Origin of the sequence: Gilliamella sp. Choc6-1 (genome assembly GCF_001690385.1) — a bacterium.
In the GTDB taxonomy this organism is placed as follows: domain Bacteria; phylum Pseudomonadota; class Gammaproteobacteria; order Enterobacterales; family Orbaceae; genus Gilliamella; species Gilliamella apicola_A.
The window spans coordinates 1-57,671 of the sequence record NZ_LZHI01000035.1; the positions used below are offsets into that span (position 1 = coordinate 1).

The 57,671-nt window shown below is 34.5% G+C and carries 49 protein-coding genes and 1 rRNA gene (1 of these 50 running past the window's edge); 20 read left to right on the forward strand and 30 right to left on the reverse strand.

Annotated features, from left to right (window positions below; genetic code table 11):
* The 7 genes from A9G36_RS04740 to murA all read right to left on the reverse strand — a co-directional run.
* Positions 1-75: ribosomal RNA gene (locus A9G36_RS04740) — 16S ribosomal RNA — on the reverse strand; the annotation flags it as partial.
* Positions 76-627: 552 nt separating this feature from the next.
* Positions 628-1,698, reverse strand: coding sequence for an acyltransferase family protein (locus tag A9G36_RS04745; protein WP_065569494.1), 1,071 nt, complete (start codon positions 1,696-1,698; stop codon positions 628-630).
* Positions 1,699-1,849: 151 nt separating this feature from the next.
* Complete coding sequence (locus A9G36_RS04750) at positions 1,850-2,095, reverse strand: GNAT family N-acetyltransferase (RefSeq protein ID WP_034948445.1); 246 nt, start codon at positions 2,093-2,095, stop codon at positions 1,850-1,852.
* A 308-nt stretch (positions 2,096-2,403) separates the two neighbouring features.
* Positions 2,404-3,366, reverse strand: a complete 963-nt coding sequence (pfkA, locus tag A9G36_RS04755) for a 6-phosphofructokinase (RefSeq protein WP_065569495.1) — start codon at positions 3,364-3,366, stop codon at positions 2,404-2,406.
* A 92-nt stretch (positions 3,367-3,458) separates the two neighbouring features.
* Positions 3,459-4,355: a cation diffusion facilitator family transporter gene (locus A9G36_RS04760; RefSeq protein ID WP_065569496.1), complete on the reverse strand. Its 897-nt coding sequence runs from the start codon at positions 4,353-4,355 to the stop codon at positions 3,459-3,461.
* An 11-nt stretch (positions 4,356-4,366) separates the two neighbouring features.
* Positions 4,367-4,942, reverse strand: coding sequence for a DJ-1 family glyoxalase III (locus A9G36_RS04765; protein ID WP_065569497.1), 576 nt, complete (start codon positions 4,940-4,942; stop codon positions 4,367-4,369).
* A gap of 52 nt (positions 4,943-4,994) precedes the next feature.
* Positions 4,995-6,248, reverse strand: a complete 1,254-nt coding sequence (gene murA / locus A9G36_RS04770; protein ID WP_065569498.1) for a UDP-N-acetylglucosamine 1-carboxyvinyltransferase — start codon at positions 6,246-6,248, stop codon at positions 4,995-4,997.
* A gap of 301 nt (positions 6,249-6,549) precedes the next feature.
* Between murA and A9G36_RS04775 the strand changes: the two genes are divergently transcribed.
* The 4 genes from A9G36_RS04775 to can all read left to right on the forward strand — a co-directional run bounded on the left by A9G36_RS04775 (position 6,550) and on the right by can (position 9,770).
* Positions 6,550-6,747, forward strand: a complete 198-nt coding sequence (locus A9G36_RS04775) for a YbdD/YjiX family protein (RefSeq protein ID WP_034948461.1) — start codon at positions 6,550-6,552, stop codon at positions 6,745-6,747.
* 54 nt (positions 6,748-6,801) lie between these two features.
* Positions 6,802-7,020 (forward strand): GTP-binding protein, encoded by a 219-nt coding sequence (locus A9G36_RS10490; RefSeq protein ID WP_442902652.1) that lies wholly within the window; start codon positions 6,802-6,804, stop codon positions 7,018-7,020.
* 957 nt (positions 7,021-7,977) lie between these two features.
* Positions 7,978-9,039, forward strand: coding sequence for an FAD-binding protein (locus A9G36_RS04785; RefSeq protein ID WP_065569500.1), 1,062 nt, complete (start codon positions 7,978-7,980; stop codon positions 9,037-9,039).
* A 71-nt stretch (positions 9,040-9,110) separates the two neighbouring features.
* Positions 9,111-9,770 (forward strand): carbonate dehydratase, encoded by a 660-nt coding sequence (gene can / locus A9G36_RS04790; protein ID WP_034948467.1) that lies wholly within the window; start codon positions 9,111-9,113, stop codon positions 9,768-9,770.
* Between the two features lie 14 nt (positions 9,771-9,784).
* Here the strand turns inward: can and nrdG are convergent, their stop codons facing one another.
* From nrdG to trxA, 5 genes are all read right to left on the reverse strand, one after another.
* The gene (gene nrdG, locus A9G36_RS04795) at positions 9,785-10,249 is read right to left on the reverse strand and encodes an anaerobic ribonucleoside-triphosphate reductase-activating protein (RefSeq protein WP_065569501.1); all 465 of its coding nucleotides are present in this window, start codon (positions 10,247-10,249) and stop codon (positions 9,785-9,787) included.
* A 13-nt stretch (positions 10,250-10,262) separates the two neighbouring features.
* Entirely contained in the window at positions 10,263-12,398 is a 2,136-nt protein-coding gene (nrdD, locus tag A9G36_RS04800; RefSeq protein WP_065585462.1) for an anaerobic ribonucleoside-triphosphate reductase, read from the reverse strand.
* A gap of 374 nt (positions 12,399-12,772) precedes the next feature.
* Positions 12,773-14,188: an NADP-dependent phosphogluconate dehydrogenase gene (gene gndA / locus A9G36_RS04805; RefSeq protein ID WP_065569503.1), complete on the reverse strand. Its 1,416-nt coding sequence runs from the start codon at positions 14,186-14,188 to the stop codon at positions 12,773-12,775.
* Between the two features lie 172 nt (positions 14,189-14,360).
* On the reverse strand, positions 14,361-15,623 hold the full coding sequence (gene rho, locus A9G36_RS04810; RefSeq protein WP_034948478.1) for a transcription termination factor Rho: 1,263 nt from the start codon (positions 15,621-15,623) through the stop codon (positions 14,361-14,363).
* Positions 15,624-16,007: 384 nt separating this feature from the next.
* Positions 16,008-16,334: a thioredoxin TrxA gene (gene trxA / locus A9G36_RS04815; RefSeq protein WP_065569504.1), complete on the reverse strand. Its 327-nt coding sequence runs from the start codon at positions 16,332-16,334 to the stop codon at positions 16,008-16,010.
* A gap of 151 nt (positions 16,335-16,485) precedes the next feature.
* Here trxA and rhlB point away from each other — a divergent pair, with 151 nt between their 5' ends.
* Positions 16,486-17,715, forward strand: coding sequence for an ATP-dependent RNA helicase RhlB (gene rhlB, locus A9G36_RS04820; RefSeq protein ID WP_065569505.1), 1,230 nt, complete (start codon positions 16,486-16,488; stop codon positions 17,713-17,715).
* 134 nt (positions 17,716-17,849) lie between these two features.
* On the opposite strand, the gene A9G36_RS04825 is transcribed toward rhlB, so the two are convergent.
* Complete coding sequence (locus A9G36_RS04825) at positions 17,850-18,467, reverse strand: TfoX/Sxy family protein (protein ID WP_034948481.1); 618 nt, start codon at positions 18,465-18,467, stop codon at positions 17,850-17,852.
* A gap of 341 nt (positions 18,468-18,808) precedes the next feature.
* On the opposite strand from A9G36_RS04825, the gene A9G36_RS04830 reads away from it, so the two are divergent.
* Entirely contained in the window at positions 18,809-19,417 is a 609-nt protein-coding gene (locus A9G36_RS04830; protein WP_034948484.1) for a hypothetical protein, read from the forward strand.
* Positions 19,418-19,426: 9 nt separating this feature from the next.
* On the opposite strand, the gene glnB is transcribed toward A9G36_RS04830, so the two are convergent.
* On the reverse strand, positions 19,427-19,765 hold the full coding sequence (glnB, locus tag A9G36_RS04835) for a nitrogen regulatory protein P-II (protein WP_034948487.1): 339 nt from the start codon (positions 19,763-19,765) through the stop codon (positions 19,427-19,429).
* 26 nt (positions 19,766-19,791) lie between these two features.
* Positions 19,792-21,396 (reverse strand): NAD+ synthase, encoded by a 1,605-nt coding sequence (locus A9G36_RS04840; RefSeq protein WP_065569525.1) that lies wholly within the window; start codon positions 21,394-21,396, stop codon positions 19,792-19,794.
* 120 nt (positions 21,397-21,516) lie between these two features.
* Here A9G36_RS04840 and aroB point away from each other — a divergent pair, with 120 nt between their 5' ends.
* Positions 21,517-22,596 (forward strand): 3-dehydroquinate synthase, encoded by a 1,080-nt coding sequence (aroB, locus tag A9G36_RS04845; RefSeq protein WP_065569506.1) that lies wholly within the window; start codon positions 21,517-21,519, stop codon positions 22,594-22,596.
* 307 nt (positions 22,597-22,903) lie between these two features.
* Positions 22,904-23,989 carry a 3-deoxy-7-phosphoheptulonate synthase gene (locus tag A9G36_RS04850; protein WP_051825467.1) on the forward strand — a complete coding sequence of 362 codons (1,086 nt, stop codon included), beginning with the start codon at positions 22,904-22,906 and terminating at the stop codon, positions 23,987-23,989.
* A gap of 56 nt (positions 23,990-24,045) precedes the next feature.
* Here A9G36_RS04850 and purL read toward each other — a convergent pair whose 3' ends face one another.
* The 4 genes from purL to A9G36_RS04870 all read right to left on the reverse strand — a co-directional run bounded on the left by purL (position 24,046) and on the right by A9G36_RS04870 (position 32,364).
* Positions 24,046-27,948 carry a phosphoribosylformylglycinamidine synthase gene (gene purL, locus A9G36_RS04855; protein ID WP_065585463.1) on the reverse strand — a complete coding sequence of 1,301 codons (3,903 nt, stop codon included), beginning with the start codon at positions 27,946-27,948 and terminating at the stop codon, positions 24,046-24,048.
* Between the two features lie 395 nt (positions 27,949-28,343).
* The gene (gene glnS / locus A9G36_RS04860) at positions 28,344-30,026 is read right to left on the reverse strand and encodes a glutamine--tRNA ligase (RefSeq protein ID WP_065569508.1); all 1,683 of its coding nucleotides are present in this window, start codon (positions 30,024-30,026) and stop codon (positions 28,344-28,346) included.
* A gap of 269 nt (positions 30,027-30,295) precedes the next feature.
* Positions 30,296-31,639, reverse strand: coding sequence for an ATP-binding protein (locus tag A9G36_RS04865; protein WP_065569509.1), 1,344 nt, complete (start codon positions 31,637-31,639; stop codon positions 30,296-30,298).
* Positions 31,636-32,364, reverse strand: a complete 729-nt coding sequence (locus tag A9G36_RS04870; RefSeq protein ID WP_065569510.1) for a winged helix-turn-helix domain-containing protein — start codon at positions 32,362-32,364, stop codon at positions 31,636-31,638. The genes A9G36_RS04865 and A9G36_RS04870 overlap by 4 nt, the downstream gene beginning before the upstream one ends.
* Before the next feature lie 159 nt (positions 32,365-32,523).
* Between A9G36_RS04870 and A9G36_RS04875 the strand changes: the two genes are divergently transcribed.
* The 4 genes from A9G36_RS04875 to A9G36_RS04890 are packed head-to-tail and all read left to right on the forward strand — an operon-like array spanning position 32,524 to position 34,857.
* Positions 32,524-33,255, forward strand: a complete 732-nt coding sequence (locus A9G36_RS04875) for an MtnX-like HAD-IB family phosphatase (RefSeq protein ID WP_081295308.1) — start codon at positions 32,524-32,526, stop codon at positions 33,253-33,255.
* A gap of 9 nt (positions 33,256-33,264) precedes the next feature.
* A complete protein-coding gene (locus tag A9G36_RS04880) occupies positions 33,265-34,098 on the forward strand; it encodes an alpha/beta hydrolase (RefSeq protein ID WP_034948502.1) in 834 nt (277 codons plus the stop codon).
* The gene (locus A9G36_RS04885; RefSeq protein ID WP_065569511.1) at positions 34,098-34,454 is read left to right on the forward strand and encodes an EamA family transporter; all 357 of its coding nucleotides are present in this window, start codon (positions 34,098-34,100) and stop codon (positions 34,452-34,454) included. The genes A9G36_RS04880 and A9G36_RS04885 overlap by 1 nt, the downstream gene beginning before the upstream one ends.
* A gap of 1 nt (position 34,455) precedes the next feature.
* Entirely contained in the window at positions 34,456-34,857 is a 402-nt protein-coding gene (locus tag A9G36_RS04890; RefSeq protein ID WP_034948508.1) for a DMT family transporter, read from the forward strand.
* Positions 34,858-34,931: 74 nt separating this feature from the next.
* Here the strand turns inward: A9G36_RS04890 and A9G36_RS04895 are convergent, their stop codons facing one another.
* The 3 genes from A9G36_RS04895 to A9G36_RS04905 form a co-directional block, all read right to left on the reverse strand.
* Positions 34,932-35,804 (reverse strand): arginase family protein, encoded by an 873-nt coding sequence (locus A9G36_RS04895; protein WP_034948511.1) that lies wholly within the window; start codon positions 35,802-35,804, stop codon positions 34,932-34,934.
* Positions 35,801-36,850: a GNAT family N-acetyltransferase gene (locus tag A9G36_RS04900; protein ID WP_065569512.1), complete on the reverse strand. Its 1,050-nt coding sequence runs from the start codon at positions 36,848-36,850 to the stop codon at positions 35,801-35,803. The genes A9G36_RS04895 and A9G36_RS04900 overlap by 4 nt, the downstream gene beginning before the upstream one ends.
* A gap of 74 nt (positions 36,851-36,924) precedes the next feature.
* The gene (locus A9G36_RS04905; protein ID WP_141670393.1) at positions 36,925-38,334 is read right to left on the reverse strand and encodes an aspartate aminotransferase family protein; all 1,410 of its coding nucleotides are present in this window, start codon (positions 38,332-38,334) and stop codon (positions 36,925-36,927) included.
* Between the two features lie 184 nt (positions 38,335-38,518).
* On the opposite strand from A9G36_RS04905, the gene A9G36_RS04910 reads away from it, so the two are divergent.
* From A9G36_RS04910 to gyrB, 7 genes are all read left to right on the forward strand, one after another.
* Positions 38,519-39,268 (forward strand): MipA/OmpV family protein, encoded by a 750-nt coding sequence (locus A9G36_RS04910; protein WP_034948517.1) that lies wholly within the window; start codon positions 38,519-38,521, stop codon positions 39,266-39,268.
* Positions 39,269-39,369: 101 nt separating this feature from the next.
* Complete coding sequence (locus A9G36_RS04915) at positions 39,370-40,290, forward strand: recombination-associated protein RdgC (RefSeq protein ID WP_034948520.1); 921 nt, start codon at positions 39,370-39,372, stop codon at positions 40,288-40,290.
* Positions 40,291-40,469: 179 nt separating this feature from the next.
* Positions 40,470-41,588, forward strand: a complete 1,119-nt coding sequence (gene ompA / locus A9G36_RS04920) for a porin OmpA (RefSeq protein WP_065569513.1) — start codon at positions 40,470-40,472, stop codon at positions 41,586-41,588.
* Between the two features lie 158 nt (positions 41,589-41,746).
* Entirely contained in the window at positions 41,747-43,105 is a 1,359-nt protein-coding gene (gene dnaA / locus A9G36_RS04925; RefSeq protein ID WP_034948523.1) for a chromosomal replication initiator protein DnaA, read from the forward strand.
* Between the two features lie 15 nt (positions 43,106-43,120).
* Complete coding sequence (gene dnaN / locus A9G36_RS04930) at positions 43,121-44,224, forward strand: DNA polymerase III subunit beta (protein WP_034948526.1); 1,104 nt, start codon at positions 43,121-43,123, stop codon at positions 44,222-44,224.
* 49 nt (positions 44,225-44,273) lie between these two features.
* Positions 44,274-45,365 carry a DNA replication/repair protein RecF gene (gene recF, locus A9G36_RS04935; RefSeq protein WP_065585464.1) on the forward strand — a complete coding sequence of 364 codons (1,092 nt, stop codon included), beginning with the start codon at positions 44,274-44,276 and terminating at the stop codon, positions 45,363-45,365.
* A gap of 24 nt (positions 45,366-45,389) precedes the next feature.
* Entirely contained in the window at positions 45,390-47,801 is a 2,412-nt protein-coding gene (gene gyrB, locus A9G36_RS04940) for a DNA topoisomerase (ATP-hydrolyzing) subunit B (protein ID WP_065585465.1), read from the forward strand.
* A gap of 409 nt (positions 47,802-48,210) precedes the next feature.
* Here gyrB and gss read toward each other — a convergent pair whose 3' ends face one another.
* Positions 48,211-50,088: a bifunctional glutathionylspermidine amidase/synthase gene (gene gss, locus A9G36_RS04945; protein WP_065585466.1), complete on the reverse strand. Its 1,878-nt coding sequence runs from the start codon at positions 50,086-50,088 to the stop codon at positions 48,211-48,213.
* Positions 50,089-50,282: 194 nt separating this feature from the next.
* Here gss and ybeD point away from each other — a divergent pair, with 194 nt between their 5' ends.
* Positions 50,283-50,552: a DUF493 family protein YbeD gene (gene ybeD, locus A9G36_RS04950; protein WP_034948538.1), complete on the forward strand. Its 270-nt coding sequence runs from the start codon at positions 50,283-50,285 to the stop codon at positions 50,550-50,552.
* Between the two features lie 512 nt (positions 50,553-51,064).
* Here ybeD and adk read toward each other — a convergent pair.
* The 7 genes in view from adk to ispG are tightly spaced (at most 37 nt apart) and all read right to left on the reverse strand, a layout consistent with a single transcriptional unit that may run on beyond the window.
* Entirely contained in the window at positions 51,065-51,709 is a 645-nt protein-coding gene (gene adk, locus A9G36_RS04955) for an adenylate kinase (RefSeq protein ID WP_034948540.1), read from the reverse strand.
* Positions 51,710-51,746: 37 nt separating this feature from the next.
* The gene (locus A9G36_RS04960; RefSeq protein WP_080715946.1) at positions 51,747-51,998 is read right to left on the reverse strand and encodes a YfgJ family double zinc ribbon protein; all 252 of its coding nucleotides are present in this window, start codon (positions 51,996-51,998) and stop codon (positions 51,747-51,749) included.
* A gap of 3 nt (positions 51,999-52,001) precedes the next feature.
* Positions 52,002-53,471 carry a ribosome biogenesis GTPase Der gene (der, locus tag A9G36_RS04965; protein WP_065585467.1) on the reverse strand — a complete coding sequence of 490 codons (1,470 nt, stop codon included), beginning with the start codon at positions 53,469-53,471 and terminating at the stop codon, positions 52,002-52,004.
* Between the two features lie 18 nt (positions 53,472-53,489).
* Positions 53,490-54,662, reverse strand: coding sequence for an outer membrane protein assembly factor BamB (gene bamB / locus A9G36_RS04970; RefSeq protein ID WP_065569518.1), 1,173 nt, complete (start codon positions 54,660-54,662; stop codon positions 53,490-53,492).
* A 26-nt stretch (positions 54,663-54,688) separates the two neighbouring features.
* The gene (locus A9G36_RS04975; RefSeq protein WP_034948548.1) at positions 54,689-55,420 is read right to left on the reverse strand and encodes a YfgM family protein; all 732 of its coding nucleotides are present in this window, start codon (positions 55,418-55,420) and stop codon (positions 54,689-54,691) included.
* Between the two features lie 18 nt (positions 55,421-55,438).
* Positions 55,439-56,722 carry a histidine--tRNA ligase gene (hisS, locus tag A9G36_RS04980; RefSeq protein WP_065569519.1) on the reverse strand — a complete coding sequence of 428 codons (1,284 nt, stop codon included), beginning with the start codon at positions 56,720-56,722 and terminating at the stop codon, positions 55,439-55,441.
* Between the two features lie 24 nt (positions 56,723-56,746).
* Positions 56,747-57,671: the 3' portion of a flavodoxin-dependent (E)-4-hydroxy-3-methylbut-2-enyl-diphosphate synthase gene (gene ispG / locus A9G36_RS04985; RefSeq protein WP_065569520.1), read on the reverse strand. 185 nt of this gene lie beyond the right edge of the window; 925 of the gene's 1,110 nt are visible here — the last part of the coding sequence; its start codon lies beyond the right edge, outside the window — the gene reads right to left on this strand; it ends in the stop codon at positions 56,747-56,749.

A 57,671-nucleotide genomic window follows, 5' to 3' on the forward strand; every position in this document is an offset into this window, starting at 1 on the left:
ATGTTACCGTTCGACTTGCATGTGTTAAGCCTGCCGCCAGCGTTCAATCTGAGCCATGATCAAACTCTTCAATTTAAAGTTTGATGCTCAATAACTGTCTCTGACATATTCAAATGAATCTTCAGTGTCACTTATCAAGACTTCTTAATCTTTTTAGTCCGTAGACTTTAATTCTTCGTCTCGCAAGTGCCCACACAGATTGTCTGTTTCTTCTTTTTAAAGAGCTAACAGCTTCCAATTCTCAATCAACTTTTCGTTAATCATCTTTGCTGTCTCAAGGGCTGCGTATGTTACGCTACACCTTTTTATTCGTCAAGATCTTTTTTTAAAATTTTTGACCTTGTTCACCAACTCTATTCCCGTCCAATTTCGATGACGTCGTGTCAGTGGGTGCGCATTATAGGGACTTTAAAAAATCATGCAAGTGTTAATTATATTTTTTTTATCGTTTGTTTTTTATTTACTCAATCTATTTCATTAAAATTGTTGATATAAAACAAAATGGTATAAATATGTTTTTAAAAAACAAAACATTAATTAAAATTTACTTGTAAATTGCGTAATACTAATATTGAGGCGGTATTTAGTAAATACCAAACTTAATTACGACAACATTACAACTTTATTTTAGTGAATACTACCAATAAGATATTTTGCTTTATCTTTGAAGATTGATTTTATTATATTAGCTATAATTACACTTATTATTAGAGTTAATATTAATAAAATAATTGCGCCTAATGATGCTAATAAACCATTTGTTGTTAAAGTTATATTTCCCATTGGGGTATCAAATAATAATTTTTCCAACTGAAAAACAATAATTTCATGAATAAAATAAATTGGGAAACTAATATTTGCCATATAAGATAAAAATTTATAAGCCTTCCCATCATTAGTTTTACCATTAAGTCCATCTAAAAAGTAAAGAGCTAATATAAATAGAATAATTTTTTGTAAAGTATCAAGATAAAGTTTTTCAACGCCAAGATTATCAACATAACGACCAATAAATGGTACGAAAAAACATAAGTTAAAAAATAAGATAATTAAAAACAAATTATTTTTTACTGCCCTTATAATTGTTTCATAATTTTGCCTTATCATCATTCCTGTTAAATAAACAGGTCCATAATGCAATAAATTCAGAAGAGGCTTAGTAAAATCAGGTTTAGTAAATATCACCACCCAAAACATAGAAATCATGCCAGCAATAATTAAACTTTTTTTTGACCAATATAAAAAAATAGGACCCATTGCATAAACAATAATAATCATTGGGATAAACCATAAAGGCAAAAGCTGCGTTCCAGTTAGCATCATTATAACAACTTTGCTTATTATGCTGGGTTCAGTGAATGATAGCGAAGGTAAATTAGATAAATTTTGATAATGAAAAAAAATAAAACAAAAAATAGATACCGAAATATAAGGACACACAACAGTCTTAAACTTTGATAAATAATATGTTTTAGTATCAAATTTATATGTTAGATGTTGAAATAAAAAACCAGCAATTAATACAAAAAATGTCGTGAAGTTAAATGCAAATAAATTTAAAAAAGAAAATAAATAACTATTAGCAATTAAATGAGTATTTTTAAACACACCCAAGCAGTGACTAAAAACAATCATAATAATTGCAACACCACGTAATACATGTATAGAATGAATTTTCTGAGCTTGTAATGATGCCATTTTGAATATTAGAAATTAAAATATAATTATTAATGATAATGTATCATATATTTAGATGTCACTAGTAAGTTATTTATAGATAAATACAGAAAATTATTAAAATATGATATTACTTCGCTGAAGCAGTTTAAAAAATATTTGAAACTTATTATTAAATTAATTTTTTATCTACAAATGAACATAAAGATATGATTTCTCTTTGCTCTTGTTTTAACTTTTTCAAAACAAGACTTAATAATTTATTAGCTATGCCTTGCCCTCGATATCGAGGATCAACATAGGTATGATTAATGGCTGCCTTATCTTGGCCTATTCTAGAAAATGTCATTTCTGCTATTTCTTGGTTATTATCTACCACATAAATACGCTCTAGGTCTTCTCGATATATTAGCGACATAATCCCCTTCATTTTTTAAATTTTACCCAAGTTTAATTATAAATATAATATGATGAATATTATATTTATAATTAATCTATGACAATTAGAGTAACTTTTATTTAATTGTCAAAATTTTTTTAATGGGTTTTTATAGAGAAAAATTTAAAGAAATTTATATTTGCTTGAAATGCATATTAATAATGAATTGTTAAAGCTTATAAGGTGAACGTTAGGTCAACAAATGAGATATAATCTTTGCAATCAATAGCTCACCTTTAATAGGCCTATATTTTTAAATTAAGCTGATTTTATCGACAATACCCTACTTAGAATAAGCGTTTAGCTGTATTATATAGTTCCATATCAAATGGACGCTTCATATTATTGATAGCATCTATAATATCGTGATGTACTAATTTACCATTTTGTACGCCAACGCTTCTACCTGCATAGCCTTGTAGCAGTAATTCAACAGCATAAGCCCCCATACGAGACCCCAAAATACGATCATAAGGGACAGGAGAACCACCACGTTGAACGTGCCCTAATACTGTGGCACGAGTTTCGTGATGAACAGCAGCTTCAATGTCTACTGCAAGTTGATTTACATCACACATATGTTCTGTAACAGTCACAATTGCATGTTTTTTACCTTTTGCAAAGCCTAGTTTAATTTCTTCGATTAGATCTTCCTTCGTATAAGAAACCTCTGGAATAATCATAAATTCGCAACCACCAGCAACTGCTGCATTTAAGGTTAAATCACCACAATCTCGCCCCATTATTTCAATAACTGAAATTCGGTTATGTGAAGAACAAGTATCACGTAATCTATCGATTGCTTCAACAGCAGTACTAAGCGCAGTAAAATAACCTATAGTATAATCAGTACCACGAATATCATTATCAATAGTTCCTGGTAAACCAATACATGGAAAACCTTCTTCAGTTAATCGCATTGCGCCCATATATGAACCATCACCACCAATAACAACTAAAGCATCAATTTGATGTTTTTTTAGATTAGCAATGGCTTTTTGTCTTACAGCTTTATCTTTAAACTCTGGAAATCTAGCCGAACCAAGAAATGTACCACCACGAGTAATAATATCAGATACACTTGAACGCTTTAGTTGAACAATGCGATCTTCGCAAAGTCCCATATAACCATCATAAACACCAAAAACATCCAACCCTTCTGATAATGCTGTTCTCACTACACCTCGAATAGCTGCATTCATTCCTGGAGCGTCGCCACCACTGGTTAAAATACCTATTTTTTTTATCATATAAATAACTCCAAATTATTAACTTTTAGTTATTATAGAGTCTTAACAGATATCTAACAATAGAAGATAAAGGCTATTTTTGATTAATTTTTCTACTTCATCATTTCGATGGGTACAACAGAAATTGGATCTTGATGAATAATCACTGTTGCAGGAGAAAATTCTTTAGAAATATGTTTTTCAATAGCATCAGCAATGGCATGAGCAGTGATTAAAGGCATATCATCGTCTAATTCAAGATGCAATTGAATAAATTTAAGAGGCCCTGCTTGGCGGGTCTTTAGATCATGAAAACCTCTTACATCTGGATATGAAGCCACAATTTCAGCTATTCGCAAATTATCACTATCTGGTAAGGCGTGATCTAATAGGTCTTTAATTGCATTATGTGCAATATGATAAGCATTATAACAAATATACAAAGCAATAAAAAATGCAAAGGCCGCATCAGCATAAGTAATGCCATACCAACTTAAACAAAGTGCAATTATAACAGCAATATTCAACAACATGTCGGAAGAATAATGCAACATATCAGCTTGAATAGCATTACTTTTGGTGATTTTTACAACATATATTTGATATAAAACAAGAATACATGTAACTACAGCAGAAACAGTTGATACAATAATCCCTAATAAAGGTTCTTGCAGTTCACTCGGATGAATAAAAGAGCGAATACTAGAAAGTAATAAAATTATTGCAGAACCAATAATAAACGCACTTTGTAATAATGCGGCCAAAGATTCTGCCTTGCCATGACCAAAAGTATGATCAGCATCTGCGGGCTTAAGTGCATAACGAACTAAAAAAAAGTTAACACCTGAAGCAATTAAATCGATACTTGAATCTAATAATGAAGCAAATAAACTTATTGAACCGGTAAACCAACAAGTAATAAATTTAATTAAAATTAAGGAAATAGAAATTGAAACAGCACCTAGCGTCGCTCTTTTAACTAATTTTTCATACAAATGTGAATTTGACATTTAGTACCTATTTATTGATAGGATTCAATCCCCAAAGGAAGAACTAATTGCCGAGCAATCTCAGCTGCTTTTATTCGGCCTAACAACGCATCTATAATTTTCAAAGCAAAATCAATAGACGTTGCGGGACCTTGGCTAGTAATAACTTTATACAACTCATCAAAATAAACTCTATCGGACTTCCAATTTTTAAACGCCTCTTTAGTAGTTGGATAACCAGTCATATATGCGTGTGAAAATAAGTTATGATGTTGTAAAACCATAGCTGGAGAGGCGCAGATTGCTGCAACAATGCCGCCACTTTGGTGCGTTTGTTTCAATTTTTCGATTAACAGTGGACAATCTCGAAAATTTTCAGCACCTTTAACACCTCCAGGTAAAACAACAACATCAAAATCAATGTATTGAACATCCGAAAGGATTTTTTTTGCCAAAATGGTTACTCCTCGAGAACATTCAACCTCACGAGAACTTGAAATACTTGCAGTAGTAACTTTAATATCAGCTCGGGTTAATAAATCAATAGTGGTTACCGCTTCTGTTTCTTCACAACCATTCGATAAAAACACCAATGCTTGCTTTGTCATCATTACGCTCCTTTTGAATAAACAACTTATTAAGTTCTTTAGCGAAAATGAATTATTTCACTCTTTCAATATTGGCGCCTAATTTTCTTAATTTTGCTTCAATATTGTCATAGCCTCGATCAATATGGTAAATACGATCAACAGTAGTTAAACCTTCAGCAATACAACCAGCTAAAACTAAACTCGCTGACGCCCGTAAATCTGTCGCCATTACTTGAGCACCGCTCAATGTTTCAACACCATGGGTAATTAAGGTATTACCTTCAATTTCTGCCTTTGCACCCATGCGAATTAGCTCAGGAACATGCATAAATCGATTTTCAAAAATGGTTTCTTTAATGATTCCTGTACCTTCAGCAACCATATTTAGCAATGAGAATTGTGCTTGCATATCAGTAGGAAAACCTGGATGCGGAGCAGTATGAATGTTAACCGCCTTCGCCCTTTTTCCTTGCATATCTAAACAAATCCAATTATCACCAATTTCAATTTTAGCACCAGCCTCTTTTAATTTAGAAAGTACCGCATCAAGTAGGGTTGGATCGGTTTTACGACAAGTAATTTTACTTCTAGATATAGCTGCCGCAACTAAAAAAGTCCCTGTTTCAATACGATCAGGAACTATTTCATGTATACCACCACCTAAACGTTCAACCCCTTCTATCTCAATACGCATTGTACCAGCACCAATAATTTTAGCGCCTAACATATTTAGGAACTTAGCGGTATCAACAATTTCAGGTTCACATGCTGCATTTTCGATGATAGTTTTGCCTTCAGCTAAAGTTGCGGCTGACATAATCGTAACAGTAGCGCCAACACTCACTTTATCCATGACAATATGAGTACCTTTTAGTTTTCCATTGACCGACGCTTTAACATAGCCTTCATCAAGTGTGATTATCGCACCAAGTTGTTCAAGACCACTAATATGAAGATCAACAGGCCTTGCCCCAATAGCACAACCACCCGGTAATGAAACTTGTCCTTGTCCAAAGCGAGCGACAAGAGGACCTAAAGCCCAAATTGAAGCACGCATAGTTTTTACTAGCTCATAAGGTGCACAGTAGTTATTCAGATGACCTGCATCAAGGTGAATGGAATCATTTCGTTCATATTTTACACCTAGCTGGCCTAGCAATTCCAAAGTTGTATCGATATCTTTTAACTTAGGAACATTTCGAAGTTCTACTGGTTTTTCTGCCAAAATTGCAGAAAATAAAATGGGTAGCGCAGCATTTTTTGCGCCAGAAATAACCACTTCGCCATTTAGCGATGTTGGTCCTGTTACGTGAAACTTTTCCATTATTAACTCTTATACATTATAAATTGGCGAACATTATAGAAGTTATTTACTAATAGATAAATGAATTTTATGAAAATATTAGAATATATCCTATTGTTTAATGGCTAATTAGGTAAATAAAATCAGCGACTATATAAACTTTTATTTTATAATGTGATAATTATACTCAATCAATGATTGACTATTAAAGATTAGCATCTTATAGTGGAACAGAAATAATTTTAATAATTAATTGAGTTATATAATGTAAAAACAATCATTTATATAGCTAAAATTAATATTACTTAATTAAGAGAAATATATGTTTGATTCACTCACAAAAGCAAGAAAATACTTTGGTCAAGCAACTAAATTAATGATCGGTATTCCTGATTATGACAATTATGTCCAACATATGAAGCTAACGCATCCTGATCAAATCCCTATGACTTATGAAGAGTTTTTTAAAGAACGCCAAGATGCTCGTTATTCAGGTAAGAGTGGTTTTAAATGTTGCTAAAATTAAGATTATTAGATAACAGAAAAAATTAATATACTATTAATTCTTATTACAATATTAACAGGTTTTCTTGGTCCGAGAAAAACCGCCATGATTAATTATTTGTTGAAAAATGACCATAATGAAAAAATAATCATTATTGAAAATGAATATGAACAAATAAATATTGATAATAATTTATTAAACATCAGTAATGAAATCCAAATAGTTGAGATAACTAATGACTGCATTTGCTACAATATTCGAAACCAAACTGACAAATGTGTTACATAAGTTACATGCAAAACGAATAGCGGGTGAATGCAAATTGATCACCTTATTATAGGAACATCTAACTTAATAATCCTATCTCTATTATACAATAATATATTTTATTGATGATTTAATTAGTCAAACTATTCAGATTGATGCAATTGTTACCATTGCTGATACAATGTATATATTGAAACATCTTGACAAGCATTATGTAAACCTTTCAAAAATTGGATTTGCTGGTTGTATTATTTTGGCGAGAAAATGATTGTATTGGCCATAAACAAAAAAATAATGTACTCAATCTAATTCATAAAATTAATCAAAGGTAATGATTATTGACGCAATTAATGAGCTGTTCTTCAAATCAGCATGGCTTGATATACATGATCATTAATAATGAACTAATAATAAATAAAGGTTTTTTATTATCAATCCTACTAAAAAGCTTCAAGCAAGTTTTAAACTACTACCACTATAGAGTAACATGTTAAATCATAAAATAATATCCGTCTTTATCTTTTTGAATCTGGTGAACTCAACCTAAAAAGATTGGCTATTTTATAGAAAGTTTAGTCAAACAATATGGCAACGATAGCTACGCTACAAAAGTATTTTGGCTATTAAGGATAACAACCAAGGCTTGATTGTTCAAGATACACATAAAGTATGTAGAATTTGACTATGGTTCCACTTGGGAAAATGCACCGTGAAGAATATCTCGATTGGTGTTAATTAGTCGCACATTACCATTTGATAAATTAAATCAAAAATTTTTAAAACCAATATTGAGCCATAACAAAAATTAACTAATAAAAGGCTTAAGTTAAATTCTGTTTTAATATTAAAACACATAATTCACAGAAAATTTTTGATAAATAGCATAATAAGATAAGCTCACATATCTAATAGCCACACTTAATATAATTTGATAACATAGCTCATTTTTAAAAGCGATCAAATAAGCAATATAATAACATGGATTACGATATCGCAATCATTGGTCTTGGACCTGCTGGTAGTACTCTAGCCCGTTTACTTAGCTCTTCATTCAAAGTTATTGCATTAGATACAAAACATAAAATGGGAAATGGCGGATTCCATAAACCTTGTGGGGGCCTATTAGCAGATGATGCACAAAAAGCCTTTGCTAGGCAAAATATAAATTTACCAGCTGATATTTTAACTGATCCTCAAATTTTTAGTGTCAAAACTTATGACTTACAAACCAAACTTGTTCGCAATTATCAGCGAAGTTATGTTAGTTTTGACCGACACAAGTTTGACCTGTGGCTAAAATCACTGATACCATCAAATGTAACCGTTCTTCATAATACACTCTGTAAAGAAGTAAGGCGTATTATTGATGGTTATCAGATCACTTATCTTGATGAAAATAAAAATGAACAAAACACCACAGCCCAATATGTAGTCGGTGCTGACGGTGCCAATTCTCTTGTTAGAAGAATGCGCTATCCCCATCATACCATTAGACAGTATGTCGCAATCCAACAATGGTTCACTGATCAGCATAAAAAACCATTTTATTCGTGTATTTTCGATAATGAATCAACAAATTGCTATGCTTGGAGCATCTCTAAAGATGGTTATTTTATTTTAGGAGGTGCATTCCCTAAAAAAGAAGCAGCCCAAAATTTTGAGCATCTTAAACAAAAATTAATAAAACAAGGGTTTATTTTTGGAGAGCCATTTAAAACGGAAAAATGTTTAGTGATTTATCCAAATCGATTCCGTGATTTCTATACTGGCAGCGAAAATATTTTTTTGATTGGAGAAGCAGCTGGCTTTATTAGTGCAAGTTCCTTAGAAGGGATAAGCTACGCTCTAGATAGTGCTGAGATTTTAAGTAAAATCTTAAATAATGGTGCTCCAAATCCTAATAAACGTTACTATCAAAAAACCATTCAGCTACGTTTAAAACTTTATAGTAAAATTATTAAAGCAAAAATATTGACTACACCATTATGTCGAAAATTACTTATGAAAAGTAAAGTGCAACATATTAAAAGAATTGAGTGAAATTATAATGATTTTCAAAATGGCAAACTCACTTCAATAAGAATAATGAAATATAAAAGGAAATATAAATTATGTTTGATGTAAACGATTTAATTCGTTTTAACCACGAGTGGTCAGAAAAAATAGCACAAGAAGATCCCGAATTTTTCAAACAACTTGCCGTTGAACAAAATCCGAAATTTTTGTGGATAGGTTGTTCAGATAGCCGTGTTTCAGCAGAAAAGCTCATTAAGCTAAAACCTGGCGAATTATTTGTACATCGTAATGTTGGTAATCTTGTAATACATACTGATTTAAACTGCCTATCTGTTGTTCAATATGCTGTAGATGTACTTAAAATTGAAGATATCATTGTTTGTGGTCATTTAGGTTGTGGGGGAATTCGTGATGCGGTTGAAAATCCTGATTTAGGGCTAATTAATAACTGGTTACTGCATATTCGTGATCTTTGGTTTCGAAATAGCTCACTTCTAGGAGAATTTCCTCCCGATATCCGTTTGGATGTTTTATGTGAACTTAATGTAATTGAACAAGTATACAATCTTGGACATTCTACAATTATTCAATCTGCATGGCAACGAGGTCAAAAAGTTAATTTACATGGTTGGGTGTATGGGATTCATAATGGCAAAATTACTGATTTACATATCACTTCATCAAGTAGCGAAAACCTTGAAATTAACTACCGAGAAGCTATTTCTTATCTTCTAAATTTACATAAATCCCAGTAATTAGTTCATAATTTTTACTTAAAACGATGGATAATTTGATTGCTGCTTCCCCGCCATAATAGACGAGGATCAGCAAGTTCTTGTACAAATTTTCCATCAATTAACACATCAATATAAGGAATAACCGCTTGTTGTTCAGATGTTAACTCATCGAGCTTATACCCAGTCCAAAGCCAGATATCTTTATTATCGCACTCAGATTTAACACGTTGAACCAGTTTTAATATAGTTGCAACGTTTTGAGGATGTAAAGGATCACCACCAGAAAGCGATAATCCTTGACGTTTTATTTCGGTATCTTGTAGATCTTTAATGATTTGATTTTCAAGTGCTTGTGTAAAAACCAAACCAGAATCTAAAGCCCAAGTACTTTTATTATAGCAACCGCGACATTGATGAACGCAGCCAGCAACAAAGAGTGTACATCGAGTTCCTTCCCCATTTACAACATCAACTGAATAATAACGATGATAATTCATAACTAATTAATTATTAGCCAATTTGACCGTTATCTAAATGTTTAACCCGACGTTTAACTTCTTCTTGTTTGCCTGCATTGAATGGGCGAGCATCAGGGCTACCTAAATATCCGCAAACACGACGGGTAACTGAGACTTTTGATGAATCATGATTACCGCAACTTGGACAAACAAAGCCTTTACTGGTACAAGAAAATTCACCGGTATAGCCACATTCATAGCATTCATCAATTGGTGTGTTAGTACCATAATAAGGCACGCGACTATAACTATAATCCCAAACATCCTCTAATGCTTTAATATTATTAATCATATTTGGATATTCCCCATAACAAATGAAACCACCATTGGCAACTTGAGGATAAGGTTTTTCAAATTCGATTTTTTCGTACGGATTAACCTTTTTCTCAACATCAAGATGGAAACTGTTTGTATAATATCCTTTGTCTGTAACACCAGAAATCACGCCAAACTCTGCCGTATCAAGTCGACAGAAACGATCGCATAAGTTTTCACTTGGTGTACTATATAGGCTAAAACCGTAACCTGTCTCTTCTTTCCATTGATCTACCGCTTTACGTAAACGATTAACAATAGCTAGCCCTTTTTCACGTAATTCATTACTATCAAATGGGTGTATTTGATTTCCGTAAAGTGCATTTAATGTTTCATGAAGACCAATATAACCTAAAGAAATTGAAGCTCGACCATTTTTGAAAATTTCAGAAACACTATCATCTTCGTTAAGTCTAACTCCACAAGCACCCTCCATATATAAAATAGGTGCCACTCGTGCTTTTACGCCATCAAGTCTAGCAATACGCGTCATTAATGCTTTTTTACAGAGTTCTAGACGTTTATCTAAAATTTCCCAAAACCGTACTTCATCACCTTTAGCTTCAATAGCTATACGAGGCAGGTTTAGACTAATGACACCTAAATTATTACGACCATCATGAAGTAATTGACCATCTTCTTCATACACTCCTAAAAAACTCCGGCAACCCATTGGCGTTTTAAATGAACCTGTCACCTCAACAACTTTATCGTAATTTAAAATATCTGGGTACATACGTTTACTTGCACACTCAAGTGCAAGTTCCTTAATATCATAATTATCATCACCCTGTTTATGGTTAATACCATCTTTAATAGCAAAAACCAGTTTTGGGAAAACTGCTGTTTTATGATTTTTACCTAATCCTTTGATACGAACTTTTAAAATAGACTCTTGAATTAAGCGTGATTCCCAACTAGTCCCTAAACCAAAACCAAATGTAACGAACGGGGTTTGTCCATTAGCTGTGTGCAAAGTGTTTACTTCATATTCAAGAGATTGAAATGCATCATAACACTCTTTTTGAGTACGACTTTTCGCATAAGCTTCTGGATTCGGAATATTCCACTCTTCAGCCACTTGTTTGTGTTTGTTATAACTAATGGTAACAAACTTTGCTAAAACCTCATCGATACGATTAATGGTCGAGCCACCATAAATATGACTAGCCACTTGTGCAATAATTTGTGCAGTTACCGCAGTTGCTGTTGCAATTGATTTTGGAGGCTCAATTTCAGCATTACCCATTTTAAAACCATTAGTTAGCATTCCGTCTAAATCAATCAACATACAGTTAAACATTGGAAAAAACGGTGCATAATCTAAGTCATGATAATGGATCTCACCGCAATCGTGAGCGCGTGAAATATCTTTAGGCAATAAATATTGTTTAGCATAATGCCTTGCTACAATACCCGCTAGTAAATCACGCTGAGTTGGGATCACCTTACTATCTTTATTAGCATTTTCATTTAAAATAGCAACATTGCTTTGCTCAATTAGTCCGCGAATATCTTGATTTAGTCGGCTACGTTCTTCACGAGCACGATCACGATCATGACGATACTCAATATAAATTCTTGCTAATTTTTTATAAGGACCTGACATTAACTGATTTTCAACTGCATTTTGAATTTCGTTGATATCAACACTTTCACGATCACTCATTTGATTAGTAATAACACGAGCAACCGCTGCACAATAATCTGGATCATGAACATTCGCCGCCACAGCTGCTTTGACAATTGCATCTTTTATTCGAGCCTCATTAAATGCAGTTTGACAACCATCTCGTTTTATTACTACAGGCATACATTTCCTCAATATTCATTAATAATTAGCAATTGGCATAGGCTTTATATCAATAAAAATATACATGTGCTTATTACTCTTTTATGATATAAAACCGAGTTTTCACACCGCCCAGATAGCACTATATATAGTATCTATTTTTAGATTATACACCATATATAGTGTTTTTCTAGATTTTTTAATAAATAAAATGGCTTGACAAATTCAAAGTCAATAATGACAAGCATTTATGAAATAATGATGTATAAGACAGGAAAAGAAGAAATAAATTCACTAAATAAACAAATAAACAAATAAACAAATAAACAAATAAACAAAAGCACAAAGCTTACTTGCGCTTTTGTATATCTAAATAAGATTATTAATCAACTAAATTATGATTCAATATTTAGCCAATCCGTATGGAACACACCTTCTTTATCAATACGCTCATAGGTATGAGCACCAAAATAATCTCGTTGTGCTTGAATCAAATTAGCTGGTAATACCGCTGATCGATAACTATCATAATAAGCAATCGCTGCTGAAAGTGTTGGAACAGCAATACCTTGTTGTACCGCTAAAGATACCACATCACGCAATGATTGTTGGTAGGCTTCGACCGTTTGATTAAAATATGGTGCTAATAGCAGATTATCAATCTCATTATTATCAGCATAAGCGTCGGTAATTTTTTGAAGAAACTGTGCACGGATTATACACCCTGCTCTAAAAATCTTAGCTATTTCACCATAATTTAAATTCCATTGATATTTATGTGAAGCGGCTTTTAGCTGTGAAAAACCTTGTGCATAAGAGATAATTTTACCCATATAAAGTGCTTTACGGACTTTTTCTATAAGCTCCTGCTTATCACCACTATAAGGCGCTTTTTGAGGACCTTTTAACACTTTTGCCGCCGCAACTCGCTGATCTTTAATTGCTGATAGATAACGAGCAAATACAGACTCAGTGATTAAAGATAAAGGCTCACCCAAATCTAAAGCACTTTGGCTGGTCCATTTACCTGTACCTTTATTGCCTGCCGCATCTAAAATCACATCAATTAAATAATTACCGTTTTCGTCTTTATGCTTAAAGATATCAGCGGTAATTTCGATTAAATAACTGTCTAACTCGCCTTTATTCCAATCTGTAAACACCTCAGCAAGTTCATCATTAGTTAAACCAACAGCATGTTTTAATACCGAATAGCTTTCAGCTATCAGTTGCATATCGCCATACTCAATGCCGTTATGAGCCATTTTTACATAATGACCAGCGCCATTTGGACCTATATAAGCAACACAAGGCTCGCCATTAGCCTTAGCTGCAATCTTCTCTAATATTGGGGCAACTAATTCATAAGCCTCTTTTTGCCCACCAGGCATAATTGATGGACCTTTTAGCGCTCCCTCTTCGCCACCTGAAACACCAGTACCAATAAAGTTAAATCCTTCTGCTAACAATGTTTTGTTACGACGAATTGTATCTTCAAAATAGGCATTCCCACCATCGATAATAATATCACCTTTATCTAAAAGTGGACGCAACTCATCAATTACTGCATCAGTACCTTTACCTGCTTGCACCATAATCAGGATACGGCGTGGTTTTTCTAAAGAATTGACAAAATCTTCAATTGTATAATAAGGAACCAATTTCTTATCAGAATGTTCAGTCATGACTTGTTCTGTTTTATCTTTAGAGCGATTATAAATAGCAACAGAAAATCCACGACTTTCAATATTGAGCGCGAGATTTCGCCCCATAACTGCCATTCCAATAACACCGATTTGTTGTTTTGACATGATTTGGCTCCTTTATTAAACCTCTATAACCTTAACCATAAGGTTTTAACAACACCTAAAACTTAATTAAGTTTTATAAATTACGCTATATTTTGCCATAAAAAAAGCCGTATCAGAATACAATACGGCTCTTTTTCATGACTTTAATGATATTTACCATCAACTGAATAAATCATGAACGTTTCATCATTTCAAAAAAATCATCATTAGTTTTAGTCATGGCAAGTTTATCGATTAAAAATTCCATCGCATCAATCTCACCCATTGGATTAAGAATCTTACGTAAAATCCACATTTTTTGGAGTTCATCAGGTGAAGTCATTAGATCTTCTTTTCGCGTACCTGAGCGGTTAAAGTCAATGGCAGGGAACACACGACGTTCAGCAATTTTACGAGATAAATGAACTTCCATATTTCCAGTACCTTTAAACTCTTCATAAATAACTTCATCCATTTTAGAACCAGTATCAATCAACGCAGTTGCTATAATAGTTAAACTCCCGCCTTCTTCTACATTACGCGCCGCACCAAAAAAACGTTTCGGACGATGCAATGCATTCGCATCTACACCACCAGTCAACACTTTACCAGATGAAGGAACAACCGTATTGTATGCACGCGCCAAACGTGTAATCGAATCCAATAAAATAATCACATCTTTTTTATGTTCAACCAAACGTTTTGCCCGTTCAATGACCATTTCAGCAACTTGAACGTGTCTTGCTGCTGGCTCATCGAATGTCGAAGCGACAACTTCACCTTTAACTAAACGCTGCATTTCAGTCACTTCTTCTGGGCGCTCATCAATCATTAATACAACCAATTCACATTCCGGATGATTGACCGCTAAACTTTGTGCAATATTTTGCAAAAGCATTGTTTTACCCGCTTTAGGTGGAGCAACTATTAAACCACGTTGACCTTTACCAATTGGTGATGCTAAATCAAGAACTCTTGCGGTGATATCTTCGGTAGAACCGTTACCTCGTTCCATTCGTAAACGAGAATTTGGATGAAGTGGAGTTAAGTTTTCGAAAAGAATTTTATTACGGGCGTCTTCTGGTTTATCGTGATTAACTTCATTCACTTTTAACAAAGCAAAATAACGTTCCCCTTCTTTCGGAGGGCGAATTTTACCTGCTATAGTATCTCCAGTCCTTAAATTAAACCGGCGAATTTGGCTAGGTGAGACATAAATATCATCTGGGCCAGCTAAATACGAGCTATCAGCTGAACGCAAAAAACCAAATCCATCTTGCAAAATTTCAAGAACACCATCACCGAAAATATCTTCACCACTTTTGGCATGTTGCTTCAAGATTGCAAAAATAATGTCTTGTTTTCTAAGGCGTGCTAGATTTTCTAGTCCCATTGTTTTTTCACCAAGCATTACAAGCTCGGAAACAGATGTGTTTTTTAATTCAGTTAAATTCATAATTTTAAAAATTCTTGAGGATAAATTAGATATGTTTGCAATTAATATTATTTTTGTCTATTTGTTTCATTTACTCATTGAAAATTCTCTTTCTTACAACACACGAATTCACTTAATTATGAAGCTTTTAATGATAACTAAATATCTGAGTATAGAATTTTCACCACTTTATCAAGAAAAACAATGAATTGTTGAAAGGGGTCTTCGTAAGAGGTTAGCAATTTACACTAAAAACAATAATATGTCTATAATAAATTAAGTTTGTTTTTTTAAAATTTGTAAATATTAAGCTAAATATAAAGGACAAATCACATAAAATGGGGAAAGAGTAATTTCTTTCAATTACTCTTTTTCTTAATAACAATGATTAAATAAAATAACCTATTATAATTGTGCGTCAATAAAACTTATAAGTTGAGTTTTAGAAAGTGCACCAACTTGAGTTGCAACAACCTTACCATTTTTAAAAATTAATAAAGTAGGAATTCCCCTTATACCAAATTTGGGGGCTATATTTGGATTCTCTTGAACATTTAATTTAGCGATGACAATTTTATCGCAATATTCCTGCGCTACTTCTTCTAAAATAGGCGCAACCATTTTACAAGGACCACACCATTCAGCCCAAAAATCAACTAGTACAGGTCTTGTTGTATCATTGATAACACTATCAAAATTAGTTTCAGAAATTGAAACAATATTATTACACATGCTTATTATCTCCAAATATATTTTATTGGCTAATGTTAGGTTATTTTAGGGTACTCTGCTAGTAATTATTATAATAGGGCATAATTATTGGTGATATGACTCCATTTAATATGTTATAATTTGACAATTCTGATAATTATTTTTGATAACAATGATCCAATCATACCTTACCAAAACAACTTTTAATCAATTTTCTCTTGATCCTTTGGTGATAAAAGCACTTGAAAAAAAGGGTTTTGTATATTGTACGCCAATTCAAGAAAAAACTTTGCCCTTAACCTCAAAGGGCATTGATATTGCGGGGCAAGGACAAACAGGAACAGGCAAAACTCTAGCTTTTTTAGCATCAACATTTAATTACTTATTGAATCATGAACCTTTACCGGATCATAAAACCAATCAACCAAGAGCAATAATTATTGCCCCAACACGTGAACTCGTTGTACAGATCTACAATGACGCAGAGCTATTATCTGAAGAAACTGGGCTAAAATTAGGATTAGCTTTCGGTGGTGATGGTTATGACAAACAATTAAAAATGTTATCAGCAGGTGTGGATATTTTGATTGCAACGACAGGGCGGTTAATTGACTATACGAAACAAAATTACATTAACTTAAAAGCAATTCAAGTTGTAGTATTAGACGAAGCAGACCGTATGTTTGATTTAGGATTTATTCGTGATGTTCGCTGGATTTTCAAACATATGACTACACCACAAAAACGGTTAACCATGCTATTTTCTGCAACGCTGACACATAATGTGCGTGAACTTGCATTTGAACATATGAATAATCCACAGTATGTAGAGGTTGAACCTGAGCAAAAAATCGGCCACCGTATTAAAGAAGAATTATTCTTCCCATCCAATGAAGATAAATTAGCTTTATTACAAACACTTATAGAAGAAGAATGGCCTGATCGCTGCATCGTTTTTGCTAACACAAAAATAGCTTGTGAAAAAATTTGGCGACACCTTGTCGCTGATGGGCATCGAGTTGGGTTATTAACCGGTGATATCGCTCAGAAAAAACGTTTATTCATTTTAGAACAATTTACTCAAGGTGATCTTGATATTTTAGTTGCCACCGATGTTGCAGCTCGAGGGTTACATATACCTAATGTTACTCATGTTTTTAATTACGATCTTCCTGATGATTGCGATGACTATCGGCATCGAATCGGACGAACTGGGCGAGCTGGTGCAGAAGGTTATTCTATTTCACTAGCTTGCGAACGTTACTCACAAAATTTGCCTGCTATTGAAAAAGCAATTGATCATGCAATACCAGTTAGCCAATATGATCCGTCGGCATTATTAGTTGATTTACCTGCACCGAAAGCTTTTAGACGCACTCCTCGTAGGCGATCTTCTAATTAAAAAATAGCTCAATAGTGCACTTAACCAGAAGATAGTTATCTAAAAATAGATCATTTCGAAATGACTGTTACGATATAATTGTTAATGGAACCATTATTTAACATAATGACTCCATCTAATCTTAATAGCTCCTCTTAGGAGCTATTAGCGATCTGCTCTAAAAAATGTTGATATTCAAACTTAATTTCATTTTTAATTGTTTTTGATAAAGAAGCAACATGACGTCTATGTAATGAACCATATAAGCTAAATAATACATTAATTGAAATTTCCTCTTTTTTACTTTTAATCATATAATAAGATTCCAAATATCCTTTTTTCTCCAACGTTTCAACATCTTTAATTCCAACACTACATAATAATCGCTCTAATGATAATGTCATGTTTGGCAATTCTTTTATTCGCTTTTTTTTAATTTCATTTTTTTCGTATAGTTCTTGTTTAGTATGCTCAATTACCATTTTGGCTATGGAATGCAATTTTTCCTCATCATTCAACCAATCATCATTAACTTTATAATAATCAAGTAGTTTAGTTGAAACACCTGATGATACACTTAATGGTTGCATTCCTGCTTCAATAAAAAGAGAACGATAAGATGAATGGCCTCTTAAATAAAAACCGTTTTTACCAATCCAGCCGAACATTATTGTACCACTACTTATACTGAAGCCACCAAAAAAAGTTTTAGTAGAAATATCATTAAAAGTAGTAAATTTTGTTAATATTTGATGTGCAAATGACTCTTGCATATTTTATTTCCATTGATATTAAATTATTAATTAACTTACTGTTAAATTTAAACTATATTATTTTTTTCAATACTCCAACTATTTTTACAATCAATTAATGATTATGGGATCTATATTCCATAATAAATAAACAAACCAACATCATTAATAGTTGAAAAATATATTTTTTATTATTAATACAGATTAATGTAAAAACATAGCTTAAATTTATGTTTTATCAGTAAACAAAAAAAGAAAAACAGCTTAATTATTGTTATTCTGACTTAATAATTATACAATCTGTATTAGTTAATTAAATAATATTCATTGCGTTTTATACCATTATTATGATAAAGAATTTTATGAGCGTATTTTTCCTATTTTTCCCGTTTACGGCATTAGCCGATAAACAACCATTAATAGAAACGTTTGTTCTTTGTAATCCTAATTTTTTTAGTACTATTTATAATAATAAAGATGAACTACAACAATTTACCAATATCCAAACTGTCGATGAGAATTTGGCTTATATACAAGTAACAAACCGTGTTGATGCCTCTAAAAATTTCTTATACTTTTCTACCCCTTTTAAATATAAAGATTTAACAATAAAAGGGTACTATGATAGTGCTATGGATTTAGGTAGGATCGGAAAGTATTATTTTTGGGGATTTATTATTGATAACGATATAAAACAAATTAAAAATACATTAAATTTCTTAAAATGGAAAAATATGGAAGATAACCAACTTTATATTGCGAATCCCAAAATTCGCAATATCAATGAGGATGTTCAAGTTTGGCATGATAACAATGGGACTGTTATTGGTGTAAAAACAGTCCCAGCACCAAATACAACTGAAAAATTATTACTACTTGAAAAGGGGGCAAATATGACCCTTCTCATATGTTCAATTCAAGGTGTTGTAAGTTCCGAATTATTAAAAAGAGAAAGACCAGATATTCAATAACAAATTGAATTAAATCGCCGATTCATCCATTTCGCCAGTACGAATACGGATCACTTGCTCAACATTATAAACAAAAATCTTACCATCACCGATTTTACCTGTTTGTGCCGTTTTCATAATGGCCTCAATACACGTTTCTAAAATATCATCCGAGACAATAAGCTCAATTTTGACCTTCGGCAAAAAATCAACCATATATTCCGCACCACGATAAAGTTCAGTATGCCCTTTTTGACGACCAAATCCTTTAACCTCAGTAACTGTCATTCCGCTAATACCTTGCTCGGCAAGTGCCTCTCGAATATCATCAAGTTTAAATGGTTTAATAATTGCTTCAATTTTTTTCATATCAATTCACCTTAATTAATTCGAGATCACCAATTTTTAAATCCAAAAGCAGAAGTAATAGGATAACGCCTACCTTTGCCAAAATTACGAGTTGTTATTTTCGGACCGACAGCAGATTGACGACGTTTATACTCATTGATATCAACCAATTTAATAACCCGCCTTATTGTCACTTCATCATAACCTTGAGCAACAAGTTGTTCAATGGAGAGATCTAGTTCGACATAACCTTTCAAAATTCCATCTAAAATATCATAAGGTGGTAAGCTGTCTTCATCTTTCTGATCCGGCGCTAGCTCTGCTGAAGGAGGGCGAGCTATTACTCGTTCAGGAATCACATAAGAACGCATATTTCGATATTTTGATAATGCAAATACCATAGTTTTAGGAACATCTTTAAGCACATCAAAACCACCTGCCATATCGCCATAAAGTGTTGCATAACCGACCGACATCTCACTCTTATTACCGGTTGTAAGAACCAACCTTCGGCGCTTATTTGATATGGCCATTAAAATAACACCACGACAACGTGCTTGCAGATTTTCTTCGGTAGTATCTTTGAGCAAGCCAATAAACATTGAACTTAACGATGACATAAACGCATCAAACATCGGTTCAATAGAAACAATATCAAATTCAATCCCTAGTATTTCTGCTTCTTCTTTAGCATCAGCAATACTAATATCAGCTGTATAACGAAATGGCATCATCACAGCTTGCACTTTATCTTTACCTAAAGCATCTACAGCAATTGCCAGTGTTAGTGCAGAATCAATCCCGCCAGAAAGACCTAAAACCGCACCTTGAAAGCCATTTTTAGTCACATAATCGCGAGTTGCAAGTACCAATGCATCATAAACTGAAGCCAATTGATCATTTTCATTATTATCAATTATCGCCTGATGATTAACACCATATTCAAAAGAAGAAACTTGTTCTTCAAATGATTTTAGCTGACAAATAATTTCACCGTGTTCATTACAAATGAAAGAACCACCATCAAATACCAGCTCATCTTGTCCCCCAATTTGGTTGACATAAACAATTGGTAAACTTGTGCGTTTAGCATGATGTTTAACCAAATCATATCGCTGTTGCTGTTTTTCATAATCATAAGGTGAAGCATTAATTGCAACTACAAAATCAACTTGAGCATGTTTAATATCATCAATTGGCTGATTTTGCCAAAGGTCTTCACAAATTAACAAGCCAATCTTTTGACCTTTAAAGTTGACAACACACGTTTGACTACCTGCAGTAAAATAACGCTTCTCATCAAATACATTATAATTAGGTAGTAACTGTTTATGATAGCAAGCTAGTAATTTTCCATCACAAAAAAATGACAATGCATTATAAAGTTGCGTATCTTGCCAATGTGGATGCCCAACAATAACCGCACAATGTTTGCTGGCTTGCTCAATTAAAGCAAGTGCCTTTTGACAACGATCTTTAAAATCAGATCGAAATACTAAATCCTCAGGGGGATAACCGCACAAAGCAAGTTCAGAAAAAATAATAAGATCATCGGATGAGTGGCTATTTATCAATTCAATAATCTGTTGAACATTCCCTTCAATATCGCCCACACGCCAATTTTTTTGTGCTAAAACAATAGATAAAGACATATAAAATTTAATATCATAAATCAAAATTGTTGATAAGTTTAAATGATTCTAAGTTGCACTGCTACTCTTTTATCGCTAACATGCAACAATAAATCAGCTTGGACCTGTCTGGAAATTAATATGCAAAAAATATTAAACGTGGCGTTAGCAAAACGCAGTTATCCAATCGCAATTGGTGAAAATATCCTTACCGAATTCGAACACTTTAAACTTCAAGCAGGTCAACGTGTACTCGTTGCAACAAATGAAACAATCGCCCCACTTTATTTGCAGACAGTGATTAATATGCTTGAAAAGCACGGTGTAAAGACTGATTCTGTCGTTGTCCCAGATGGTGAACAGTATAAAACCATGGAAACATGGAACACAATTCTTACGGCTCTACTTGCTAATAACCATACTCGTAGCTCAACCCTTATTGCTCTTGGCGGGGGTGTCATTGGGGATGTTGTTGGGTTTGCAGCATCGGCTTATCAACGTGGAATTAAATTTATTCAAGTACCAACCACGCTACTTTCCCAAGTTGATTCATCCGTTGGTGGTAAAACAGCCATTAACCATCTGCTCGGTAAAAATATGATTGGTGCCTTTTACCAACCACAAGCGGTGGTTATTGACCTCAACTGCTTAAAAACCTTACCGCAAAGAGAGCTATCAGCAGGGCTTGCCGAAGTTATAAAATATGGCATTATTTTAGATGCTGAATTTTTTAATTGGTTAGAACAGCATATTGAAGATTTACTCAACCTAGACAGTAATGCCCTTAGTTACTGTATTTATCGCTGTTGCGAACTGAAAGTAAAAGTGGTTGCAGCCGACGAAACAGAACAAGACATGCGTGCAATTTTAAACCTTGGCCACACGTATGGCCATGCTATAGAAGCAGAGCTAGGTTATGGAAGCTGGCTACATGGTGAAGCTGTCAGCGTGGGAATGTTAATGGCTGCTCAAACTGCCAAATCACTTGGTAAATTAACACAATCAGATCTTGATCGAATTAAAAACTTGCTAATACGCGCTAAACTACCTGTTAGCAGACCAACACAAATGCCGGTTGAATCTTACCTTCCACACATGTTACGAGACAAAAAAGTACTATCTGGACAATTACGACTGGTTGTACCAACGAAAATTGGGCATGTTGATGTGATAGATGGTATTGATAAAAGTATCGTATTAAATTCAATAGTGAACACTTAATATTGGTTTTAAAATTGTTATTTTTATACTTAAACGCATAAATACCTAAAATTTTTTGACAAACGTTGCTGTTAATCATTACTTTAGTGTAAAAAATTATTTACATACAATTTTACAGATATTGATAAAATAAAACAGCTTTATTTGTATAATATTGAATTATATTTCATAAATATTTTAAGATATCATAACGATATCGTATAAATTTTATTTACTATTATGTAATTTTGTGTTTACATAATAAAGAACTACGTAATTCATAATTTACATATAAAATAATTAAATGATTTTAACAAGGACAGCAGAAATGTTAAAAGATACACTAAATAATATTCGAATTAGAGATGAACACATGCTAATTACCCCTGAAGAGATAAAAAAGCTTTATCCGCTATCCCATGATCTTGAAAAACAAATTGCCTCATCAAGACAAGCCATTGTAGATATTTTAGAACGCCAAGATCACCGTTTACTAATTGTTTGTGGTCCTTGCTCTATTCATGATCCTGTTGCGGCAATAGAGTATGCGCATAAATTAAAAAAACTATCAGACGAAGTTAAGGATCACTTATTTATCGTCATGCGTGTTTATTTTGAAAAACCAAGAACCACAGTTGGTTGGAAAGGTATGATAAACGACCCCCATATGGATAGTTCATTTGATATTGAGCATGGCCTAAAAAAAGCACGTAAATTACTGCTTGATATTGCTAAAATTGGTTTACCTATTGCAACCGAAGCGCTAGATCCCAACACACCACAATACATTGGCGATTTAATTAGTTGGTCTGCAATTGGGGCAAGAACTACTGAATCACAAACGCATCGAGAAATGGCCTCGGGACTTTCAATGCCTGTTGGTTTTAAAAATGGAACTGATGGCAGTTTAGATGTTGCAATTAATGCCATGAAATCAGCCTCTATGCCTCATCGTTTTGTAGGAATTAACCAACAAGGACAAGTAACGGTTTTACAAACAACAGGCAATCCTCACGGCCATGTTATTTTGCGTGGCGGTAAAACACCAAATTATGATGCTGAAGATGTCGCATTGTGCGAAACACAAATGAAAAAGGCAGGATTGTTACCTAACTTAATGGTTGACTGTAGCCATGCGAATTCAAATAAAGATTATCGAAATCAACCTATTGTTGCTAATTCCATTATCGAGCAAATAGAAAAAGGCAATAATTCGATTATTGGTGTAATGATTGAAAGTAACTTATTTGAAGGAAATCAGCCTTCCGAGCAACCACCAGAAAACTTTAAATATGGCGTATCTGTGACTGACGCATGTATTAACTGGGAAGAAACAGACGAGCTATTACGAAAAATGGAGCACGTTTTAGCGCAGCCACTTATCGAAAGACAAAAGCACTCAGTTACTGCTTAAACTACTCAACAAATAAACATATTCGCCGACACCATTGTCGGCGAGCTTTGTTTTATTTAACCTAATTGCTTACGAGCATTACGAAATATTCTCATCCAAGGGCTATCTTCACCCCAGTTATCAGGATGCCATGAATTAGTTACTGTTCTAAATACCCGTTCTGGATGTGGCATCATAATAGTTGCCCGCCCATCTTGAGATGTCACTGCAGTAATACCGTTTGGCGAACCATTTGGATTAGCAGGGTATTGCTGTGTTACTTTGCCAAAATGGTCAATATAACGTACGGCAATTAATCCTGATGCTTCTAAACGGCTTAGATGAACATCATCACCCACTTCAACACGTCCTTCCCCGTGTGAAACAGCAATTGGCATATGCGAACCAGCCATATCAGTAAATAGCAACGAAGGACTTGATTGAATTTGCACTAAACTAAAGCGAGCTTCAAAACGTTCTGACAAATTGCGAACAAAACGAGGCCATAAATCCGCTCCCGGAATTAAATCTTTAAGATTCGACATCATCTGACAACCGTTACAAACCCCTAACGATAAAGTATCTTTGCGATGGAAGAATTGTTCAAATTCATCACGCACTTTTTTATTAAATAAAATAGATTTGGCCCAACCTTCACCTGCTCCTAAAACATCGCCATAAGAGAAGCCACCACAAGCAACCAGTGTACTAAATTGACTAAGCGTAATTCGACCAGAAAGTAAATCAGTTATATGTACATCGATTGCTTCAAAGCCAGCTCTATCAAATGCTGCCGCCATTTCAACGTGTGAATTAACGCCTTGCTCACGTAAAACCGCGACTTTTGGTCTTATTCCTTTAGCAATATAAGGTGCTGCAATATCGGCTTGCAGATCAAAAGTTAAGTGCACATTTAATCCTGGATCATCTTCATTTTGTTTAGCTTGATGTTCTTGATCTGCACATTCAGGATTATCACGTAAGCGTTGCATTTGCCATGTCGTTTGCGCCCACCATGTTCTCAAGGTTAAGCGTGATTCACGGTATACCGTAGCTGAGTTATCACGCACAATAATTTGTTGACCAGTTTTAGCATTACCAAGCACATGAACCGTATGGGATAAGCCAAACTGCTTAAAGCAAGCCATCACATCATCTAAACGGTTACTAGCTACTTGAATAACCGCGCCTAATTCTTCATTAAATAACGAAGCAATCACATCATGACCTAACGAGGTAATGTCTACATCAACACCACAATGTCCAGCAAAAGCCATTTCGGCCAATGTCACAAACAGCCCACCATCAGAACGATCATGATAAGCAAGCAAAGCATTTTGGTTTACTAAAGCCTGAATCGCATTATAAAAAGCAAGTAGTTCTTTAGGATCATGAACATCCGCTGTTTTTTGGCCTAAATGACGATACACTTGGGCAAGTGCGGTGGCTCCTAGTGCTTGATGACCTTTCGATAAATCAACCAACAATAATGTATTATCCTGATCAGTACGCAATTGTGGTGTCACTGTTTTACGCACATCTTCAACACGCGCAAATGCCGAAATTACCAATGATAATGGTGAAGTCATGGTTTTTTGCTCACCATCTTGTTGCCATGTCGTTTTCATGGACATCGAATCTTTACCAACAGGAATAGCAAGCCCTAAAGTTGGGCATAACTCTTCACCAATAGCTTTAACGGCCTCATAAAGCCCAGCATCTTCGCCCGGATGCCCTGCCGCTGCCATCCAGTTAGCTGAAAGCTTAATGCGTTTGATATCACCAATATTGGTTGCGGCAATATTAGTAATTGCCTCACCAACTGCAAGCCTTGCTGATGCGGCAAAATTAAGTAACGCAACTGGCGCACGTTCACCGATTGACATAGCTTCACCATAATAACTATCCAAACTTGCAGTAGTCAAAGCACAATCAGCAACAGGTACTTGCCAAGGCCCAACCATTTGATCACGAGCAACCATACCCGTCACTGAACGATCGCCAATAGTAATTAAAAAGGTCTTTTCGGCAACGGTTGGCAAATGTAGAATACGTTTGACCGCATCATATAAATTAATTTCAGAAGTTGAAAAATTATCACCATGTGCTTGGTGAGTTTTAACATCGCGTTGCATTTTAGGCGTTTTACCAAGTAGCACATCTAATGGCAAATCGATGGGATGATTATTAAAATGCTCATCATGCAAGGTAACCGCCTTATTGGCGGTTGCCTGACCAATCACCGCATAAGGTGCACGCTCACGCTGACAAAGTTCAGCAAATAATGCCAATTTATCGGGATGAATCGCAAGCACATAACGTTCTTGTGATTCATTACACCAAACTTCTAGTGGTGACATCCCTGGTTCATCGCTAAGTATTTTACGAAGCTCAAACTTACCGCCACACCCACCATCGCTAACAAGTTCAGGCATCGCATTAGACAAACCACCCGCACCAACATCATGAATAAATAAGATAGGATTATCTTCACCAAGTTGCCAACAGCGATCGATAACTTCCTGACAACGGCGCTCCATTTCAGGATTATCACGCTGAACAGAAGCAAAATCCAAATCAGCATCAGACTGACCCGACGCCATAGACGAAGCCGCTCCACCGCCTAAACCAATATTCATCGCTGGGCCACCTAAAACAATCAGTTTAGAGCCAGCTGGAAACTCACCTTTTTGGATATGTTCACGGCGAATATTACCCATACCACCAGCTAACATAATCGGTTTATGATAACCTCGAAGCTCCTCGCCATTATGGCTATTAACCTTTTCTTCATAAGTACGGAAATACCCTAACAAAGCCGGACGACCAAATTCATTATTAAACGCCGCACCACCTAAAGGACCATCCATCATAATATCAAAAGCGCTCACAATGCGATCTGGCTTACCAAAATTTTGCTCCCAAGGTTGTTCAAAATTAGGAATACGCAAATTAGAAACTGAAAACCCAACTAAGCCCGCTTTAGGTTTAGCACCGCGTCCAGTTGCCCCTTCATCACGAATTTCACCACCACTCCCCGTTGCCGCACCCGGCCAAGGTGATATAGCTGTTGGATGATTATGTGTTTCAACTTTCATTAAAATATCTGCATATTCTTGATGATAGCAATATGTTTTATTCTCATTATCCGCAAAAAAGCGCCCAACGATTGAACCGTCCATCACTGCGGCATTATCTTTATAAGCGGACGAAACATAATCAGGAGTGTGTTCAAAAGTATTTTTGATCATCTTAAACAGTGATTTAGGCTGCTTTACCCCATCAATAACCCAATCGGCATTAAAAATCTTGTGACGACAATGCTCAGAATTGGCTTGTGCAAACATATAAAGTTCAATATCAGTAGGATTACGATTTAGTTTTTTAAAGTTCTCAACTAAATAATCAATCTCATCAGATGCTAACGCCAAACCTAATTTAAGGTTAGCCTCGTCTAATGCCTTACGACCTTGATCTAATAAATCAATGATTGTCACTGGCGCAGGTGATTCAACATGAAATAACTGCTCGGCTTGCTCAACATGGCTAAAGACCGCTTCCATCATGCGATCATGAATTAATGCTATAAAATCGTTTTTTTGCCAATCGGTTAATTCTGAACTTACTTGCACATAATAAGCAACCCCCCTCTCAATACGGCGAATCTGTGATAAACCGCAGTTATGCACAATATCAGTTGCTTTTGATGACCAAGGCGAAATCGTTCCCGCTCTTGGCGTCACTAAAAAGAGTTGCTTGCTAGCTATTTGGTTAACATTGATTTGTGCAGTTTTTGGACCGTATTGTAATAATTTATCTAACGTTAACTGTTGTTCAGCCGTCAATTCGCCTGCCAAATCAACAAAATGCAGGTATTGGGCTTCAATATTGATAACAGGGATAGATTTTTTACAACAAGCAGATAAGATTTTACTAATACGAAATGGAGATAATGCAGAACAGCCAGCTAAAATTTTCATGAAAATTACTCTTTTTAAGCTAAAAATAGAGAAGAAATAAGACAATATTATAAAAGAAAGTAAACCATGTGCCTACATAAAAACAGTTATTGAATATATTAAAAAGCTTTACTAACTTTACATTTAAGCATCAAACTATAAATAAAAGCTTTTATATGAAATTATATAATATGACAAATAAAAAAATTGCAGATAAAAACACATAATGTATTTTGACACAATGTGTGTGGATTTCTGCTTAATTTGATTGTAATTGCATAAGAATAATTTTTAATAGTGCGAAATAAATCCTTTATTATTTTATTTTTGGGTTCAGCTAAAACAGCTACCAACCGCATTATGTGAAAATAAGTTTTAAAATAATTCGCCGACTGTTATTCGGCGAATTATTTTAATTAAGTTTTAGATTCACTCCAACTATCCCTTAAACCAACAGTTCGGTTAAACACTAACCTACCTTCAGTTGCAAACTTGCTATCTAAACAAAAATAACCTTCTCGTTCAAATTGGTAGGTTTGCCCCGCTTGAGCTTTTTGTAAACTTGGCTCAACAACACCTTGTTTAATAATTAATGAATTAGGATTAATTGTTGATAAAAAGTCCTCAGCAGCACCTGGATTTGGCGTATTAAATAAACGATCATAAAGGCGAATTTCAGCTGATTTTGCAAACTTAGCCGAAACCCAATGAATCACACCTTTGACTTTACGACCATCTTCAGGATTTTTATTTAAAGTAGTAGGATCATAGTTACAATAAATTGTTTTGATATTGCCTTCTGTATCTTTTTCAACGCGATCAGCACGAATTACATAGGCATTACGCAACCGCACTTCTTTACCAAGCACTAGGCGCTTGTAGTTTTTGTTGGCTTCTTCTCTAAAATCGGCTCGATCGATATAAATTTCACGAGTGAGGGTCGCTTCACGCGTGCCTAATTCAGGACGATTTGGATGGTTTGGCATACTAATTATTTCGTCAATATTATCTGAAAAGTTTTCAATCACGATCTTAACAGGATCAAGCACCGCCATTGCACGAGGTGCATTTTCGTTCAAGTCTTCACGAATGCAAAACTCAAGCGTGCTCATTTCAACGGTGTTTTCTTGCTTGGTGACACCAATTCGGCGACAAAATTCTCGAATCGAAGCTGGAGTGTAGCCACGGCGACGCAGTCCCGATATTGTTGGCATGCGTGGATCGTCCCAACCATCGACAATTTTTTCTGATACTAATAGGTTTAACTTACGTTTAGAGGTAATGGCATACTCTAAATTTAATCTTGAAAATTCATACTGATGTGGGCGAGCATCGATTGTGATATTATCTAATACCCAGTCGTATAAACGACGATTGTCTTGGAATTCAAGCGTACAGAGTGAATGTGTGATGTTTTCTATCGCATCAGAAATACAATGCGTAAAGTCATACATTGGGTAAATGCACCATTTATTACCTGTTTGGTGATGCTCGGCAAACTTAATACGGTATATCACAGGATCACGCATAACAATAAATGGTGATGCCATGTCAATTTTAGCTCTTAGGCAGGCTTTTCCTTCAGCAAATTTACCTGCTTTCATTTGCTCAAACATGGCTAAGTTCTCGTCAATAGGACGATCACGATAAGGACTGTTTTTACCAGGTTGAGTTAATGAGCCCCGATATTCGCGAATTTCATCAGCAGATAGCTCGTCAACATAAGCAAGTCCTTTTTTGATAAGCTCAATGGCATATTCATATAATCGGTCAAAATAATTAGACGAATAGCAAATGTCACCATCCCATTCAAATCCTAACCAACGAACATCTTGTTTGATCGATTCAACATATTCAACTTCTTCTTTAGCTGGGTTGGTATCATCAAAACGTAGATTACATTTACCCTGATAGTCTTGTGCAATGCCAAAGTTTAAACAAATTGATTTAGCATGACCAATATGTAAATAGCCGTTTGGTTCAGGTGGAAAACGGGTATGCGTTGTTTTATATTTGCCAGCTGCAAGATCCGCATCAATAATTTGACGGATAAAGTTAGTTGGACGAGTTTCAGTCTCTGTCGGTAGTGAACCGCTCATAAAAAACCTCTGATGATATGTTTATTAATAACAAATTATGAATATTTGCTTGCCATTACTTTTTGTGTTGGTTGATGAATATAACAAATTTTTGTTATTTCTGAAATGGGAAGCAGGCTATTTGTATCAACAAAATTGGCGTTTGGTTAAACGATATTATTTTTTCACAATATAACTAGGATGTTAATAAAAAAATATCAATAAAAACATCAATAAAATAAATTTGTTACCAATAATTCTTTGACCGTATTTACCAATCAATACTGTCGTTATTCATCTCCCGATTTTAATGAAACCACAAATCTTGCTCCACCTAATGGACTTGTAACCACAAAAGCTTTACCATCATGAAATTCTGCCATAAGTTTTACATATGCTAGACCTAAACCATAACCTCCGGTTGACCGAGTTCGGCTTGTATCAAGTCTTGCAAATGGCATAAATATTTTTTCTCGCGCATTAAAAGGAATGCCAGCTCCATCATCATCAATCTCTAAAATAACACGATTATCTTGTTTAGTAATGTTTAAGATTGCTTTATGCGTCGCATATTTAAATGCATTAAGTAATAAATTTTTAATAATCGTTTCAACCAAATTGGTATCAATAAAAGCCTGTGCATCTTGACTATTACAAACAAGCTCAAATCCTTTAGGTTTAAATAATGTTATGGATTGGCAAACTTTTTCACTCCAATCTTTTAGTGAGACATGAGTAAAGTTTAGTTCAACATTGCTTTGCTGCATTTTAAAGTAATTTAAACTAGCATTGATTAATGTCTCAAGTTCATTAATATCATCACTCATGCCTTTTTGTAGCACAAATCTCTCTTTTTCATCGGTTGACTCTTCAAGCATACTAAGTTCAAATCGCATACGGGCAAGAGGAGTACGTAATTCATGAGCCATCGCATGAGAGATTGTTTGATTGGTACCAACTAGATGTTCAATATGCGTTCCCATATTATTTAAAACATTTGCTAGCGGTTTAAATAACCAACCTTTAACATTTTCGGTTCGGGCTTTTAAATTACCTTGTCCTAACTGCTCGGCAGTTTGTCTAATATTAACAAGATCCTTCCATACTGCACTAAAAGCCATATAAATTAAAATAAAAAAAACAATAGCGCTAAACAAAGCCCAAATAACAAGAAAGATGGTCAACGACATGGTATTGGATGCTAAAATATCCCGCATTACAATCGGGCCTAATTGAAGCAAATTGCCATCTTTTAAATCTATATAAACAATCTCATTATCGCCATCATAAGAAAAACCAAGTTTTTTTAACTCGTTAAGTACAGTATCAGGTAACGGTGTGTTAATTGGTAACACTTCGATAGGGTAGCCAAAATAAGGTTGCAATTCATTAACCACTTCTTGAAGGGGTCGATCTTTATGTTCTTTAATTTGCATACGAATAAGGTTTACCGTACCCCGTTGAGATTCACGAAACACAACATGATCATCAGGTATATCTGTTAATGATGAAGGTAATGAATCAAAAACCAATAAAGCGCCATAAGCAATAATACTTTGCAATAAAAGTAAAATAACTAGATAAAATACAATACGGCGATTAAAAAATAGCGGTTTGGCTAATAATTGACTCAATGATTTTCTCCTTCTCGCATAAATAGATAGCCCTTTCCTCGCACTGTTTTGATGCGAGATGGATTATCTGGGTCATCAAGTAATTTACGACGAAGTCTTGAAACACGAGCATCAATAGATCGATCACTACCATCAAAATCAATACCACGAACTTGTGAAAAAATATCATCTCGAGACAAAATGCTTCCTGCATTAATGGCTAGTATCCAAAGCAGATCAAATTCGGCAGTGGTTAAATCAATCTCGTGTTCTTGCAATAGTACTTTGCGATTTTCGCCATCTATGGCTAATTGACCAAATATTAGTGTTTTATTATTTTGAGGTATGACAAGTTCTTTTATGTTGTCTTTATCGCTTTCTATCTGCTTTCGCCGTAATAAAGCTCGTATTCGCGCAAGTAATAATCTGGGTTCAACAGGTTTTGCCAAATAATCATCCGCTCCCAATTCGAGCCCAACAATTTCATCAATATTATCTTCGCTTGCTGTCATAATCAGTATAAAATTACTAAACCATGTACGAATATCTCGACAAATATCAAAACCTGTTTTTTCAGGTAACATGACATCTAATATCACCAAATCAGGATTAAGTTGTTGAATCTTTTCTTCAGCACCAGCACCACTATTATGCCATTCAACAAGGTATCCTTGTCGAATAAGATAGACTTGAATTAAATTGGCTAACCGCTGATCATCTTCGATGATTAATATACGTTCACTCATTATCTGTTCTTAATTACCACGGCTTGTACTTAGAGTGTCTCATTATACAGACAATTTATTCCCCGTTACAAAATATATACAAAGAGCCAACAAAGTTTATTGGCACTGTATGAGAAAATTTGCACCAATATCTTTATATAGACTATTTTTATATCCAACATGAATACTTTTTCATCAATAACAGGTTCGCTTTTTAATCCGTCTTATACACAGTACCACACGCCAATTGTCTTATGTGATTTTGATGGCACAATTAGTATAAAAGATGTTACTGATACGTTACTCGACCATTTCGGCCAAGATGGTTGTGATGAGCTTGAAGAATTATGGATTAATGGCAAAATTGGCTCTCAAGAATGTATGAGCAAGCAAATTTCCCTAATGGACGCAAGTTTAGAAGAGCTTAACCAAGTTTTATCAAAGATTGAAATTGACCCAACATTTAAGTCATTTATCAATTATACTGAACAAAATAATATTCCTGTTCATGTGGTAAGTGACGGATTAGATTATGCGATTCAGTTCATTTTAAAACGTCACGGCATTGAACATTTGCCTATTTTTGCTAATAAATTACTCCATGACAATGAACGTAGTTGGCGACTTGAATTTCCTTATTCTAATAAAAATTGTATAAAACAGAGTGGTAACTGCAAATGTAACCATGTTAAAAAACAGCAATATTTTCCACAAATACTTTATGTGGGTGATGGCACGTCAGATTATTGTGTTTCACATAATGTTGATTTTGTTTTTGCTAAAGATAAACTTGTTAACTATTGTGAAAAAAATAGAATTGAACATTGTAAGATTACTAATTTTGCAGATGTAACTACGGCATTAAAACAGGATCAACAAGCGGTTATTCCTGTCATGATGGTAAAAGAATAAGGAATTTTAATGAGTAAAATTGAAGATTTATCTTACTTTCTTCCAGGTAATAAAAACGGCGTGCTATTGATTCATGGTTTAACTGGTACACCTAATGAAATGCGGATTTTAGCTAATGGTTTAAATAAAGTTGGATTTACTGTTTATGCAATCCAATTAGCTGGGCATTGTGGTACTGAAGAAGATCTGTGCAAAACAACATGGCAAGATTGGTATAAAAGCGTACAAGATGGTGCAAATTATTTAGCACAACATGTAGATAATATTTTTGTTGCCGGATTATCAATGGGGGCACTACTTGCATTAAAACTTGCTGCCGATAGACCTGAACAAATTAAAGGTGTTGGCGTTTTAGCTCCCACATTTTGTTACGATGGTTGGAGTATGCCTTTTTGGGCAAAAAAACTTTTTTTCTTACTCGTTTACTTTAAAAAATTAGGTATTTTTCAAAAAAAAGTTTTTATCGAACAACCACCTTATGGACTTAAAGACGAACGTATTCGAGCTGTCGTTTCTGAAAGCATGTTAAGTGGTGATGCAGCCTCAGCTGGGCTTGCAGGCAATCCATTTCCTGCACTTGCCGAAATGCAGTTACTGGCAAAAGCCATGCGTAAGCAATTACCTAAAGTTACTTCACCTTGTTTAATTATGCATTCAGGCAACGATGATATCGCAAATATAGAAACCAATGCCAAATTAGTTGAAAAATCGGTATCAGGATCAACAAAATTAGTGGTATTAAATGATAGTTATCATTTAATTACGATTGATAGTCAACGACGTGAAGTAATCAAAGAGTGTGCATCATTCTTTGATAATATCGCAGAAGGAATAAAAGCATAATGTCACCATTAGTTATTATACTTTGGATTAGTAATATCTGTTTTGATACACTAGGGCAAGTCGCTTTTAAATTTGCCGCCATTGCTCCCAATAACCGCGATGGTTGGTACTATTGGTTGGATTTAGCTAAGAATAAGTGGATTTGGGTTGGTATTATCGCTTATGTAGCTGAATTTTTATTATGGTTAGCCTTTTTAACGTTAGTACCCCTTTCGCAGGGCGTATTACTTGCTTCATTTAATATCATTACTATCATGCTAGTAGGTCGAGTGATTTTTAAAGAATTGCTCACTATTTATCGCTTAATTGGTATGTTATTAATCACCGCAGGCGTTATTTTTGTAGGGATATCTTAATATGGCCAGATTTTATATAATTGGATTTACCGTATTGCTGCTTTTTGACACCATTGCTCAGTGTAGTTTTAAATTAACTGCAATACATGCAGCACCATTGGCTATGAACGTTGATTGGCTAGTTCGTGTATTTACTAATCCATGGATTTATATCTCAATAGCGGGGTATATTTTAACTTTTTTTACTTGGATGACTTTACTAAAAAAAGCTCCTGTAGGCCCTGCTTTTGCGGCATCTCACTTTGAAGTTGTAACTGTTATGGTGGTTTCAATCTGGCTATTTCACGAACCGATTACATTATTCAAGTTAATTGGTGCAATATTAATTGTTTCAGGTATTTTCTTTTTAGCGTTAGCAGAAAGTAAATTATCTAAACAAAAGCCAAACGATCTTCAACGTTAAGTTCCAATATAGCAAGGAAAGTAGGTGATTTTTATACTTAACCACGTACTTTCCTGAAGCTTTTTTACAAAAATTCATACAGATAATGCCTTTAATAATGTCAAATTAAGCTGATATTGCTCTTGCTGCCAATTGTGAAGGTCATTTGGTGATATGGTAGGTTGTTTATCAAGCGAGCTAAGAAAACGCTTAAACCAATTTGATGGCTGCCATATTGATAGTTCACCTGTAATATCACTGCCAATAATTCTAGATTTAATTGAAGAAATAGTATCCAGTAGATGATAAGTTTGTAATTTACCTTGATCCCAGTTGGTGTGAATTACCTCTTCACTCAATACATCTTTATCAATCGACATATAAACAGGCTGTGCGCTATGATATTGTTCTGATAGGAAGTTAGCAATAAGATCATCTGGTGTAATAAAATGCCTAAAAGCATGCCCTAAGCCCATTTTTTTAGCCCATGCAACATTAACATCTAAACTCCAATAGGTCAGCTTTTTATGAAGCAGTGGTGCCCATCGATTCTCCCAACAATGTGTAATCCCAATATCATGAGAAGTAATACCAAGTACATGTACATGGCTCACAAAAGGCAAACTTGCCACGTAACTTACCCATGATCCACAATGGATACCGAACAAATAGCGCATATTGTCAGGGTGATTATCAAAAATCACGACTTGAATCGGGTTATCGGCAGAATATTGCTGTGCTAAACGTTCAATAAGCAATAATGAAATATGATGAAAATCACCACTACCCATGAGTACCGTACCATGGCTTTCTGGTAAAAATTGCTGTAACACATGGTTAAATCGGTTAAACGTCTTTTTAGTACAACCAAAGCGTATTGCGTCTTGCCACTGGGTAAAATCAATCGTTTTAGCATGACAAATCTGACCAACACTTCTATCAAAATCGAGAATAATAGGGCATGTCATGCTACTTTCTCCTTATCATTTTCAAAATAACCAATGAATCTACGCAATACACCCCTTAATAATGGATTGCGAATATAGACAAGATGTTTAGTAAAGGTAAATTTTGCACCTAACGAAGCTTTTACTTCGGGATCAGTCCAACCTGCAATATAGTGACTAAAGCCTTGCTGCAAAGCATATTCAAGATTAACAAACCAACTTACAAAATAGAGATTAAGTTCTCTTGCCTGTGGATAAACCATGCCAATATATTTATCAACTAACATATTATTAACTACAAAACAAATATTATACCCAACCAATTTATCATCATGATAATAAGTCACTATATGCGCATTTTGGGTTTTACATTGTAATAGTTGGGTGAAAAACGGTTTGGTCAATAAGTCAAAATGTATTTCACTTTGCTGATAAACATTAAGGTACAATTGATAATACTCATCTATAACAGTATCATTAAAAAAACAATCATCACCACTATGCAAAACATTAATATTTAATTTTTCACGTGATTTTAGTTTTCGTCTAAAATTTTTACGCCGGCTATAAGAAAAACGAGAAAAGACTTCACTTATATCACTAAAATCAATCGGTACCCAAGCCAATGCTTGCCCTTCAACTTCAATAAAGCCTTGTGCTTTTAATGATGAAATAAGGCGTAATGAATAGTCATTATCTTTTTCACACAGTAAAGGTGATGCAATAGGTATATCTTTAACAATTAAAAAAGGATATCGTTTAGCATAAGCCGTTTTTAGATTTTCAGCTAATTGATTTGCTTCAACATTATCATTTAATAACGCATATTCCGAAACAGTAGCACCGACGAAACAAGTATTGGGCTGTAAATAACACCGCCATTTATGATAAAACGGAAGTTTCTGAACTTTATAACTGAAATCATCATCCGCAGTAGTAAGTAGATTAAACTTAGCAGAAAAAATAGGTACACCATCTTCACTAAGCCATACAGAAAAATCTTGTGGAGGATGATTTAAAAAATTTTCTATTAATTCATTTGGTTCTAACTGGTTGATGTATTTCATAACGTTAAATCTATGATTGGCTGTAACACGCAGTCCCGCCAATAAACATTGACGGGAAGATGAGAATTAAGCAATTAAAGCTCTCTTTTCGCTCGCGTAATTAATTGATCTAAAAGTTCAATGCCCTGATCAATTTCTTGACGAGAAATATGTAATGATGGTGCAAAAGTAATCACATTTTTATAGTAACCACCGATGTCAAGTACTAAGCCCATTTTGGTGCCTTTCCAATCAAGATCACCTGACATGCCAATATCAACCATTTTATCAACTAAGGCTTTATTAGCTGTAAAACCATCTTCTGTACAAATTTCCGCACGAAGTGCCAAACCTAAACCATCAACTTCACCAATTTCTTTATGTTTCTTCTCAAGTGTTTTTAAACCTTCAAGGAAGTAAGCACCACTATCCATAACCATTTTTTCATAATCGGTTTCAGAAGTCATTTTCAACACTTCAAGACCAACTGCCGTACCTAATGGGTTTGATGCAAATGTTGAATGTGTTGAACCAACTGGGAACACTTCAGGGTTAATTAATTCTTCACGCGCCCATAAACCACCAAGTGGGTTAAGACCATTAGTTAATGCTTTAGCAAAAACCACAACATCTGGCTTAACATCAAAATGTTCAATTGACCAAAGTTTACCAGTACGATAAAAGCCCATTTGGATTTCGTCGACGACTAATAAAATACCATACTGATCCAAAACCTTCTTAAGACCTTTAAAGTAATTACGAGGAGGAACAATATAACCACCTGTTGCTTGTAAAGGTTCAGCATAAAATGCAGCGTATTCTGCTTGCCCAACTTTTGGATCCCAAACGCCATGATATTCGGTTTCAAATAAGCGCGCAAATTCTGCAACCAAATGCTCACCATACTCTTCTGCTGTCATTCCTTTTGGACGACGGAATGGGTATGGAAATGGAACAAACATCGCACGATCACCAAAATGACCATAGCGACGGCGATAACGGTAACTTGATGTGATTGATGAAGCCCCTAAAGTTCGTCCATGATATCCACCTTGAAAAGCAAACATTAATGATTTACCACCTGATGCATTACGAACTAATTTTAATGAGTCTTCAATACATTGAGAACCACCAACATTGAAATGTACACGACCTTCGTAACCAAATCGCTTTTCCATACCTTGAGCAATGGTTTTGGCTAATTCAATTTTTGTAGGATGTAAATATTGGCTAGCACATTGTGGTAACGTGTCGATTTGCTTTTTGAGAACATTGTTTAAACGTTCATTAGCGTAACCAAAGTTACATGCGGAATACCACATTTGTAAATCAAGGAAAGCTTTGCCTTCTTTGTCATACATATAGCTACCTTCACAACCGTCAAAGATTTTTGGTGGCTCAACATAATGCACAGTATCACCAAAAGAACAATATTTAGCTTCATCGGCCAATAGCGTAGCATCATCAGGGCGACTATTAATCATTTCTAAAGTTGGTTTACTCATAATTTATCTCACTAATCCATATTCAAACATGATAAAATGTGGCATTATTATTCAAGAAATTGGTTTGTTACAATGTACAGTTAATGTATAAATTGTGTGACGGCAATAAAAACAGTTAAATACACACTAATAAATTTGTATAACTAGCAACGGGAGAGCACTTTTTATAAAATAGGCATAAAAAATGAAAAAAACAGCTTATAAACTTTTTATTTTATCAATCCTAGCTTTAGGATCTATCCAAATTGCAATAGCTAATCCCACATCCATTGGTTTTGGTGTCGGCAGATCGAATTCACCCTACAAAAGCTACAGTACAAATTATTACCCCATCCCTCATATTGATTATGATAATGGTCTATTTTTTATCGATGACCTGTCTGCTGGCGTCTATGCTTATAAACAAGGCAATCAAAGTTTTTCTATTGGTACTCGCTATCTATCTAACGAATTTACCCCCCATGAATCAAATAACCACCAACTGAAACAGTTAAAGTCACGTCATACAACCTTATTAGCTCAAATCGAATATTCAATTGACACAAAATGGGGAAGTTTTTCTAGCAATGTTGGCAAAGATATGTTAGGTGAAAGCAATAGTATTTTAATCAATGCTGATTACAGTTTACCAATTATACAAGAGAGTTTAATTATTGTTCCAACTATTGGCATAAATTGGGCAAATAAAAAACATAATAATTATTACTATGGCATATCGCATAAAGAATCTTATAGTTCAGGATTAAAGTACTTTAATCCAGATAATACATTTACTCCTTATGTCGAAATAGCAGTGCAATATATGTTAAACAATCATTTTGCTACTTTTGGTGGAATCCATGTCGATAAATTAACTGGTGATGTCTCAAAAAGCCCCATGGTTGATAATAGTACTGTTACATCAATTTATATGGGGATTTCTTATAAATTTTGAGTGAGATAAATAAAATTGAGATAAAACAACATAACTTATTATGTGTAATATTACTAATAATTAAAAACGACTTCATAGATTAAAACTTTAGGAAAAATAGTATGCTTTGGTTTAGAAACGCCATTATTTACCAACTTAATAACGATACACTACTGGATAAAGATTCAATTGAAAAAGCACTAAAATCACATCTATTTACTCCATGCGGTAATTTAGATACAACAAAAATAGGTTGGGTATCACCTTATCATGATAAAAATTACGATGATTTTATTATCGATATGCAAGGGCATCTATTATTACGCATCAAAAAAGAGACAAAAATATTACCGTCACCAGTAATCAAACAGGCATTATTAGAAAAAATTGAAAAACAAGAGCAGTTGTTAAATAGAAAATTATCAAAGAATGAAAAAACGATACTAAAAGATGAAGTAATGATAGATTTAATGCCTAGAGCATTTAGTAAATATAATTATTATTGGTTATGGATTGATACGCACAATAAACGCATTATTATTGATTGCAGTAGCTTTAAACAATCTGAAGATATTCTAGCAATTTTACGTAAAGAACTAGGTTCGCTAGCATTAACGCCCTTATCAATCGACAAACCACTTGAACAAGTCATGACCTCATGGGTTAAAGAAAAATTAAGTTTTCCTCCATTTATTTTAGGCGATCAGGCAGAGCTAAAAGATCCTCTTGAAGGGAACGGTATTATCAGTTGTAAAAATCAAGAAATTACAAGCGATGAAATATTAGTTCATTTTAATTCAGGGAAATGGATAACTAAAATTAAAATTATTGATGAAAGAGGTATTAGCTTTATCGTCAATACAGATCTAACATTTAAAAGAATCAAATTTGATTCTATTATTTTAGATGAAAATGAAGACATCAGTACGGATGAGTCAGATAAGCGACTTGAGGCCGATTTCTTTATTATGGCAAGCACTTTATCTAATACAATCAATGATTTTCACATCGCTATTAATAAAATCATTGGAAATATTATGTAAATTTTTTTTACATTAAATGCCATTAGTTCTAGATTTGCGTATTATATATGCTATAATCCACACTAAATTATGTGTATCATAATCAAAAACAATAAGTAATCATTCCTTTAATTTAAAGTGAAATTTAAAAAAAGGAAAATAAACAACGTCTATAACAACATTTAAGTTGAGGCAATAAAATGAAAAAAACAACATTAGCTCTAGCTGTAGCAGTTGCAAGCTTAACGGCAAATGCAGCAAATGCAGCGTATGAAGAAAATACTTTTTACGTCGGTGGTAAATTAGGTTGGTCAGATTTTTATAATTTAGATGCAAATAAAGTTCGTGCTTACGAATCTGCTTCTATAAAAACATCTGATCATAGCAATATCGCTGGTGGTGGTTTCATCGGTTTCCAAGCTAACCCTTACTTAGCATTTGAATTAGGCTATGACTGGTTAGGTTCAGCTAAATATAAAAGAAGTGCTCATCATTATGGCTTTGGTTATACTAGAGACCATGACATGGGTAATAGCAAAGTTTCAGCTCAAGGCGTGTCTTTAACTGGTAAATTAAGTTACCCATTATCATTTATTAATGATGATTTAGATGTTTATGGCCGATTAGGTGCTATGGTAACTATTGCTAAATGGAAAAATGGCGGATATGTTAAAGAAGACTTTGGTCGTGGTGGCACAAAAACTGATGTTTCACCAGTATTTGCTTTAGGTATGGATTACCGCTTAAATGATGATTTATCTACTCGTTTAGAATATCAATATGTTAATCATATTCATACTAAAACTGATGCCTCCCCTGACGCAGGTGTTTTAAGCTTAGGTATTACTTACCGCTTAGGTTCACCAGTTGCTGCTCCTGCACCAGTTGTAATTCAAACTCAAGAGAGAGTGTATGATTTAAATGCTGACGTTTTATTTGCTTATGCAAAAGCTGATCTAAAAGAAAAAGGTCGTCAAGCATTAGATGAATTATTATCAGATCTTGTTAAACTAAATCCTACTCAAACGGCTATCGTTGTAATTGGTCATACTGACCGTATCGGTTCAGACAACTATAACCAAAAACTGTCAGAAAAACGAGCTCATTCTGTAATGAGTTACTTAGTATCTAAGGGTGTTCCATCTGATATTATCAGTGCTCGTGGCGTTGGTAAATCTCAATCTGTTACTGGTGAAAAATGTAATACCCTTCGTGGTGCTGACTTAAAAGCATGTTTAGCACCAGATCGTCGTGTACAAATTGAAGTTAAAGCACGTAATCTTCAACAAGTTCAAGAAATTAGAGAAACAACTCACTAATTTTGTTTACTTGTAAACATAAAAACCCGGGTAATCCGGGTTTTTTATTGGCTAAATCTGTTAGAAAATAAATTATATATTATGGTTCTATAAATTACCCACAAAAAGGGATATAATAACTAGCTCGCTGTTAATAATAAAAACTAAAGGAGTTGCTTGTGCCTACCGCTATATGGCAAGAATGTATTTCCCAATTACAAGAAGAACTTCCTACAACGGAATTTAACTTGTGGATTCGCCCTTTACAAGCGGAACTGGTTGATAATAAACTCTATATTTATGCTCCCAACAGGTTTGTTTTAGATTGGGTTAAAAATAAATATTTAACTACTATATCTCAATTATTAAATAAACTTTTTAATGATGATTCACTTAAATTATATCTTGAAGTTGGATCAACTTTGTCTACTAACAAAAAGGCAAAACATAATCACGCTAAAGCAGACATTATGCCTGCATGGAAAATAACTAAAGAAAGTAATAATAATCACACCTATCATTCTGGTATTAATAATAAACATACTTTTAATAGTTTTGTTGAAGGTAAATCTAACCAACTAGCTGTTGCTGCGGCCAAACAAGTAGCAGAAAATCCTGGTAAAGCTTATAACCCATTATTTTTATATGGCTCCACTGGCTTAGGTAAAACACATCTATTACATGCAGTCGGCAATCAAATAATGGAAATAAAAACTAATGCCAAAGTTGTTTACATGCATTCAGAACGTTTTGTTCAGGACATGGTAAAAGCTTTACAGAATAATGCTATCGAAGAATTCAAAATTTACTACCGCTCTGTAGATGCATTACTTATTGATGATATTCAATTCTTTGCAAATAAAGAACGATCTCAAGAAGAATTTTTTCACACCTTTAATTCATTATTAGAAGGAAACCAACAAATCATTTTAACATCCGATCGCTACCCTAAAGAAATCGATGGTGTTGAAGATCGCCTAAAATCTCGTTTCGGCTGGGGACTAACTATTGCTATTGAGCCACCAGAACTTGAAACACGGGTCGCAATTTTAATGAAAAAAGCAGAAGAAAATAATATTAGATTACCTGAAGAAGTTGCTTTTTTTATTGCTAAACGTCTACGTTCCAACGTTCGTGAACTAGAAGGTGCACTTAATCGGGTTATTGCTAATGCCAATTTTACAGGTAAATCAATTACTATTGATTTTGTTAAAGATGCTTTAAAAGATTTGCTTGCCTTACAAGAAAAATTAATTACGATTGAAAATATTCAAAAAACTGTTGCCGAGTATTATAAAATCAAAATATCTGATTTGCTATCTAAACGGCGTTCCCGTTCTGTGGCAAGACCACGACAAGTCGCAATGGCATTAGCTAAAGAATTAACCAATAAAAGTCTTCCCGAAATAGGTGATGGCTTTGGTGGAAGAGATCATACTACTGTATTACATGCATGTAGAAAGATCGCAGAATTGAAAGAAGAAAGCAATGATATTAAAGAGGATTATTCCAATTTAATTCGAACATTATCAACCTGAATAAGAATCAACATTATGAAATTTATTATTGATCGCGAAAAACTTATCAAACCACTGCAACTTGTTAGTGCACCTTTAAGTAGCCGCCCAACATTACCTATTTTAGGAAATTTATTACTACAAGTGAGTGATAACACGTTATCGATGACAGGAACTGACCTCGAAATAGAAATGATTTCCCATTTGCCTTTAACCGAGGCCAATGAACCAGGTGCAACTACAGTGCCCGCACGAAAGTTTCTCGATATTTGTCGAAACCTTCCAAATAATGCCCAAATATCAATAACTTTTGATGATAATCGATTAATGATTCAATCAGGGCGCAGCAAATTCTCTTTATCAACACTGCCCGCAAATGATTTCCCCAACTTAGAAAACTGGCAAAGTGACATCGATCTTTCTGTTCCACAAAAAACGATCAAACGTCTTATCGATGCAGTCCAATTTTCTATGGCTAACCAAGATGTTAGATATTACTTAAATGGTATGTTATTTGAGATTGAGGATGGTTTATTGAAATCTGTGGCAACAGATGGACATCGATTGGCTGTTTGTGCTCAACCAATTGGTCAAAATATCACTGCTTCTTGTGCTGTTATTTTACCTAGAAAAGGAGTAATTGAGCTTGCAAAACTAGTTGGTGATAATGAGAATCCAGTTAATATTCAAATTGGAAATAATAATTTTAGAGTTAACCTTGGTGATTTTACCTTTACATCCAAACTGATTGACGGAAGATTTCCAGATTACAAAAGAGTATTACCACGCAATCCTGATAAGCCGCTTGAAGTATCCTGTGATGAGCTACGTAATGCGCTATTACGCGTGGCTATTTTATCCAATGAGAAATTTCGTGGCATCAGACTTCATCTACATAACAACCAAATAAAAATTACTGCCAATAACCCAGAACAAGAAGAGGCAGAAGAAGTTATTGATGTAAAATATGAATCTGCAGAACTTGAAATTGGCTTTAATGTGACCTATCTACTAGACATATTAAATACATTAAAATGCGATATCGTACAACTATTATTAACTGATGCAACATCCAGTGTCCAAATTGAAGATATCAATGACCAATCTGCAACTTATGTTGTTATGCCTATGCGCTTATAATCAAATTTAACTCAACTTTTCCGGCTTCGGCCGGAATAATTGACAGTATATGACTCTATCAACCATCAACGTTCACAACTTTCGCAATATTGATTATGCGCAACTTGTTTTATCGCCGCATTTCAACTTCATTGTTGGTGATAATGGCAGTGGCAAAACCAGCCTACTTGAAGCCATCTATATGCTTGGTCATGGACGAGCATTTAGGCACACCCAATCAAATCGAATTATTCAGCATGAACAACCTGAGCTTGTATTATTTAGTGAGATCAAAAATACTAATCAGCAAGCCCATTCAATAGGCCTTTCAAAATCACGAAATAATGAAAATAAAATAAAAATAGATGGAGACGAAGGCTTTCGATTAGCCGATTTAGCCAAATTATTACCAATACAATTAGTGACACCTGAGGGATTTGATTTATTGAGTGGTGGCCCCAAATATCGCCGTACATTTATCGATTGGGGATGTTTTCATCATTATCCTGAGTTTGTTCATTTATGGAACAATTTAAAACGCCTATTTAAACAACGTAATGCACTTTTAAAACAATCTCATAATTATAAACAATTATTACATTGGGACAAAGAAATTGTCCCACTTGCCGAAAAAATCAGCCAAATTCGAGCCGATTATTTACAACATATTTTTCCTGAAATTATTCAAACTTGCCGTGATTTTTTGCCCGAATATCAACTTAATTGCCAATATTATCAAGGTTGGGAGCGTGGAATTAATTACTCCGAACAACTACAAAAACAATACGATCGCGATAAGCTCCTTAATTACACCACCCTAGGACCACATAAAGCAGATATAAAATTACGTATTGATAATATACCTGTTGAAGATCTCTTATCCAGGGGGCAACTAAAGCTAATGATGTGTGCTTTACGTTTGTCTCAAGGTGAATATTATTCAAAACAAAATTCACAATCTTGTATTTACTTGATTGATGATTTTGCTTCAGAGCTAGACCACAATAAACGTGATTTGCTAGCAAAGCGATTAAAATTAGCAAATTCACAAGTGTTTATTACCGCAGTTAGCCAAGATCAAATTACCCATATGATCGATGAAAATGATAAGATTTTTCACATAAAATCTGGTATAATTTCGCAAATATACAGAATGATATAAACAATCAATTAAGTCGAGAAATCCATGTCTAATTCTTATGATTCTTCTAGCATAAAAGTACTCAAAGGGCTTGATGCTGTCCGTAAACGTCCAGGTATGTATATTGGTGATACTGATGATGGAACAGGACTTCATCATATGGTTTTCGAAGTGGTCGATAATGCCATTGATGAAGCATTAGCGGGTTATTGCCAGCATATTGAAGTAACCATTCACCCTGATAACTCCGTTTCTGTACGTGACGATGGTCGCGGAATTCCAACCGGTATTCATGAAGAAGAAGGTATTTCAGCGGCTGAAGTTATCATGACCGTATTACATGCAGGGGGTAAATTCGATGACAACTCATATAAAGTTTCTGGAGGATTGCATGGCGTTGGGGTTTCAGTTGTTAATGCCTTATCCGATAAATTAGAACTTATTATTTATCGCGATGGTAAAATTCATCAACAAGTTTATAACTTAGGTGTACCACAAGCACCTCTTAACATCATTGGTGAAACCACAGAATCAGGTACATACGTTCGCTTCTGGCCAAGTCCTGAAACATTTACTAATATTGAATTTACTTACGAAATACTTGCTAAACGACTTCGTGAACTCTCTTTCCTAAACTCAGGGGTATCAATAAAATTACTTGACGAACGCACAGGAAAAAGCGAGCATTATCATTACGAAGGTGGAATTCAGGCTTTTGTTGAATATCTTAATAAAAATAAAAACCCGATTCATCCTAAAGTTTTTTACTTTAGCACCGAAAAAGACGATATTGGTGTCGAAGTAGCATTACAGTGGAATGATGGTTATCAAGAAAATATCTACTGCTTTACTAATAACATTCCTCAGCGTGATGGTGGAACACATCTAGCTGGTTTTCGTGGAGCCATGACTCGTACATTAAACAATTACATGGAAGCGGAAGGATACAGCAAAAAGGCTAAAATTAGCGCCACTGGCGACGATGCCCGAGAAGGTTTAATTGCAGTTGTATCAGTCAAAGTGCCTGATCCTAAATTCTCGTCACAAACCAAAGACAAATTAGTCTCATCAGAAGTCAAATCAGCTGTTGAATCGGTTATGGGCGAAAAATTAGCCGAATACCTGCTTGAGAATCCATCCGATGCAAAAATTGTGGTCGGCAAAATTATCGACGCAGCAAGAGCGCGTGAAGCTGCGCGCAAAGCACGTGAAATGACACGACGCAAAGGTGCATTAGACTTAGGTGGCTTGCCGGGTAAACTTGCTGATTGCCAAGAAAAAGATCCAGCGCTTTCTGAACTGTACTTAGTGGAAGGGGACTCAGCAGGGGGCTCAGCAAAACAAGGGCGCAACCGCAAAAATCAAGCAATCTTACCGCTTAAAGGTAAAATTTTAAATGTCGAAAAAGCTCGTTTTGACAAAATGCTCTCATCGCAAGAAGTCGGAACATTAATTACCGCTCTTGGCTGTGGAATTGGTCGTGATGAATACAATCCAGACAAAATGCGTTACCACAGCATCATCATCATGACCGATGCCGATGTCGATGGTTCGCACATTCGCACCTTATTATTAACATTTTTTTATCGCCAAATGCCTGAAATCATCGAACGTGGCTATGTTTATATTGCACAACCGCCTTTATATAAAGTTAAAAAAGGCAAACAGGAACAATATATTAAAGATGATGATGCAATGACGCAATTCCAAATTGCCTTAGCGCTTGAAGATGCCTCGTTACATGTTAACGACCATGCCCCTGCACTTGCTGGTAAAGCATTAGAACAATTGATTGCAGAATATCAAAAAGTTGAAAAGCTTATCACCAAAATGGAGCGTCGCTACCCTAAAGCATTGCTTTGTGAATTGGTTTATCATGATGTATTAAACGAAAGTATTTTACAAAATCAACAACTAGCCGAAAATTGGGCAAAAACACTTATCGAAAAGCTGACAAACAAAGAACAACATGGCAGCAGTTACAACTATGCAACTAGCTACAACGAACATACCCAGTTGCACCAACCTGTAATAAAAATCAAAACGCATGGTGTTGACAATAATTATACATTGGATCAAGCATTTATTCACAGCAATGAATACCGCAAAATATGCCACCTTGGTGCACAGCTCAAAGACTTACTAGAAGAAAGTGCATTTATCCAGCGTGGCGAACGTAAACAATTAGTTCAATCTTTTGAAGAAGCAGTAGATTGGTTAATTAAGGAATCACGTCGAGGATTGACTATTCAACGTTATAAAGGTCTAGGCGAAATGAACCCTGAACAATTGTGGGAAACTACCATGGATCCAACCAGCAGACGTATGTTACAGGTGACTATCAAAGATGCTATAGAAGCAGATCAGCTATTTACAACACTAATGGGGGATGAAGTTGAACCTCGACGATTATTCATTGAAGAAAATGCGCTTAAAGCTGCTAATTTAGATTTCTAACTATCAATTTAACAAAAAATAAAAACCCAGACATAATGTCTGGGTTTTTATTACGTAAATTAAAGATAATTTTTAATATGTAGCTACCCCAAAATGCCTTAATCGGTTTATCTACCATACTATTCATCAAGACAGAGATTATATTTTAGTTGCGTTTAATTATTTATCTTCTGACACATTTAATTACAAATATTTTTGTTATTTATATCTAAATTATTAATCAACCATTTATCGATAACTTTGTCTACTAGTGAGGATAAATTAATAGCTTCTTGTTTAAACTAAGAATTGTATTTTTTACCCACATGATGTCCTTAGAATTGTAAAAAAACACACTAACCTATTAGTCCATATAATCCTTTCTATTATTAGATTTTAGCTATTATTGATAAAATAACTACAACTATATTTATTCTTTTAAAAACTCTTCATCAGTTAGAACTCGCAATGGCTGCATATCACTTTCACCTTTGATGACCAAAGAATGATCAGAACGCAAACAAGACCCACCATAATGCCCACCGACAGTAAATGTGCATATCTGAAGATAGCAGTCATCAACTTTTGGCAAACACCATAATTCTTGATAGATATTTTCTTGTTTTGCAAATCTTCCAACTGTTTTATCAAGAATCTGTTCTTTACTACTTACCAATTGAATATCACTACCACGACGTCCAGCAATAGGTTTTATCGCATAGCCTTTTTTTATTAAGTTTTCATTGAGTTCAAATGTAGATTCTAATAAATAACGATGATTAGGAAATAAAGACCATAATACCGGTAAAATAGCCTTATTACTTGGAATAACTGTCCATAACGGTTCGAAAACTGTTACTTCTGGTCGTAAAAGTACATCAATCAATCTGACTGAATTTTCAGGATGCCATGTTCGAATAGGTAATCCAGCTATTTGAGCTTCACTTTCTTGACGAAGTTGCTCTAATACAGTTTCCCATGCCCAAGTTTTCCAAACGCAGGTCACTTGTCTACCTTCATCATCAACTAATCGACCTTGTCTATCCCATTTTAGTCCATTAAGTCCACGTAAAATTTTGCTATTAAAGCCAGCTTGGGTTAATGCTTTTTGCATAAATAAAGCATGATAATTCTCTTCACTATCATTATCCTGCATAATATGAATAAAAGCTTGCGCATCACTATGCTTCCAACTGTTAGCCAACGAATTTAACAAGCCACTACTTGGGTTTGTCCCCTTTGTTAGACCTGCTTGAATCGCCCATTTCTGTAAAATGGGACCAGCCTCAGTGTGGCAAGAAGCGGAATCAGCATTATATTCATAAACCTTTAAACCACGCTTGTCCATACAAAAATCCAATCTCCCGGATATCATTTGATATCGGCGTTGTTGCCATGAAAGACGCAACCTTGGCCATAAGATTTCAGGAATATTAAAGTTAAGCAATAAGTTATCATCTTTTAATACTTTATCTGTTGCATGCAGATACATTAAATGTAATTCGTTGGTTGCACGAATTAGTTCTTGTTCAGCACTTTCTGAAATAGTGAAATAACGATAATGATCATCGTGACTAATCGCATGTCCTGCTGCTTGTATATAAGCATTTTCTAATGAATCTTTTGCATCAAGCCAATCACTATCAAATTGACCTTGATTTTCAATATGAGCTCTATGAATAGCAAATAATGATTTAGAAACATTGGGTTGAGGTAAACTATATTCAGTATTTTCGGTTTGGATCATCCAACCAAGAATGATAGTATCATCAAATGTATCTTGCAACTCATAGCCAGTATCTGTGGCTATCATTACTAGTTCTCGCGTCCAATACTGGCCTATAGGTAAACGAGTATGTATAACATTCTGTTCGGCAATTCGAATTTTATCCTCAAATACATCTGTGATAATAGCAACATGCCCAGTCCGATCAAAAACACCGCCATCATCCCATATAAGTAAAGCACCTGCTTCCGGCTTTTTTTTGCTTCCATTTGCAAATGCCTGTAAAGGCAAAATGGCTTCATTTAGCACTTGCCTTAAAAAGCGAAGTGAAAAAATCTCATGAGCCATACCAACATCAGTAAAAACAATACCATAATTTAAGAATAAAAATCGTCGTGCAAATTCAACACATTGCCATTTATACCCCATATATTCATGACCAGAATAACTGCGAAAAGCAGCATCATCAGGATATTGTATGGAATCTAATTTTTCATAATCAGAGGAATAAATTGCAACACCTCCTGGCGCATAACCAAGCAATGTACCAAAAGGTTCTTTTTTATTGGACTGTTCTAACATGATATATTGCCCTTTTTAAAATAATAGTATAGTGTTTATCCCACTCTGATAAATTTTACTCCTCATAGCTCAAATTATCTACTTTAAGAAGTAAAGTTTATACATAATTACTCTTGAATAATAACAAAGAGCCTATATATCAACTATTCAATCATAGCAATATAATATATCGATTAAACGAGAAAATTAATATTATGCAACAGAAGACAAAATTAAATGAATTATTAGATTTTCCTTGTTCTTTTACTTATAAGGTAATGGGAGAGGCAAAACCAGAATTGGTTGATAAAGTGGTCACCGTTATTCAACGTCATGCTCCTGGTGATTATACACCTTCAGTAAAACCAAGTAGCAAAGGCAACTATCATTCTGTATCAATTACGATTAATGCAACGCATATTGGTCAAGTTGAAAATCTCTATAAAGAATTAGGAGAGATTGATATTGTAAGAATGGTCTTATAAAAATTTATTTTGTTAAAATTTTCTTGAAAAATAGAGCTTTATTTTGGCATTTAAGGCTCTAAAATGAACCCAGAAAATATTGTTATTCATACAGACTATACATTCAGTGCAAACAACTCATCCTATTTCCATACTTACCTACCAAACTACTTCCCACGCTTTTAATCGCACATAATACTATGCCGTTCTTTTTTAATTTGAAACTAGCAAAGAATATATAAGGGGTGCTTATTCTTTTAATATCTATCTAGTCGTAAAACAGATAGATAATGGTTTACTCAATATTAGGTATGCTTGTTTATTAGATAGCCATCTAATCTCAACCACTTAGCTGTAACTTAACGATAAAGGAAGTAAAAATTTGGTGCAACAAAAAATAATACATTTACCCATTAATATTGATCATATTATTTTCAATGTACATCAGATAGTTAAAATCGTCACACAATAATCTATTTAAAATAAAAAAGAGCAAGGCACCTAATACGACCTTGCTCTTTTAATAAAATAAACTATCCTAAAATTTTAACTAATTCTTTTGTTACGTCAGCCACAGGCATGGTCCCATCAATACGGAAATATTTTGTATGCTTTTCTTTGGCTTCATGCTGATAATAACTAATAAGTGGTTTAGTTAGATCGTGATATTCAACAAGACGTTTACGAACTATTTCTTCGTTATCATCTTTGCGAATAGTAAGTGGTTCACCTGTCACATCATCAACATTTTCAACCTTTGGTGGATTATGGCGAATGTGATAGACACGACCTGAAGGAGCATGAATTCGGCGCCCACTCATGCGATCAATAATCACTGCGTCTGGTACATCAAATTCAAGCACATAGTCAACATTTATGCCAGCTGTTTTCATTGCATCAGCTTGTGGAACCGTGCGAGGAAACCCATCTAGCAAAAAGCCATTAGCGCAATCGCTTTGTGTAATACGTTCTTTAACTAACGCAATAACGAGTTCATCGGTAACTAGTTTACCGGCATCCATTAACTCCTTAGCTTGTAAACCAAGTGGACTACCTACTTTTACTGCTGCTCGCAGCATATCACCAGTTGAAATTTGAGGAATACCATATTTTTGCATAATAAATTGTGCTTGTGTTCCCTTTCCTGCTCCTGGTGCTCCTAATAAAATAATTCGCATAAAATAACCTCTTATGGCTTTAATATAAATAAAGCTTCTATTCTGGTAAATAATGAAATATCACATTACTGCTGGATATTAAACCATCAGTTGGACAAATATAATTAACCGCTCCACAGCCTTTGATCATTTGAGCTTTTTGCAAACAAGTCGGACAAATATACTGTTCAAGATAATGTTGCTTGCAATAAGGACAATTAAAATTCTGTGGCGAAACAACACTCATTTTATGATGACATTTTGGACAAAGGCCTTCTTTCCCAGAATCATTCATTAATTTTCCTGACATAAATTAATTTCGCCCTCTTACATGCTTCATTAATCGACGACGTTTACGTTGCTGCGATGCAGTTAAAGTATTTTTTCTACCTTCAAATGGGTTAGACCCTTCTTTAAACTGAATTCGAATTGGTGATCCCATGATTTTTAATGAACGTCTAAAATAATTCATTAAATAACGTTTATATGAATCGGGTAAATCTTCCACCTGATTACCATGAATAACTACAATTGGTGGATTATAGCCACCAGCATGTGCATATTTTAGTTTTACTCGCCGACCACGAACCAAAGGAGGTTGGTGATCTTCTTGTGCCATTTGCATAATTTTAGTTAACAGTGCGGTATTCACTCGACGAGTGGCACAATCATAAGCCTCTTGAATTGAATCAAATAAATTACCCACCCCACTTCCATGTAATGCAGAAATAAAATGCACACGGGCAAAATCAATAAAATCTAATCTATCATCTAATGTCGTTTTAACTTGCTCTTTGATATCTTGTGATAAACCATCCCATTTGTTAACGGCTATTACAAGTGAGCGCCCACTATTAATAATAAAACCAAGCAATGATAAGTCTTGATCGGATATACCCTCTCTGGCATCAATAACTAAAATAACTACATTAGCATCTTCAATTGCTTGTAATGTTTTAATAACTGAAAATTTTTCAACTGCTTCAGTAACTTTACCACGTTTACGTACACCAGCTGTATCAATCAAGATATACTCGCGATCATCTCGATTCATTGGTATATAGATACTGTCTCGAGTAGTCCCTGGCATATCATATACAACGACTCGATCTTCACCTAAAATTCGATTAGTTAGTGTTGACTTACCAACATTTGGACGACCAACAATAGCAACTTTGATAGGTTGATTGATTAATGATTCTGTTTCATCAACAAAATCATCACATAATTCAGTTAAATCATTTACTTGTTGATTATTATCAAAATTACTATTTTCTTCATGATTACCAAATTGGAAAATAGGATCTAATACAGTTTCAATTAACGAACTGACACCTCGACCATGACTTGCAGCTATGGGATGAATTTCACCTAAACCTAAACCGTAGAAATCAGAAATTGCCGTATCTGCATCAATTCCATCAATTTTATTAGCCACTAAAAAAGTAGCTTTTTGGCGGCAACGTAAATGTTTAGCAATAGCTTGATCAGCAGGCATTGCACCAGCTCTGGAATCGACTAAAAAAAGGACAATATCAGCTTCCTCAATAGCTTGTAAGGATTGTTCTGCCATAAAGCTTTCAATCCCATCTTCCCTTCCATCAATACCGCCAGTATCAATTACAATATATTCATGGCCCTTTATTTCAGCTCTTCCATATTTACGATCCCTCGTTAATCCAGGAAAATCTGCAACTAACGCATCGCGTGTTCTTGTTAACCGATTAAATAAAGTTGATTTACCAACATTTGGACGACCAACTAATGCTACAACAGGTACCATGCTTATTCTCTAATTAATTTAATTCTTTATGAAAGTATAAATATCGCCATTTTTGACTTGAACAATTATTTTATTGTCCACAACTAATGGTGTTGATAATAATCCACTACTACTTACGTGTGTTTTAGCAGCTAACTCACCATTTTCGATATTTAATAAGTAAAGATACCCCTGAAAATCACCAACAACTATATAATTATCATAAATAACAGGATCAGTTAATTGGCGATGTAAAAATCCCGATTGCGTCCATAGTATGGTGCCATCTTTTTTCGAAAGTGCTTGGACGTTATCATCTTGATCTACTAAAAATAATCTTTGGGAATCTATCGCTAACGTATGTGTAGATCCTAATTGTTTACGCCATACTATGTGTCCATTACTTAAGTCCAAAGCAACAACATAGCCATTATAACCAACACAATAAACCAAATTACCTTCAACTACAGGGGTAGCATCAACATCATTTATTTTTGCAATTTCTGTTGAACCTGATGGTTGAGAAATACGTTGCTGCCAAATCAATTGACCATTCTTAATAAAGTTAGCATTTACTCGCCCATTATCATCACCAAAAATTGCTGCACCATGTGCGATTGTCGGCGTTGAATTTCCTCTTAATGATAAAGCAGGCACTTCAAGATTTATATCCCATATTTCTTCACCAGTATCGCGATTTAAACCCTGCACAGTCCCATTTGCTGTATAAACAATCAATTTATTTTCAGAAGATACGGGCCGTGCAAGCACTTCACCCTTTACGTTTTTTTCCCAAACAACTTTACCATTGCTACGATCTAATGCATAAACTCTGGCACGTTCACTACCCACATAGACATATTTATCATCCGCATTTACACCGCCAGATAATAATGCAGTTTTACTACTAAAAAGTGTACTTTCAGATATATCAACATCCCATATAGTATTGCCAGTAGTTGAATCAATAGCCTTAACTTGCCCACTACGGCTAGCTACATAAATAATATTATTATAATTAATAGGTCCTAATAACGAATAAATATGGGTATTACCTAAAGTACTATTACGCCATAATTGTTGAATATAAAATTGGTTGTTTACTGTTGGTGAAGGTGAAATCTGAACCACTTCTTCTTCTCCACCGAATAAAGAGCACCCAGCGAGTGAAAACATGAAAACACCAGTAAAAAGATATTTTGATAACTTCATTGTATAGACCCTTATAGCAGGATAAATTAATTTGTTTTGTCTTCTGTCTCTGAATTCTTTAACCGAACCTCTTGTTCTGCTTTTTCTTTAACTGCTGTATCGTTTACGCCTTGTTCGTCAAACTGTTTTGCTTTTAAATATTCTGCCTGATTCAGCTTCATTTTGATATTTGCTTCCAATCCTATCATTATTGGTGAATTTAGAGCAACATTATAAGCGTCAACAGCATCAGCATAACGAGCCATTTTGACATAAACATCACCACGAACTTCATTGACAACAGGTCCCCAAGCTTCATCTGTTACATGATTTAATGTGGTTAAGCTTTCTTCATATTTCTCTTGCTGATACTGCAAGCGGGCAATTCGAATATTAATAATTGCTTGAATAGACTCAACATCAGTTTTTGTTAAAGCATCTGTTAATAGGATCTGTGCTCCGGCATAATCATTTAGTACCTCAACATAGAATTTTGCTGCATACAAATCAGAAAATACACTATAAATAGTGTTATTGCTTTTAGCAAAGTTAACTAATTCATTCACAGAATCAGGTTTTTCTTTATCCAACTTAGCAATTAATTGTTCATAATATTCTGATAATTTTCTAGATTTCTCAACTTGGTTTGTTTGCCAGTAATTCCAACCATAAAAGACCATCAAACCTATTACTATAATCGCAACAATTATTTTCCATGTTTTAGCAAAAAACTGATTTAATGTCCAAAATTGTTCTTTACTCGATAAATATTGATTCACTTTTCTCTCCTACTTCCATTAGCTCTTTATCATTGCTAAACAAGCTTTAACAATCTCTTTTTGTGAAACTTCTATTTGTTCGCCAATTTGCAAATTTTTTATTGTTACTGATTGATTAATAATTTCGTTTTCACCAATAATAACAGCTATTTTTGCACCTAATTTATCTGCTTTAGCAAATTGTTTCTTGAAGTTACTCGTGCCATAATTTGTTACAATTCGCTTATCAGGTAAACCATCTCGTAGTTGTTCTGCAATACATTGCGTCACAGATATGGTTTTTTCATCACCCGATGAAATCATGTAAATATCAATTGAATTATCACAATTGAACGCTGGATTGACTGCTTGTACTAACAATACCAAACGTTCAACACCCATAGCAAAACCAACTGCAGGTGTTGCCTGCCCACCAAGCTGACTAACCAGACCATCATAACGACCACCACCGCAAACTGTTCCTTGAGCACCTAAACTGCTTGTTACCCACTCAAAAACCGTACGATTATAATAATCTAATCCTCGAACTAATCGTTGATTAATTTTATATTTAATTCCTGCATTATCCAATAAACGACATAAGCCTTCAAAATGAAATTTAGATTCTTCATCTAAATAGTCAAACAATTTAGGAGCTTGGTTTAACAGCTCTTGAACAGTAGAATTTTTAGAATCAAGAACACGTAATGGATTAGTATACATTCTACGTAAACAATCTTCATCTAATTTATTTTTATGTTGTTCAAGAAAGGTAACTAAAGCATTTCGATAATTTGCTCTAGCTTCAAGCGAACCAATTGAATTGATTTCAAGAGAAGTATGCGCTTCAATACCAAGCGCTTTCCAAAAACGAGCTGTTAATAAAATAAGTTCAGCATCAATATTTGGTCCTTCAAGCCCAAATATTTCGACACCAAATTGATGGAATTGACGGTAACGTCCTTTTTGCGGCTTTTCGTAACGAAAAGCAGGACCTAAATACCAAAGACGTTGTTCTTGATTATAAAAAAGGCCATGTTCAATACCCGCACGAACGCAACCAGCAGTGATTTCAGGGCGTAAAGTGATGCTTTCATCATTACGGTCATTGAAAGTATACATCTCTTTTTCAACAATATCGGTGACTTCGCCAACAGCTCGTTTAAATAACGCAGTGTCTTCAACAATTGGGGTTCTGATTTCATTATAGCCATAGCTATTAAGCACACCTTTGACAATTTTTTCAATCTGTTGCCAACTTGCGCTATTTGTAGGGAGTAAATCATTCATTCCCCTTATAGATTGGATTTTTTTCTCTGTCATTTATTTGTTCGCTATTTAATAAAATTATAATTCAGTTGCTGCAATTCTATTTTTAATTATCAATGCCTTGGCTCGAATTTTAGCTTCTAACTCATCAATCATTTGTTCATTATCAATACGACCAATACGTACACCATCTTCATAAAAACCACTTTTATTGTGACCTCCAGCTACCCCCATAGTTGAAGCTAATGCCTCCCCTGGACCGTTAACCACACAACCAATAATTGATACATCCATTGGTATAACTATATCTTCTAATCGCTGTTCTAATATATTGACTGTATTAATCACATCAAACTCTTGGCGAGAACACGTTGGGCATGCAATAAAATTAATACCACGAGACCGTATACGCAGCGATTTTAAAATATCAAATCCAACTTTTACCTCTTCTATAGGATCGGCAGCTAAGGAAACTCGAAGTGTATCGCCAATGCCTTCTGATAGCAACAATCCCAATCCAATGGCCGACTTAATAGCACCGTTCCGAATACCGCCTGCTTCAGTTATACCTAGATGTAATGGTTGCTTTATTTGCTTAGCTAATAATCGATAAGCATCAACGGCAGTAAACACATCAGATGCTTTTACACTGACTTTAAACTGATCAAAATTAAGTCGGTCAAGTATATCAACATGACGCATCGCCGATTCAACAATCGCTTGTGGTGTAGGCTCACCATATTTTTCTTGAATATCTCTTTCAAGTGAACCAGAATTCACACCAATGCGTATTGGAATATTTTTATCTTTAGCACAATCAACCACAGCACGAATTCTTGACTCATTTCCAATATTACCAGGGTTGATTCTCAAACAATCAACGCTATATTCGGCAACCTTTAAAGCAATGCGATAATCAAAATGAATATCAGCGATAAGCGGGACTTTTGCTTGCTGTTTAATATATTTAAAAGCTTCTGCAGCATCCATCGTTGGAACAGAA

Coding starts and splice junctions, on each gene's coding strand:
- ompA (WP_065569513.1), top strand. CDS start 40,470: ATGAAAAAAACAACATTAGCTCTAGCTGTAGCAGTTGCAAGCTTAACG.
- A9G36_RS04745 (WP_065569494.1), bottom strand. CDS start 1,698: ATGGCATCATTACAAGCTCAGAAAATTCATTCTATACATGTATTACGT.
- A9G36_RS04760 (WP_065569496.1), bottom strand. CDS start 4,355: ATGTCAAATTCACATTTGTATGAAAAATTAGTTAAAAGAGCGACGCTA.
- der (WP_065585467.1), bottom strand. CDS start 53,471: ATGGTACCTGTTGTAGCATTAGTTGGTCGTCCAAATGTTGGTAAATCA.
- aroB (WP_065569506.1), top strand. CDS start 21,517: ATGCAAAAAATATTAAACGTGGCGTTAGCAAAACGCAGTTATCCAATC.
- A9G36_RS04885 (WP_065569511.1), top strand. CDS start 34,098: ATGTCACCATTAGTTATTATACTTTGGATTAGTAATATCTGTTTTGAT.
- A9G36_RS04960 (WP_080715946.1), bottom strand. CDS start 51,998: ATGTCAGGAAAATTAATGAATGATTCTGGGAAAGAAGGCCTTTGTCCA.
- A9G36_RS04890 (WP_034948508.1), top strand. CDS start 34,456: ATGGCCAGATTTTATATAATTGGATTTACCGTATTGCTGCTTTTTGAC.
- trxA (WP_065569504.1), bottom strand. CDS start 16,334: ATGTGTAATAATATTGTTTCAATTTCTGAAACTAATTTTGATAGTGTT.
- A9G36_RS04765 (WP_065569497.1), bottom strand. CDS start 4,942: ATGACAAAGCAAGCATTGGTGTTTTTATCGAATGGTTGTGAAGAAACA.
- A9G36_RS04900 (WP_065569512.1), bottom strand. CDS start 36,850: ATGAAATACATCAACCAGTTAGAACCAAATGAATTAATAGAAAATTTT.
- rhlB (WP_065569505.1), top strand. CDS start 16,486: ATGATCCAATCATACCTTACCAAAACAACTTTTAATCAATTTTCTCTT.
- bamB (WP_065569518.1), bottom strand. CDS start 54,662: ATGAAGTTATCAAAATATCTTTTTACTGGTGTTTTCATGTTTTCACTC.
- dnaN (WP_034948526.1), top strand. CDS start 43,121: ATGAAATTTATTATTGATCGCGAAAAACTTATCAAACCACTGCAACTT.
- A9G36_RS04905 (WP_141670393.1), bottom strand. CDS start 38,334: ATGAGTAAACCAACTTTAGAAATGATTAATAGTCGCCCTGATGATGCT.
- nrdD (WP_065585462.1), bottom strand. CDS start 12,398: ATGCCTGTAGTAATAAAACGAGATGGTTGTCAAACTGCATTTAATGAG.
- A9G36_RS04910 (WP_034948517.1), top strand. CDS start 38,519: ATGAAAAAAACAGCTTATAAACTTTTTATTTTATCAATCCTAGCTTTA.
- A9G36_RS04870 (WP_065569510.1), bottom strand. CDS start 32,364: ATGAGTGAACGTATATTAATCATCGAAGATGATCAGCGGTTAGCCAAT.
- nrdG (WP_065569501.1), bottom strand. CDS start 10,249: ATGAATTATCATCGTTATTATTCAGTTGATGTTGTAAATGGGGAAGGA.
- rho (WP_034948478.1), bottom strand. CDS start 15,623: ATGAATTTAACTGAATTAAAAAACACATCTGTTTCCGAGCTTGTAATG.
- A9G36_RS04840 (WP_065569525.1), bottom strand. CDS start 21,396: ATGTCTTTATCTATTGTTTTAGCACAAAAAAATTGGCGTGTGGGCGAT.
- A9G36_RS04880 (WP_034948502.1), top strand. CDS start 33,265: ATGAGTAAAATTGAAGATTTATCTTACTTTCTTCCAGGTAATAAAAAC.
- purL (WP_065585463.1), bottom strand. CDS start 27,948: ATGAAAATTTTAGCTGGCTGTTCTGCATTATCTCCATTTCGTATTAGT.
- A9G36_RS04825 (WP_034948481.1), bottom strand. CDS start 18,467: ATGCAAGAGTCATTTGCACATCAAATATTAACAAAATTTACTACTTTT.
- gss (WP_065585466.1), bottom strand. CDS start 50,088: ATGTTAGAACAGTCCAATAAAAAAGAACCTTTTGGTACATTGCTTGGT.
- A9G36_RS04875 (WP_081295308.1), top strand. CDS start 32,524: ATGAATACTTTTTCATCAATAACAGGTTCGCTTTTTAATCCGTCTTAT.
- adk (WP_034948540.1), bottom strand. CDS start 51,709: ATGCGAATTATTTTATTAGGAGCACCAGGAGCAGGAAAGGGAACACAA.
- pfkA (WP_065569495.1), bottom strand. CDS start 3,366: ATGATAAAAAAAATAGGTATTTTAACCAGTGGTGGCGACGCTCCAGGA.
- A9G36_RS04850 (WP_051825467.1), top strand. CDS start 22,904: ATGTTAAAAGATACACTAAATAATATTCGAATTAGAGATGAACACATG.
- A9G36_RS04895 (WP_034948511.1), bottom strand. CDS start 35,804: ATGACATGCCCTATTATTCTCGATTTTGATAGAAGTGTTGGTCAGATT.
- glnS (WP_065569508.1), bottom strand. CDS start 30,026: ATGAGCGGTTCACTACCGACAGAGACTGAAACTCGTCCAACTAACTTT.
- ybeD (WP_034948538.1), top strand. CDS start 50,283: ATGCAACAGAAGACAAAATTAAATGAATTATTAGATTTTCCTTGTTCT.
- gndA (WP_065569503.1), bottom strand. CDS start 14,188: ATGTCAAAACAACAAATCGGTGTTATTGGAATGGCAGTTATGGGGCGA.
- A9G36_RS04775 (WP_034948461.1), top strand. CDS start 6,550: ATGTTTGATTCACTCACAAAAGCAAGAAAATACTTTGGTCAAGCAACT.
- murA (WP_065569498.1), bottom strand. CDS start 6,248: ATGGAAAAGTTTCACGTAACAGGACCAACATCGCTAAATGGCGAAGTG.
- A9G36_RS04750 (WP_034948445.1), bottom strand. CDS start 2,095: ATGTCGCTAATATATCGAGAAGACCTAGAGCGTATTTATGTGGTAGAT.
- gyrB (WP_065585465.1), top strand. CDS start 45,390: ATGTCTAATTCTTATGATTCTTCTAGCATAAAAGTACTCAAAGGGCTT.
- A9G36_RS04915 (WP_034948520.1), top strand. CDS start 39,370: ATGCTTTGGTTTAGAAACGCCATTATTTACCAACTTAATAACGATACA.
- recF (WP_065585464.1), top strand. CDS start 44,274: ATGACTCTATCAACCATCAACGTTCACAACTTTCGCAATATTGATTAT.
- A9G36_RS04830 (WP_034948484.1), top strand. CDS start 18,809: ATGAGCGTATTTTTCCTATTTTTCCCGTTTACGGCATTAGCCGATAAA.
- A9G36_RS04785 (WP_065569500.1), top strand. CDS start 7,978: ATGGATTACGATATCGCAATCATTGGTCTTGGACCTGCTGGTAGTACT.
- can (WP_034948467.1), top strand. CDS start 9,111: ATGTTTGATGTAAACGATTTAATTCGTTTTAACCACGAGTGGTCAGAA.
- glnB (WP_034948487.1), bottom strand. CDS start 19,765: ATGAAAAAAATTGAAGCAATTATTAAACCATTTAAACTTGATGATATT.
- hisS (WP_065569519.1), bottom strand. CDS start 56,722: ATGACAGAGAAAAAAATCCAATCTATAAGGGGAATGAATGATTTACTC.